Origin of the sequence: Micromonospora sp. NPDC050187, from assembly GCF_044459745.1 — a bacterium.
Taxonomy (GTDB): Bacteria; Actinomycetota; Actinomycetes; order Mycobacteriales; family Micromonosporaceae; genus Micromonospora.
The window spans coordinates 54,729-110,733 of sequence record NZ_JBITJH010000022.1; the positions used below are offsets into that span (position 1 = coordinate 54,729).

Sequence of the window (56,005 nt, forward strand, 5' to 3'; positions counted from 1 at the left end):
GTCGTGTACTTCCCACCGGCCACCAGGAGCAGCCCCAGCATCGGCTCGACCACCGCGTGTTCCCGGGAGAGCTTCGAGGTGGAGTCCGCCTCGCCGGAGAGCAGCGGGCGCAGCCCGGCGTAGACGCCCTCGATGTCGGCGGTGGTCAACGGCTTGTCGAGCACCGCGTTGACCTGTTGCAGCAGGTAGTCGATGTCGCGGGCGGAAGCGGCCGGGTGGGAACGGTCCAGCCGCCAGTCGGTGTCGGTGGTGCCGATGATCCAGTGCCCGCCCCACGGGATGACGAAGAGCACCGAGGTCGGCGTCCGCAGGATCAGCCCGGTCTCGCCGGTGATCGCCGATCGGGGCACCACCAGGTGCACCCCCTTGGAGGCACGGACCCGCAGGCCGGGGCGGAGTCCCACGTCGTTGAGCATCCGGGACAGGTCGTCGCTCCACACCCCGGTGGCGGCGATGACCGTGCGGGCGTGCACCTCGAACTCGGCGTCCGGCGAGCCCGGGGGCGCCTCCAGGTCCCGGACCCGTACCCCGGTCACCTCCCGGGCCTGCCGGATCAGGCCGACGGCGCGGGCGCTGGTCACCATCGTCGCGCCGAGGCTCGCCGCGGTGCGGGCCAGGGTGACCACCAGCCGGGCGTCGTCCACCTGCCCGTCGAAGTAGCGGATCGCGCCGGCCAACTGGTCGGCCCGCAGGCTGGGGAAGACCCGCCGGGTGCCCTCGCGGGTCAGGTGCCGGTGCAGCGGCATGCCCCGGCCGCCGCCGAAGAGGCCGGCGAAGACGTCGTACGCGGCCACGCCGGTGCCGTAGTAGGCCCGGCGCCAGGCGCGGGCCGGCAGGTCGCGCACCCCACCGCCGTCCGGCAGCGGCACCAGGATCGGCACCGGACGGACCAGGTGCGGCGCGAGCCGGGTGGCGAGCAGCCCCCGCTCGGTGAGCGCCTCGTGCACCAGGCCGAACTCCAGCTGCTCCAGATAGCGCAGGCCGCCGTGGATCAGCTTGCTGGATCGGCTGGAGGTGCCGGCGGCGAAGTCCCTCGCCTCGACCAGGGCCACCTTGAGGCCCCGGGACGCGGCGTCCAGGGCGGCGCCCGCACCCGTCACCCCACCCCCGATGACCAGGACGTCGAACCGCTCGGCCCGGAGCCGGCGCAGGTCGGCGGCCCGCCGGACGGGCGAGAGCTGACCGGCGACCGTACGGGAGATGTTGGGGTCACGCACCCGTTCACGGTAACCGGGACCGGCGGTCGGCGGCACACCCCGAGCCCGCCTGCGTACCGTACGGGCATGCAGCCCGTGTATCCGCCCGGTCCTCCCGTACCCCCGTCGACGGTGGCCCCGCCCGGGCCGCTGCCGGTGGTCGCGGCCGTCCTGGTCGGTTTCTGGACGGTCGCGGCGGTCCTGTTCCCCCAGCTCGTCGGCTGGCTCGCCGAGCAGGTGCTGCTCGCCAGCGGACTCCACCAGCCGGTCTGGCTCTGGCCGGTGGTCTCCCTGGTCACCGTCGTCGCGGTCGGGGTTCCCGCGCTGCTGCTGGCCCTGCTGCCTCGCTCCGGGGCGGTCCGCGCCACCGGCCGGGCCTGGCTGGCCGGGGCGGTCGCGCTCGGGGTGCTCGGGCTGCTCCGGATGATCCCGGCGGTGCACCACGAGGCGTACCTCGCCGCGCTCGCCCTGGTCGCCGCGCTGACCGCGATGGTCGCCGCCCGCCTGCCGCGCGCCGACACCGCCCCGGCCACGGACGGGCGGGACGGCACCGCCGGGGTCACCCCGCTCGCGGTCGCCGCCGGGCTGGTCCTGCTGCTGCCCTGGCTCTGGCTGGGCGCGCTCGGCGGGCTGCTGGAGACGGTGCTCGCCGCGCTCGCCGCCACGGCGGTCGGCGTCCTCGCCGGGGTCCTGCTCGACGTCGGTTTCTGGGTCCGCTTCGGGGCCGGCCGACCCACTCGTCCGGCGCTGCTGGTGCTGGGCGGCGGCTCGGTGGCCGGGGTGACGTTGCTGCTGCTCGCCGCCGGCACCGGTCACTCCGGTGCGCAGCTCGCCATGCTGCTGACCCTGCCACCGGTCGGATTCGTGCTCGGCGCGCTACAGGCGCCCACCGATGCGGGCGGACGGCCGGCCGGGCGCGCCCCGGTGCGCTGGCTGGTCGCGCTGGGCGTGTTCGGTCCGCTGGCCTTCACCGATCCGGAGGAGGTCACCCTGCTGCTGAGCACCACCCGGGACGTGCCGTTCTGGGTGATGGTCACCGCCGGGGCCGGTCTGGCCGTCGCGCTCCTGCTCGCCGTCGGGTACGGCGTGCTGCTGCCGCGCCGCGTTCCGGGGCGACGGTTCGCCACGGCGACCATGGCCGTCCTGCTGGTGGCGGGCACCCTGGTGTACGCCGGCCCCGGCCAGCCGGGGCTGCACGGCGAGCGCCTGCTGGTGGTGCTGCGGCAGCAGGCCGACCTGCGGGACGTCCCGGCCACCCCCGGGGCGGCCGGACGGGACGCCCGGGTCCGCGAGGTCTACCGCCGACTGGTCGACACCGCCGACCGTACCCAGGCCGACCTGCGTCGGGAGCTGGACCGGCTGCGGCTGGCGCACACCCCGTACTACCTGGTCAACGCGATCGAGGTGGACGGTGGCCCGGCGGTGCGGGCCTGGCTGTCGCGCCGCCCCGAGGTGGACCGGGTGCTGGTGAGCCAGCGGTTGCGTCCGCTGCCCGCGCCGGCCGGCACCAGCCGGGGCGACGCCGCCCCGCCCACCGGCCCCGAATGGAACATCCGCATGATCGGGGCGGACCGGGTCTGGTCGGAGCTGGACGTGGACGGCTCCGGGATCACCGTGGGCAGCTCGGACTCCGGCGTGGACGCTGGTCACCCGACCCTGGCGGCCGGGTTCCGGGGCGGCGACGACTCCTGGTACGACCCGTGGGAGGGCAGCCGGTCCCCGCGCGACAAGGGCGGGCACGGCACCCACACGATGGGCAGCGCGGTGGGACGGGACGGCATCGGAGTCGCACCCGGCGCGAACTGGACTGGCTGCGTGAACCTCGACCGCAACCTCGGCAACCCGGCGCGCTACCTGGACTGCCTCCAGTTCATGCTGGCCCCCTTCCCGCCCGGTGGCGACCCGTTCACCGCTGGCCGGCCCGAGCGGGCCCCGCACGTGCTCACCAACTCGTGGGGCTGTCCGACGATCGAGGGCTGCGACCCGCAGGTGCTGCGGCCGGCCACCGCCGCCTTCGACGCGGCCGGGGTGTTCGTGGTGGCAGCGGCGGGCAACACCGGCCCGTACTGCGCCTCGATCGACGACCCACCGGCCCCGTACGCGGACGTGTTCACCGTCGGCGCGGTGGACCGGTCCCGCCGGGTCACCGAATTCTCCAGCCGGGGGCCGGTGCCCGGAGTGGCCAAGCCCGACCTGGTCGCGCCCGGTGCGGCGGTACGCTCGGCGATGCCCGGGGGCGGCTACTCCGTGCTGGACGGCACCTCGATGGCGACCCCGCAGGTGGCCGGAGTGGTCGCGCTGATGTGGTCGGCCAATCCGGCGCTCGTCGGCGACCTGGACGGCACCCGCCGCATCCTGCGGGAGACCGCCACCCCGGTCGAGGCGTCGCCCCAACCGGGCGGTGAGAACCCGACGTGCGGCGGTGCCCCCAACGTCGCCGGGGCCGGCCTGGTCGACGCCTACGCCGCCGTCCGCGCCGCTGGGGTGTGAGCAGGGGTCCCTTGTTACCGCTTTTTGCGTAGGAGGGGCCCCCTGCAACCACCGCTGCCGCCGCAACATCCGCACCGCCGCAACCACCGGCAGCTGCCGCCGTGCGGGTGGTGTAGCAACTGTCGTTCGCGCCTGGGTGTGGCCTAGGGTCGGCGACCATGGACGACGAGCGGATCAGCGTGACCGAGCTGACCATCGAGCGGCTGCCCGAGGTGGTCGCGCTCTGCCGCCGGGGCCTGGACCTGGCCGAGGACGCCGCCGAGGCCGAGACCATCGTGGACACCGTGTACCGGCGGGCCCGGGTCGACCGGCCGGTGGTCGGGCTGCTGGCCGTACGGGGCACGAAACCGGTCGGCGTGCTGGTCTGCTCCGTTGCCGGGCAGCCGGATCCGCCGGGGGCGGCGTACGGGTGCGTGGACCTGGTGGTGGTCGCACCGGAGGAGCGGCGACGCGGCGTGGGGCGGACGCTGCTGGCGTACGCCGAACGGTGGCTCGCCGAGCGGGGCGCGCGGGAGGTGCTGCTCGCCGGGAACCCGCCGTACTACGCCTGGCCGGGCATCGACGTGCGCTACACCCCGGCGGTCTGCGCCGTGCTGGCGCTGGGCTACCGCCAGGACCGGACCGCCTGGAACATGACCGCAGACCTGTCGTACGACGACTCGCCCGCGCTGCGCTCCACGACGGAGGCGGAGCGGCGGCTGGCCACTGTGGGCGTGACGGTACGCCGGGCGGAACCGGCCGACCTGCCGGCGCTGACCGCGTTCGCCCGCGACACCTTCGGCGGTGCCTGGGACCGTGAACTGGTCGGCTCGGTGGGACGTGCCGGGGCGGGGTGCCATGTGGCGTGGCGCGACGGGGCGGTGGTCGGTTTCGCCGCCTGGGGGTCCTCCCGCCCGAGCTGGTTCGGGCCGATGGGCACCGATCCGGCGGCGGTCGGTTCGGGGATCGGGAGCGTGCTGCTGCGGCGTTGCCTGCGGGACCAGCGGGCCGCCGGGATCGCGCGCGCCCAGATCGGCTGGGTGGGCCCGGTGCCGTTCTACTCGGGCAGCGCGGGTGCCCGGATCGAGCGGGTCTTCCTGCTCTACCGGAAGGACATCAGCCCCGATCGTACGCAAACCGGGCAGGAACCTGAATAGTCCCGTTCCACCCCGGGCCCCGCCGTGGATCTCCTACCGTTTCGGCAGGAGGAGGCAGTCATGAGGATGGACGACGAACCCGCCGACGACACCGCCTGGGCACCCGTCGGTGACCTGTCCGGCCACCTGCCGATCGACTGGCTGGACTACGGCGACGCCGAACAACTGGTGGAGATGTCCGCCGGCACCGAGCCGACAGCCGGTGAACCGTTGGAGATGGTGGACGCGCCCGTCGGGACCGACCCGCCGGACCACCGTCCGGGCCGACGACGCCCCCTGCCGACATGACCGGACCGGACCGGGCGGGCCGGCCGCAGACAGCGGAAGGGGCGGACCGCTGACGCGGCCCGCCCCTTCGGCGTGTGTCGGAACCGGACTCAGAAGTCCATGTCCCCGCCACCCGGGCCAGCCGGGGCAGCCGGGGTCTTCTCCGGCTTGTCCGCGACGACAGCCTCGGTGGTGAGGAAGAGCGCCGCGATCGACGCGGCGTTCTGCAGCGCCGACCGGGTCACCTTGGCCGGGTCGATGATGCCCGCGGCCAGCAGGTCGACGTACTCACCGGTCGCGGCGTTGAGGCCGTGACCCGCGTCGAGGTTGCGGACCCGCTCGACGACGACGCCACCCTCCAGGCCGGCGTTGACGGCGATCTGCCGCAGCGGGGCGTCCAGCGCGATCTTGACGATCTGCGCACCGGTCGCCTCGTCGCCGACGAGGTCCAGCTTGTCGAAGGCGGTCTTGCCGGCCTGCACCAGCGCGACACCACCACCCGGGACGATGCCCTCCTCGACGGCGGCCTTCGCGTTGCGAACGGCGTCCTCGATGCGGTGCTTGCGCTCCTTCAGCTCGACCTCGGTGGCCGCGCCGACCTTGATCACCGCAACGCCACCGGCCAGCTTGGCCAGCCGCTCCTGCAGCTTCTCACGGTCGTAGTCGGAGTCGCTCTTGTCGATCTCGGCCCGGATCTGGTTGACCCGGCCCTGGATCTGCTCGGCGTCACCGGCACCATCGACGATGGTGGTCTCGTCCTTGGTCACGACGACCTTGCGGGCGCGGCCCAGCATCTCGACGTCGGCGGCGTCCAGCTTGAGGCCGATCTCCTCGCTGATGACCTGGCCACCGGTGAGGATGGCGATGTCGCCCAGCATGGCCTTGCGGCGGTCACCGAAGCCCGGCGCCTTGACGGCGACCGACTTGAAGGTGCCCCGGACCTTGTTGACGACGAGGGTGGCCAGGGCCTCGCCCTCGATGTCCTCGGCGATGATCAGCAGCGGCTTGCCGCCCTGCATGACCTTCTCCAGGATCGGGAGCAGGTCCTTCACCGACGAGATCTTGCTGTTGACGATCAGGATGTACGGGTCGTCGAAGACGGCCTCCATACGCTCCGGGTCGGTCATGAAGTAGGCGGAGATGTAGCCCTTGTCGAAGCGCATGCCCTCGGTGAGCTCAAGCTCCAAGCCGAAGGTGTTGCTCTCCTCGACGGTGATGACGCCTTCCTTGCCGACCTTGTCCATCGCCTCGGCGATGATCTCGCCGACGCTGGTGTCACCGGCCGAGATGGAGGCGGTGGAGGCGATCTGCTCCTTGGTCTCCACGTCCTTGGCGAGCTTGGACAGCTCCTCCGAGACGTTCGCGACCGCGGCCTCGATACCCCGCTTCAGGGCAATCGGGTTGGCGCCGGCAGCCACGTTGCGCAGACCCTCGCGGACGAGGGCCTGGGCCAGGACGGTCGCCGTCGTCGTGCCGTCACCGGCAACGTCGTCGGTCTTCTTGGCGACCTCCTTGACCAGCTCAGCGCCGATCTTCTCGTACGGGTCCTCGAGCTCGATCTCCTTGGCGATGCTCACACCATCGTTGGTGATGGTGGGGGCACCCCACTTCTTCTCGAGCACGACGTTGCGGCCCTTGGGGCCGAGCGTCACCTTCACAGCGTCGGCGAGCTGGTTCATGCCCCGCTCGAGGCCGCGACGGGCCTCTTCGTCGAACGCGATCATCTTGGCCATACGGCGTTGTCCTCCTGGACACTCACGGGCCACCCGAGTGTGTGTCCCGGATGGGCCGCCTGGTGTACGCACCTTGGGACGTCGCCACCTGGCGACGACGACGTCTCCTCGGCCGGGCCGGATAGCCCGCGACGACCGGCCATGTGCCACACGACTCGATGCCGCGCGACCGTGGCCCTACCGCCCCGACCATTGGCACTCACGCCATGCGAGTGCCAATGACTTGTTTAGCACTCTCCCCTGCCGAGTGCAAGCACGATGCCTCCGTCCGGCGCTCCCACCGGCCGGCCCACGCGGCACCGGGCCACGCCGCACCGGGCCACGCGAAGATCATGGCCTTGACGGGAAACTCGACCTCTCTGGACACGTCCACTTCATGCTCGACGTGGAGAGGGAGGAAGTGCCGGATCAGCGGGACGCCCCACGAGGCGGACGGCACGGGAGCGAGCGACCCCCACGACGGGGGATGCGACGCCGTATGCGGCATATCGGGGCGCCCGTACGGAGGGACACCCCGACATGCCGTAACTCGCGTCGGGCCGGCGGCTCGGGTGAGCCGCCGGAACGGACCGGCGGACGGGGGCGCGCCCGGCTCCGACAGGGATCGGATCCGGGGCAGGCCCTGAGGGAAAGGAGGGAACGGGGGAACGGAGGGGACGGATCGGCCGTGGACCTCGCCGCGGTTGTCCACCGGAGCGCCCGTGGCGTTGCCCCGCCGTGGGTGGCGACACCTCAGCGTCGCCCCACGTGGTCAACTCAGGCGATGACGCGCACCCGCTCGGCCTGCGGCCCCTTCTGCCCCTGAGCGATCTCGAACTCGACCCGCTGCCCGTCGTCCAGCGCCTTGTAGCCGTCCATCTCGATCGCGGAGAAGTGGACGAAGACGTCCTGCCCTCCGTCGACGGCGATGAAGCCGTAGCCCTTTTCGGCGTTGAACCACTTGACGGTGCCTTGCGCCACGGTGCACTTCCTCACTTCGCTGGGCGACACGCAACCCCCGACGCCGGTCCGATCGGCATCGGGACCACCGCTTTCCTCACCGGCCCGGAGCGGCCGATGTTCGGTGACCGAAATCGCACGCTACACGAAGCGTGACCGCAGCGCACGATCACAAACCTGGGCATATCGGGCGGCTCTCGACCCGGGATCGCATCGGCGGCCATCATTGCGGTAGGCATTCGGACATGACGCGGAATCCGGCCGGGCCGACGGCAGGCGTACCCACCGTCCGCCGGGTCCGCCCGACCGACGCCGCCCGCATGCGAGCCCTGCGGTTGGAGATGCTCGCGGACGCTCCGCTGGCCTTCCTGGAGACCCTCGCGGACGCCGCCGCCCGCCCGCACGCCGAGTACGCCGCCCGGATCGCGTACACCTCGACCGGCTCGCACACGGCGCAATTCGTCGCCGACCCCGGTGGCCGCCTGGTCGGGCACGCCGGGGGTGTCGCCTCGCCGCACGAGGCGGGCCTGACCGTGGTCTTCGGGGTCTACGTCACCCCCGCCTGGCGCGGCACGGGGCTGCTCGCCGACCTGATCGACGAAGTCGGTCGCTGGTCGCGGGCGTGCGGGCGACCGGAGCTGATGCTGGAGGTGGTGGTCGGCAACGACCGCGCCTACCGGTCGTACCTGCGGCTGGGCTTCACCGACACCGGCGTACGCGTGCCGCACCCCACGATCCCGTCGATGCGGGAACTCCAGATGCGCCGCCCCGCCTGAGCGGGCAGCAGAACCTCGCTCCTCCACGCGCCGCCCGAGTGGTTGCAGGGGACCCTTCCTACGCAAAAAACGGTAAGAAGGGCCCCCTGCTACCAACCAATCCAGCGGGCTACCAACCAATCCAGCGGGCTACCGACCGAACCGGCGGGCTACCGACCAAGCCGGCCGACCAAGCCCGGTCAGGCGGTGTGGCGGCGGCTCTGCACCACGCGGAACCGGTTCGCCACGTACGCGCCGTCGGTCAGGGCGGCGTTGGCGGCCGGGTTGGCACCGCTGGCGTGGAAGTCGGAGTACGCCGCCGACTGGTTGACGAAGACCCCACCGGTCAGGTTGCACGACAGGTGCACCCCGACCTCGATCGCCGCCGCCTCGGCCGCGTCGAGCACCGCCTCGTCGGTGGAGTAGACGGCGGCGGTCAGCGCGCCCTTCTTCCCCACCATGGTGCGGAGGATCTCCAGGCTCTGTGCGGTCGAGCCGGTGGCGATGACGAACGAGATCGGGCCGAACCACTCCCGGCCGTACGTCGCCGTGGCGTCCGCGTCGAGCTTGACGATGGTCGGCGTACGCACGACCGCGTCCGGGTGCGCCGGGTGCTCCAGCGGACGCGACTCCAGCACGACGTCACCGAGCTTGGCCGCCTCGTCCAGCCGCTCCAGCACCCCGTCGTTGACGATCGCACCGGTCAGCTCGACGGCACGGGCCGGGTCCGCGGTGAGCTTGCCCACCGCCGCGGCGATCCCGGCGGCCACCTCGTCGAAGCTCTTGTGCCCCTGGTCGGTGGTGATGCCGTCGGCCGGGACGAGGATGTTCTGCGAGGTGGTGCACATCTGGCCGCTGTAGAGCACCAGCGTGAACCCGAGGTTGCGGCACATGCCGGCGAAGTCGTCGGTGGAGTCGATCACCACCGTGTTCAGTCCGGCCTTCTCGGTGTAGACCGAGGCCTGGCGGGCGTGCTGCTCCAGCCAGTCGCCGTACTCGGTGGAGCCGGTGAAGTCGACGATCTTCACAGCCGGGTGCAGGGCCAGGTCGGAGGCGAGCTTCTCGCCCGGGGCCTCGGCCGCGAGCAGCACCAGGTTCGGGTCGAAGCCGGCCTCGGCGAGCACCTCCCGGGCCACCTGCACGGTGATCGCCAGGGGCAGCACCGCGCGCGGGTGCGGCTTCACCAGCACCGGGTTGCCGGTGACCAGCGAGGCGAAGAGACCGGGGTACGAGTTCCAGGTCGGGAAGGTGTTGCAGCCGATCACCAGCGCCAGTCCCCGGGGCACCACGTGGAAGGTCTTGGTCATCCGCAGCGGGTCGCCCTTGCCGGCCGGCTTCTCCCACCGGGCCGTCGCCGGGTGCCGGGTCATCTCCGCGTACGCGTACGCGATCGCCTCCAACGCCCGGTCGAATGCGTGCGCCCCGCCGGCCTGGAACGCCATCACGAAGGCCTGCCCGCTGGTGTACTGCACCGCGTTGGCCAGCTCGAAGATGCGCTTGTGCAGGCGGGACAGGATCTCCAGGCAGACCCCCGCACGGGCCTGCGGGCCGGCGTCCCGCCAGGCGGGCAGGGCGGCGGAGGCGGCGGCGACCAGCTCGTCGACCCGGGCGTGCGGGTAGCGCACGCCCAGCGTCACCCCGAACGGACTCGCCTCGGTGGCGATCCGGTCGCCGGTGCCCGGCTGGTCGAGGGGGAAGTCGCCGTCCAGGTACGCCTCGAAGGCAGCCCGCCCCTGCGCCGCGGCGGTCTCGCCGTACACGCGGGGGCTGGGGGACTCGGGGTAGGCGGACCAGTACCCGCGCTCGGAGATCGCGGTCAGCGCCCGGGTGAGGGTCTCGGCGTGCGTGGCGTACAGGGGATGCGGGGTCTCCGTCATGTCCGCCATCATGCCGCAGCCCGGGAGCAGTCGGTAAGGGCCGTGAGCCGGCCGGCCGTGCTCGGCCCGGAGGCCCGCCCTGAAGCCGTGCGCCGGCTGGCCGCGCCCGACCCGGGGGCCCGCCCTGAAGCGGTGAGCCGGCTGGCCGCGCTCGCCCCGGGGGCCCATCCTGGAGCCGTGCGGCAGCGGACGCGGACCACGCTCACCTGGCTCAACGGCACCACACCGGCCGGGCTGGCGCTGGCGGTCCTGGCCCGCACCACCCGGCGGCGCACCCCGGACGGGCTCGTCGTCGCCGGGGGCTACCGGCTGCCGGTGCCGAGGCAGCGGTGCTTCACGGTCGGTTCGGTGGTGCTGACCCGCCGCCCGCCCGAGTGGTTGCTGCACCCGGACCGCGCCGACCTACTCGACCACGAGCGGCGGCACACCGGCCAGTACGCGCTGCTCGGGCCGCTCTTCTGGCCGGCCTACTGGCTCGCCTGCGCCTGGTCGTACGCGCTGACCGGCACCTACGGCTGCGGCAACGTCTTCGAGCGGCGGGCCGGCCTGACCGCCGGCGGATACCCCGAGCCGACCCTCCGACCGTGGGCGGCGACCCTGCTCCGTCGGCCACCGGGCACCGCCGGTCGCGGGTCCGCCGGGGAGCGTACGGTCAGAGATCGAGCTGCCAGTTGGTCCAGGCGTCGACGGCGCGGAACCCGAGCTGCTCGTTGATCGCGATCATGTGCCTGTTGTCGGCGGCGTTCCAGGTGTCGATCTCGCGCAGCTCCGGCTCGTGCGCCAGCACGTACCGCAGATTCTCGATCTTGGTGAGCAGACCGAGCCGGTGCCCGCGGTGCGCCGGATCCACGATGGTGATCTGCTGGTCGGCGTGCCGGGGGATGGACGGCACCGCGACGATCATCGTCCAGGCGACCAGTCGGCCACTCGCCTCGTGCACCACTCCGCAGTGGTAGGTGGACCGTCCCCGGGCCGTCAGCACGCGCTCGATGCCCCGGACCCGGTCCGCGTCGACCCGGTCCGGCTCGATCACGAGATCCCCGATGGGCGAGTCGGTCACGAGGCGGCTGTCCAGGTAGGCGACGTCGGCGACGTACTCCTCGGGGGTGACCGCCTGCCAGGTGACCGTGCGGTACCCGGCGGCCCGCTCGCGCGCGTCGGCCAGCAGCGTGTCGTGGGCGGCGTGGTCCACCTGGTCGACCACGAGCCGGCGGCGTACCTCGCCCAGCGCCGGCTGCGCACCCAGCGCGGCGGCGAACCGCGCGCCGACGGCCGGCCGCTCCGGCCCCTCCGGCAGCGGCCCGACCGACGCCCCGATGATCCGCTTCCGACCCTGTTCGCGCAGCATCCGTACGGCGTGTTCGTACAACGCCCGCCCGATGCCGCGCCGCCGGTACGCCGGATGGACGGCCAGTTCGAGACCGGCGTTGTCGACGTTCTCCACCTGCGGCAGGTTGAGCGCCAGATGGCCCACCGGGACGCCGTCGAGGGTGGCCACCGCCATCAGGAGCGACCTGTCGGGCATCGGGTGCCGGATCGCGCCCTCGAACTGCTGACGGGACAGCCGTGGGAAATCCGGCAGGTCGACGGCCTGCGCGGCGGCGGCCACCTGGAACGCCGCGTCGATCGCGGCCTGGTCGGACTCGTCGAACGACACGATGACGATGCTCATGCCGACGAGAGTGCGCGCCGAAACGGCAACGGGCCAGCGATTAAATCGCTGGCCCGAGGAAGCTTTGGTCGGGAGGGACGATCGCACAACGCCGCCGGCGTTGGGTCGTAAGGCTTGAGAAGTCTTCGGCGAACGCCCTCCCGCAGGAAGCATCCTGCAACTGACCGGTTACTGGCGTCAAGTCCCTGGCGGGTGGTTTTTCGTACCCTGGGCGAACGGTCGGTTACCCGACGGATCGACCCGATCACCCGTTCGGGCGGGTCGGGTTGGTCCGTCGGGACGACCAGCAGGGTCAGCCGAGCAGCCCGGCGTCGCGGGCGGCGCGCAGCGACGGCTTGATCCGGTGGGTCGGGCCGACCTGGCCGGCGACCGCGTCGATGGTCTTCAGACCCTCGCCGGTGTTGAAGACCACCGTTTCGGCGGTCGGGTCCAGCCGCCCCGAGGCGACCAGCTTGCGCAGCACCGCGACGGTCACCCCGCCGGCCGTCTCGGCGAAGACCCCGGTGGTACGAGCCAACAGCCGGATCGCCGCGCGGATCTCCTCGTCGTCGGCGTAGTCCATCCACCCACCGGTGCGCCGCACCGCCTCCAGGGCGTAGAGGCCGGCCGCCGGGTCGCCGATGTTCAACGACTTGGCGATCCCGGTCGGCTTGACCGGGGTGATGGTGTCGGTGTCGGCGTGCAGCGCGGTGGCGATCGGGTTGCAGCCGGCCGACTGTGCGCCGAAGACCTTCCAACCGCCGGCCGGGGCCTCCACCAGCCCGATCTCGACCAGCTCGCTGAACGCCTTGTCGACCTTGGTGAGCAGCTCACCGCTGGCCATCGGGATGACCACCTGCGCCGGGATCCGCCAGCCGAGCTGCTCGGCCACCTCGTACCCGAGGGTCTTCGACCCCTCGGCGTAGTACGGACGGACGTTCACGTTGACGAACGCGGTGTCCTCGAACTCGTCGGTCTCGACCAGTTCACCGCAGAGGCGGTTCACGTCGTCGTACGAGCCGTCGATGGCGACCAGTTCGCCGCCGTAGACGGCGGTGGTGACCACCTTGCCCTGCTCCAGGTCGCCCGGGATGAACACCACCGACGGCACCCCGGCACGGGCGGAGTGCGCGGCGACGGAGTTCGCCAGGTTGCCGGTCGAGGCACAGGCGAAGCGGGTGAAACCGAGGGCTCTGGCGGCGGTCAGCGCCACCGAGACCACCCGGTCCTTGAACGAGTGGGTCGGGTTGGCGCTGTCGTCCTTGATCCAGAGCGGGGCGGTGATGCCCAGCTCGGCGGCGAGGTTGCCGGCGGCGACCAGCGGGGTCAGCCCGGGGTCGAGGGTGACTCGGGTGGCCGGGTCCTGGCCGGCGGGGAGGAGGGCGGCGTACCGCCAGAGGTTCTGCGGCCCGGCCTCGATCTGCTCCCGGGTGACCCGGGCCAGCGCGGCGGTGTCGTAGTCGACCTCCAGCGGCCCGAAGCACTCGTAGCAGGCGTGCTGGGCGGCGAGCGGGTAACGCGCCGAACAGGCGCGACAGACCAGGGCGCGGGCCGGGCTGGCAGTGGTGTCGATACCGGGGGCGACGATCGTCGACGTCATGTCGAGGGGGTCCTCTCATCTTTCCCCGCGTCGCACCCTGCGGCGGGGACGGATTTGGCACCTGCCCCGTCGGACGCTCAACTTTGAGCGCACGGGGTGGTTGCCGGGGCGTCGTCGGGCCGTATCCCTCAGCCCCTCTGGATGAGGTATTCAGTTGTGCTTGCGAGCATACGCACAGCCCAGCCCGCCTCCGCTCCCCCTTCCCATCCTGTGAACCATCCCACCCGTCCGGGCGCGGGTAGGGTGCGGGCGTGCCGCTGTGGATGGGGACGGTGGTGGGGGCCGCGATCGGATGCGGGGTGGCGGGAGCCCTCCTGCCCACGGCGGGCTACCGCCTCGCGGTGCCGTACGGCGAGCCGCCCCGAGAGTCCTGCTCCGGATGCGGCGTACCGCTGCGCCCCGGCGCCGCGGGATGGCTCGCCCGCCGTTGCGTCCACGGACACCGGCTGGGCGTCCCCTGGTGGATCACCGCCGCGCTCGCCGGGCTGGCCGGAGCGCTGCTTGCCGCGGCGCTCGGCACGGTGGCCGTCCTGCCGCTCCTGCTCGCCCTCGCGGTGCTGGGCGTGCTGCTCGGTGTCGTCGACGTCGCCTGCCACCGGCTCCCCGACGCGCTGGTGCTGCCGGCGCTGGCCGCCACGCCGCTGCTGCTCGGCCTCGTCGCGCTCGCCACCGGCCAGGGGGGCGACTGGCTACGCGGACTGCTCGCCTGCCTGACGGTCGGACTGGTGTTCACCGGGCTGGTCCTGCTGCCGGGTGGCGGCTTCGGGTTCGGCGACGCAAAGGTGGGCGCGCTGCTCGGCTGGTACCTGGGTTGGCTGGGCTGGGACGCGGTGCTCCTCGGCGTGGTGCTGCCCTGGGTGGTGAACGCGCCCGTGCTGCTGGTGCTCCTCGCCGTCCGACGTGTTCGCCGGCGGACGAAGCTGCCGTTCGGGCCGGCCCTCCTGGGTGGCGCGCTGCTGGCGGTGCTCGCCACCGCCCGGTGAGGGGCCGACCGCCGTTCGTCCGTGGTGGACGGTCAGCTGGTCCGGCCACTGGCGACGGTCTACTACTGTCCCGGTCACCTGTGTGGAGGAAGGTGACGGTCGATGCGTCGGAGCGTGGTTCCGGTGGTGGCGCTGGTGCTGGTCTGCGTGCTGACCGCGTGTGGCGGCAGTGGCAAGAAGAAGCGGTCCCGGGACGCCCGACCGGCTGCCGCCACCACGGCCGGGAAGGTCGCGCCGGCCGACCGGGACGAGGACGCCGGGCCGGCACGGGTCGACGCCAGTCCGAGCCCCACCAGGGCACCGCGCCGCAAGGTACGTGCCCTCACCTGCGCCGACCTGCGCAACGCGGAGCTGGGCAGCAACGGCGTACGGTACCGGGGCTACCCGAACCCGTTGCCGCTGCGCGACGGACGGTGGACGGGCGACGGTGCGACCGTGCTGCTCCAGAAGCCCTGCGCGACCGGCGACCTGGACGGTGACGGCGCGGTCGACGCGGTCGGCACCGTCATGCTCGATCCGGGCGGCTCGGGACGCTTCTGGAGCCTGGTGGTCTGGCGCAACGTCGACGGCAGGCCGCGCTACGTCACCGCCACCGACGTGGGCGACCGAACGCCGGTCCAGTCGATCCGCATCGCCGACCAGCGGGCCACCGTCGTCGGGCTCACCCGCTCACCGGGGGCGGCCATGGCCGAGCTGGACCTCCGTCGTACCGCCGTGCACCGGCTGACCGGCACCCGGTTCCCGGAGATCAGCCACACCGACGTGCCGTACGCTCCCTGAGCCACCGGCGGCCGGCCGCTACGTTCCGGGCCGTCGAGAGTGCCGGCTGGGTTGGTCGGTAGCAGGGGTCCCCTGTTACCGCTTTTTGCCGAGCAGGGGACCCCTGCAGAGCAATCGGCCGGGCCCGGAGCAGAGCGAGCCGCCGGGCCCGAGGAGAGCGAGCCGCCGGGCCGGGGCAGAGCTGGCCGGGTCAGGCGGCGAGGCGGCGGGCGAGTTCGTCGGCGACCTTCTTGGCCAGGTCGTCCGGGATCGCGGCGGCGATGGCCTGCGGGGTGAGCGTGGCCAGCACCCCTCGGACCACCTCCTGGCTGAGGTTGCCACCCTGGAGGTTCTGGACGCCCTCGTAGATCGTGTTGAACACCTTGAGGGCAGAGTAGCCGGCCGGGATGCCTCCGCCGTTGTACTGCCAGGGCAGGGCCCGCATCAGACTCGCCACGGTCGGGTCCTTCAGGATGGCAACGAACTCGGCTGGGGTCATGTCGTCCTCGCTCGGGTTGAGGGCCTGCTCGACCGTGGCCAGCAGGTGGGACCAGGGGAAATTGGGGCCGGGATCGGTGTGGGTGGTGCCGCCCCAGGCCAACCGCATGTCGTCGTGTCCGTAGAAGGCCCGCACCTTCGGGTCGGCCTTCATCTGGGCGACGGTGGCCCGGCGGGGCGCGACGTCGTAGTGCCGACACACGATCGCCAGCACCTCGGCCAGCCGACCCCAGGCCACGTTGTCGAGCCACCACTGGCGGCTGCTGGACGAACGACCGGAGATCTCCACCGCGATGGCGTTCTCGTTGCCGGTGCTGGAGCCGGCATGGCCGGCGCGGGCGGCGGTGTCCAGCGACTGGACGATCGAGTCGGCGTCGACGTAGAAGTGTGCGCTGACCCCGTCGGTGCGTCTGGTGGCGTAGCTGGCTTCCGCCTCGGCTGAGGCGGTGTTGTCGGTGGCGTGGATCGCGATGCCGAACTTCTGACCGTCACGGTCGTCGTAGGCGTTGCGGCCCTGGACAAAGGGAACTCCGGGGACTTTCACGATGACTCCGTCTCCGGTTGGGGACCGTCGGCCCGGCGACCGTGCCGGGCCGAATCCGGATGTCAACAGGGAACCAGCACCACCGTGACGGAGACATCAGTCTTCGTTGATCGGTCTTGACAGCCGGGTGACACTCGTCGGGCTCCCTTGGAAGGCATGAGAGCTCTCCGCGCCTGCGCACTCGTCCTCACGGTCCTGGCGGCGACCCTCGCCGTGCCGACTCCCGCCCTGGCGGTGACCACCACGGTCTTCCACGCCACCCGCGACACGTACGTCAACGCAAGCTCGCCGGCCACCAACTACAACGACCAACGGCAGCTCGTGGTCGCTGGCGACCCGGACCGCATCGCCTACCTCGCCTTCGCGGTCAGCGGCCTGACCGCGCCCGTCCTGCGTGCCTGGCTCCGGGTGCGGACCAGCAACGTCTCCCACGCCGGCAGCCCCAACGGCGGGCAGGTGTACCGGGTCGGGTCCGCCTGGTCCGAGAGCACCATGACCTACGCCGACCGCCCCGGAGCGACGGGGACGGAACTCGGCCGCTTCGGCCGGGTCCGCCCCGACAGCGTCTACGAGGTCGACGTCACCGCCGCGGTGACCGGAAACGGCGTACTCAGCCTGGGGATCTACTCCATCAGCCCGGACGGCGCCTACTACGACAGCCGGGAGGCCGGTGCCACGGGACCGCAGCTCATCGTCTACACCGGTGTTCCCGGCACCGACGAGACGGTGCTGCTCGCCGCCGGGGACATCGCCAGTTGCAGCACCGAACGGGACGAGCAGACCGCCCGCATCCTCGACGTCGAGGCGGGCGTCGTCACGCCCCTGGGCGACGTGGTCTACGAGAAGGGCACCCCCGAGGAGTTCGCCAACTGCTACCACCCGACCTGGGGCCGGCACAAGGCACGGACCCGACCGGCGGTGGGCAACCACGAGTACCTGACGCCGGGTGCGACCGGCTACTACGGGTACTTCGGGGCGGCGGCCGGCCCTGCGGGCAAGGGCTGGTACTCCTACGACCTGGCCGGCGGCCAGTGGCACGTGATCGTGCTCAACTCGAACTGCTCCCACATCGGCGGCTGCCACGCCGGCTCCGGGCAGGAGCAGTGGCTCCGCGCCGACCTCGCCGCCAGCCAGGCCCGCTGCACCGTGGCGTACTGGCACCACCCGCTGTTCGCCTCGGGCGGACGGGCCCGGCACGAGATGCGGCCGTTGTACCAGGCGCTCTACGACGCCGGCGCGGAGGTCGTGCTGACCGGACACAACCACCAGTACGAGCGGTTCGCCCCGCAGAGTCCGACCGGGGCGGCCGACCCGGCGCGGGGGATCCGGCAGTTCGTCGTCGGCACCGGCGGCCGGTCGCTCCAGGCGGACTTCCCGGACGTCGCGCCGAACAGCGAGGTCCGCAACGGCAGCGTCCACGGGGTGCTCAAGCTGACCCTGCTCACCGACCAGTACCGCTGGCGGTTCATGCCCATCGCCGGGCAGTCCTTCACCGAGGTCGGCTCCGGCACCTGCCACTGACCGCCCCAGATTCCGTCGATCACGGAGTTGTGGCGGGTGATCAGTGACGATTGTGAGGCTTGAGTGGTGCCCCAACTCCATGATCGACGGGGTCTTTCGACGGGGGCCGGAGCAGGGCGACGAGGGCGTGGCCGAGTAGCAGCAGGCCGGTGCCGACGCCGACCACCAGGGCCACCGGTCCGGACGAGACGAGGCCGACGACCAGGCCGACGAGCGCGACGAGGCAGACCGACAGCCCGAGCGGTCGCAGCAGCGGATCGCCCAGCACCGGGGCCAGTGGCAGGAAGTGCAGGCCCACGACAGCGCTGACCAGGACGGGGATGAACGCCGACCAGCCGACGAGCCCGAGCAGCGCCGCGCCCAACCCGGCGGCGGCGAACTCGACGACGACGACGAGCAGGTAGCGCCGGTCGGCGGCCCGGTCGCGGGGCGGTCCGTCGGCGCCCCGCGAGCGGGCGACGACGACGCCGCCGGTGAGCGCCGTCAGCAGGGCCGCCACGCTCGCCACCACCAGCACCGTGTCCAGCGGCGGATCCGCCTTCGGCACGCTGAACCAGAGGGTCGCGAAGACCCCGAGATAGAGCGCGGTCAGCCCCGCCTGCCGCCGGGTGCGTGTTCGTCCTGTCATCGTCGTCGTCACTGTCCGTCCGTGTGCTCGCGGTGGTGCCCCGAGGGGCGGTCCCGGCGATCCTACGGACGGGCGACGACGGAGTCGGCGGTCAGCTCGTGACGTCCTTGCGGGTGAAGCGCCAGAAGGCGAGGCCCCAGAAGAGCGTGGCGTAGCTGATCGCCGAGATGCAGCCGCGCACCACGTCGTCGGTCTGCACCGGCGTGGAGAGCAGGCCCAGCCAGGCGTTGCTGTAGTGGGTGGGCAGGAAGGTGCGCAGCACACCGAGAGCGGTGATCTGGTCGAGGATGCTGGACAGGATCCAGAGCAGCACCGCGCCGCCGACGGCGCCGAGCGCCGCGTCCGTGACCACCGACAGCAGGAACGCCAGGCCGGCCACGACCAGCATGACCACCGCCAGATAGCCGAGGACGGCGAGCAGCCGCAGCAGCCCCTCGCCCGGGGCCAGTTCGGCGGCGACCAGGCTGCGCAGCGGCGACCAGCCGTAGCGGAGGGTGCCGGCCAGCATGGCGGTGCCGGCGAGCAGGACCAGGGCGATCGCCGAGTAGGTGAGCGCGACCAGCAGCTTCACCGCCAACAGCCGGGCCCGGGGCACCGGGATGGCCAGCAGGTAGCGCAGGCTCCCCCAGCTCGCCTCGCTGGCCACGGTGTCCCCGCAGAACAGCGCCACCACCACGACCAGCAGGAACGATGCCGACACGAAGATGGTGAAGAGGGTGAAGTTCAGCCCGCCGGTGGTGGCGAACTCGACCAGGCTGGCGAACTCGCCGCCGCCGTTGTCGTCGTCACCGGAGTCGAACTGGAACGCAATCAGGATGATCAGCGGCAGCAGCACCATGAAGCCGAGCGCGAGCTGGGTACGCCGTCGCGACGCCTGCCGGCGGAACTCGGCCCGGAACGGCAGGGTCGCCGACGGGCGGTAGCCGGGGGCCGCGCCCACCGTGGCGGACGTCTTCGTCATCACCGGTCCCCCACTCTCCCGAGGCTGCACCGCAGGTTCCCCGCTTCCCTCGGCCCCCCACGCCGGTCTCCCGCTTCCCGGAGACCCCACCGCCGGTCTCCCGCTTCCCGGAGACTCCATCACCGGTCCCCGCTTCCCCGGGAGTTCTCGCCGACCAGGGCGAGGAAGGCGTCCTCCAGGCGACGTCGGGGCACCACCCGGTCCACCCCGATCCCGGCGCGGACCAGCTCGGCCACCACCTCGCTGCGGGCGGTGCCGTTGGTGTCCACGACGAGCTGGCCCTCGGTGTCGGGCAGCACCCGCACGCCGTCGAGCCGGTCGAGCACCTCCCGCGCGGTGTCGGGGTCGCTGACCTCGAACAGCACGCTCGGCGACTCGCCGACGATCTCCTCGACCGGACCGGAGGCGACGATCCGTCCCTTGTTGACCACCACCGCGTGGGTGCAGGTCTGCTCCACCTCGGCGAGGAGGTGGCTGGAGACCAGCACCGCGCGACCGTCGGTGGCGTACCGCTGGAGCACCCGGCGCATCTCGGCGATCTGCGGCGGGTCCAGCCCGTCGGTCGGCTCGTCGAGCACCAGCAGCTCGGGCAGGCCGAGCATGGCCTGGGCGATGGCGAGCCGCTGCCGCATGCCGTGGCTGTAGTTGTTGGTCCGGCGGTGCACCGACGCGCCGAGGCCGGCGATCTCCAGCGCCTCGGAGAAGTGCGCCTCCGCCTCCGGCCGCCCGGTGGCCCGCCAGTACGCCTTCAGGTTCTCCAGGCCGCTGAGGTGCGGCAGGAAGCCCGGCCCCTCGACCAGCGCGCCGATCCGGGAGAGCACCGGCGAGCCGGGCACCAGCCGATGCCCGAAGACGTAGATCTCCCCGGCGGTCGGTTGGGTCAGCCCCATCAGCACCCGCAGGGTGGTGGTCTTGCCCGCGCCGTTCGGCCCGAGCAGTCCGACCACCTGGCCGGGGTGCACCTCGAAGTCGACGTTCGACACGGCGACGAAGCCGTCGGCGTACTCCTTGCGGAGTTGCCGGACGGCCAGCGGCGTGCCCGCGTACGCCGGGTGGATGGAGCTGTCCTGGCGGCGGTGCCGGCGGCGCAGCACGGCGACGAGCACGACGAGCGCGACCACGATGGTGGCGAGCAGCCCGGCGAGCACCCAGCGCCAGACGACGGCCGCGGTGGGGATCGGGTCGCCGCCCACCGTGGGCAGCACGACCGGCCCGTCCCCGACGGCGACGGTGTAAACGGTCGGTTCGGCCGGCGTGGCGTACGCCTGGTCGCTGGTCGCGACGACGACCCGCAGGCGGTGGCCGGCCTCGATCCGGCGGACGATCGCCGGCAGGGTGACGGTGACCGGCCGGGCCTGCTCGACCGTCGCCGGCAGACCGTTCAGCCGGACCGGGGCGACCAGGCCGCTGGGCAGGGTGGCGGTGCCGTCCGGGGCGACGTCGTAGAGCTTGACGAAGAGGACGGCCTCGCCGGTGGGGGAGGCGGCCCGGATGCTCACGGTGGGTGCGCCGACCACGTCGACCGCCCCGTCCAGCGGCGCGGACTCGAAGCGGGCGTGCTGGCCGGGCAGGTCACCGGCGACGCCGTCGAGCAGCGACGAGAACGAACCGGCGAGCGGCAACGAGGAGATCGCCGCAGGGTTGCCGCCGGGCGGGTTGGCGATCGGCTGCGCCGGGCCGGTCACAGCGACCTCCCGGCGATCGTCGCCGCCGACGCCCGGGTAGTCGCCTGTCCGGTAGCCGGTGGCCACCAGCCCTCGGTCGAGCGCGTCGAAGCCGGCGATCCGCGACCAGGTGAAGTCGTCGCCCGGCGCGTCCCCGGTGCCCGCCACGTAGTGGTCGAGCCACTGCACGGTCAGGAACTTCACCCGGTCCGAGTCGGTCTCCGGGCCGTCGCCGCCGTCGTGCCCGCCGGTGAACCAGGCGACCCGGACCGGCGTGCCGTTGGCGGCGATGCCGCGCGCGTTGGCGTCGGCCTCGGCGATCGGGAAGAGGCTGTCCGCGGTGCCCTGCACCAGCAGGGTCGGCGACTCGATCCGGTCCAGCACGGTCGCCGGGCTGGACCGGCGGAGCAGGTCGACGGCGGCCTGGTCGCCCCGGCCGGTCGCGGCGATGCGCAGGTACGCGGCGCAGACGTCGGCGGCGAACCGGCCGCAGGCGGGGTCCCCACCGACCGACGGGGAGCCGGACACCGCCGGCCCGCCCGGGGTGTTCCGGGTCGACCCGTTGGGCTGGCCACCCTCGTCCCCGCTCTCCTCCTCGTCGTTCCCCCCGCCGCCGGGAGGGCCGGTCAGGCCGGCGGGAGCGGCGCCCGCGCTGCCGAAGAAGATCCCCGCCCAGCCCTTCTTGAAGACCCCCTCGGTCGCCGGGCGACCGGTGCTCTCCGGCAGGAACGCCCGGGGCAGGTCGTTCCAGGTGATCATGGGCACGATCGCGTCGACCCGCTGGTCCTGAGCGGCGAGGAGCAGCGCCAGCCCGCCGCCGTACGAACCGCCGACCACGCCGACCCTCGGGTCACCGGCGGCGTCGGTGCGCACCTGCGGCCGGGCGGCCAGCCAGTCCAGCAGCCGCTGCGCGTCGCGCACCTCGTGGTCGGGGCTGTTCAGGTGGATCTGGCCGCCGCTGCGGCCGAAGCCGCGCGCGGTCCAGGTCAGCACCGCGTAACCCCGGCCGGCGATCTCCTCGGCGTCGGCGCGGACCGTCTCCTTCGTACCGCCGAAGCCGTGCGCCAGCAGCACCGCCGGCACCCGGCTCTCGGCCGAGGCCCCTTCCGGCAGGTAGAAGGTGGTGTCCAGGTCGACCGGCTCGTCGCCGGACGGCCCGGAGCGGACGGTCAGCAGCGCGGACTCGGTCGTGTAGGTGGGACGCTCCGGCCACACCGCCCAACCGACGGCGGCGGCGACCAGTGCGGTCGCCACGGAGGCGGCGACGAGCCGGCGACCGGTGGGGAGGGCACGCCGGAGCCGCGCGACCGTCAGGGTTGGCATGGGGATCACGGTACGGCGTTGATCCTGAGCGTTGGCTGAGATAGTCCGTACGGCCGTCCGGGTCGGCCGATCGGCGGTGCGGGATGGTCGACCGCGCATCCCTCGGCGAAATCCGGCGTTCTGAATTCGTATCACGTGAATTCGGAACCTTCCCCCGGAACCTCGTGAGAGCCGCCATGTCTCCGCACGTTTCTCACGCACCGTCACAGGATCATGACGGTCCGACAGGACTGGCCGGATCCGGTGGACGCGGCCCGGTCAGGGGCGGGAGCGCGTCCAGCCTTGCGGGTAGATTTCCGGTCCGGTGCACCGGACCGGATCGGGCGTGTGCCCGACCCCACCCGCCGCGCCTCCTCGGACCGGTCGCCGGGTCGGTGGTCCGCACCACCACCGACCCGACGACCCCGAGCACCCCACGTTCCGACGGCCGCCCCGGACGTCCGCACGCACGTCACGTCGGCCACCCCGGACGTCCGCACCCACGTCACGTCGGCCACGCGAATGCCGCCCGACCCGCGCCGACCTGGGCGGCGGCGGCTACCCTCGGGCGGGTGGCCGAACCCGAACTCACCCTGATCGCCAGCCTGCGACCGGCGGCGCTCGACGCCCGGCGGGGCGTCGTCCGGCTGCACCCGGAGGTGCTCACCGCGCTGGCCCTGCGTCCCGGCGACCCGGTCCGGTTGACCGGTCGGCGGCAGACCGCCGGAATCGCGGCGAGGGCCGAACCGGGTGCCGGCACCGGCCTGCTCCACGCCGACGACCTCATCCTCGGCAACCTGGGCATCCGGGACGGCGGGCAGGTCACGCTCAGCCCGATGCCGCTCACCGCGGCCGGCCGGGTGACGTTGCGCGGCCCGGTGGAGATCGTCGCCGTCGTCTCACCGGAGATGCTCCGGCTCGCCCTGCTGGGCAAGGTGGTCACCGCCGGGGACGACGTCTCGCTGCTGCCCCAGGACGTCAGCCCGGACGCCCCGGTCCGCCCGCTGGTCGAGGCCGCGCGGCGCAGCCTCGCCAACACCGTCGGGTACGCCTGGACGAGCGCCCTGCTCACCGTGGTCGCCGTCGAGCCGGGGCCCGGCTCGCTGGTCACCATGGACACCGTCGTCGGCTGGGAGCACGGCCAGGTCACCCACGGCAACGCCGCCCCGGCCGGTTCCCGCACCACCGTCTCCGGCTCCCCCACGACAGGTCTCCCCGGCTCCCGTTCGCCGGACGGGTGGCCGCAGGGCCGCCACGACGACGGCACGGTCGCAGCCACCGGGGAGGCGGACCCGGCGCAGGCGCCGGACGTCGACGAGCTGCCCGGCCTACGGACCCAGGCCGAGGAGCTGACCGAGCTGCTCGACCTCGGGTTCCACCACCGGGAGGTGCTCGGCAAGCTGAACACCACGGTGTCGCTCGGCGTGCTGCTGAGCGGGCCGGCCGGATCCGGGAAGTCGGCGCTGGTCCGCGCGGTCGCCGCCGCCGTACGGGCCCGGGTCCACCCGGTCTGGGCACCGGAGCTGGCAGCGTTGACCAACCAGGCCGCCGCCGAGCAGCTGCGCGCCGCAGCCGCCGCCGCCCGCGCCGACGGGCCGGCGGTGCTCCTGGTCACCGACGTGGAGGCGCTCGCCCCGGCGGACCAGCCCGGACCGCTGGCCACCGTCTTCCGGCAGGTCGTCGCGGAGACCGTACGGGCCGGGGCGGCGGTGGTCGGCACGACCAGCCGGCCCGAGTCGGTCGACCCGGCGCTGCGCTCCCCCGACCTGCTCTCCCTGCCGATCACCGTGCCGCTGCCGGACGCGGCGCTGCGCCGGGAGCAGCTGACCGTACTGACCCGGCGGATGCCGCTCACCGGGGACGTGCGGCTGGACGACGTCGCCGGCCGTACGCCGGGCTTCGTCGCCGCCGACCTGGCCGCGCTGGTCCGCGAGGCGGGGGTACGGGCGGCGCTGCGGCAGAAGTCGACCGACACGCCGACCGTGGCGATGGCCGACTTCACCGCCGCGTTGGAGGTGGTCCGCCCGACCTCGATGGCCTCCGCCACGCTGGAGCTGGCCAACGTCACCCTGGAGGACGTCGGCGACCTGGTCGAGGTGAAGGAGACCCTGACCGAGTCGGTGCTCTGGCCGCTGACCTACCCGGACACCTTCGCCCGGCTCGGCGTGCAGCCGCCACGCGGGGTGCTGCTCTACGGGCCGCCGGGTTGCGGCAAGACGTACCTGGTCACCGCGTTGGCCGGCTCGGGCCGGGCGAACGTGCTCTCGGTCAAGGGCGCGGAGCTGCTCTCCAAGTGGGTCGGGGAGAGCGAGCGCGCCGTCCGCGAGCTGTTCCGCCGGGCCCGTGAGGCCGCCCCCACGTTGATCTTCCTGGACGAGGTGGACGCGCTCGCGCCCGTCCGGGGGCAGGCCACCGACGGAGGCACCACCGACCGTGTGGTCGCCGCGCTGCTGACCGAGCTGGACGGGGTGGAGGCGCTGCGCAACGTGGTCGTGGTCGGCGCGACGAACCGCCCCGACCTGGTCGACCCGGCCCTGCTCCGCCCCGGACGGCTGGAGCGGCTGGTCTACGTGCCGCCGCCGGACGCCGACGCCCGGGTGGAGATCCTGAAGGCCTCCTCCCGGAACGTGCCCCTGGCCGACGATGTGGACCTCGCCGGGCTGGCCGAGTCGCTGGACGGCTTCTCCGCGGCGGACTGCGCCGCCCTGGTCCGGGCGGCGGCACTCGCCGCGATGCGGGAGTCGCTGACCGCCTCCACGGTCACCGCCGCGCACGTCGAGCGGGCGCGGGCCCGGGTCCGGCCGTCCCTGGACCCGGCGCAGGTCGCCTGGCTCGCCGCGTACGCCGCCGAGCGCCAGGGCTGACCGGCCCCGGTCGCCGGTCCGGGGTCGGGCCGGCTCCCGACTGGTTCCGGACCGGCTCGGCCAGCTCCGGGCCGGGTGTGGTCAACTGTGCGACCCGTCGGTGGGCAGCAGCGGGCCGAGCGGACCGAGGTCCAGGTTCAGGTCCTCGGGAGCCAGGCCGAAGTGGTCGCGCAGCCCGGCCATCTGTTCCTCCAGCGCCATCAGGGTCATCCCGATCCGCTCGACCTGCTCGTCGGTCAGGTCGCCCAGCTCGACCCGGCGCAGCGCCTGCCGTTCCATCAACTGACGCAACAGTTCGATGACGGTCAGCACCAGGCTGGCGAGACCCTTCTCCACCGAGTCCCGGTCCACCGCCAGCCGCCGGTCCAGCGGCGTCACCCGGGGTGCCCGCCACTGCGGCTCCCCGAGCGCGGCAGCCAGCGCGGCGGCCTCGTCCCGTGGGGTCGACGCGGCGACCTCGTTCCGCGCGGCCGGCGCGGCCTCGGCGCGGGCGGGCCCAGCGGCCTCGTCGCGGGCGGCTCCGGCGGGCTCGTCGCGGGCGGTCATCCGAGGCCGCCGGGCGGCTCGGGCGGGGTGAGAGCGCCGACCGAGGAGATCAGCGCGCGCAGCGAGACGTACACCAGGTCGACGTCGGCGATGGAGATGGTGATGTCGCCACTGACCACCACCCCGGTCGCCAGGACCCGGTCGAGCAGGTCCACCAGGGCGATCGTCTGGTAGGTGAGCGGGTCGTCGGCACTGCTCGGCACGAGCGAGGTGGTGGCCACGTCAGCTCCCCGGCTGCCCGACGATGAAGGAGTACGGCGGCCAGGGGCCGGTCAGTTCCAGCCGGAGCGCCGGGTGGCGCGCGGCGAGCGCCGCGACGGCCGCGCGGAACCCGGCGAGCCCATCGACCGGCACCAGGTACGCGCCGTTGAGCGCCATCGGGTGGGACTCGCCGGAGAGCCGGCGGTCCTGCGGCGTGTGCCGGCGGGCCTCGGCCGCGTGGCCGGCCAGTTCCGTGTGCACCGCCGCCGCGCTGTGCGCCGCAGCCTGCTGGCCGGTCTCCCGCGCCCGCAACTGGGCCCGGCGCCGCCGCAGGTAGGCGGCACCCGCTCCGGTGCCGCCGGCCGCCGGCGTCCCCGCACCACCGGCGTCCACCGCCGGGCCGCCCCCACCGACGACCGCCGCCTGGTTCTCCGCGCCACCGGCGACCGCCGTCGGGTCCTCCGCGCCGCCGACGTCCGCTGGCGGTGTGGTCGAACCGCCGCCGTCGGGGGCCGGGCCACCGGGCAGCACGTACCCCTTGACACCCCACTCCTGGTGGCCGGCGAGCCGGGCCAGGGTGGCGGTCAGGTCGGCCCGACGGTCGTGCAGCAGCCCGGCCAGCCGGCGCTCGTCGGTGTGCACGGTGGCCAGCCGGGCCGGCACCACCGGGCCGGTGCGGGCCAGCACGTCCACCACCCGGTGGTGGGCCCGGGCGGTGCGCTCCAGCCACACCAGGTCCTCCAGGTTGCGGCGCAGCGGCTGCTCGCCGTACTCGTCGAGCGGAACGGCGCTGAACACGGCGGCCAGGCCGGACCCACGGACCACCCGCACCGGAGTGTCCGCGAGTCCGGTGACCGGAGCCAGCGCCCCGGTGACCGACGCCGGGATGATGCCGTGCAGCCAGGTGCCGGTGCCGGCGGGTGCCGTCGTGACGACCGGATCAGGCCCCATCCCGCTCCCCCAGACGCTCGCTCCGCGCGGCGATCCGTGGTCGTCGCTCGGCCTCGACCTCCTCCGGATCACGCGGCCCCGGCTCGACCGGCGGACGGGCCCGGGAGCTGAGCCACGGATCGTGCTCCCACCAGTCGATGCCGATCTGCCGGGCGGTGTCGACCGAGGCGATCACCAGACGCAGCTTCAACGTCAGCAGCTCGATGTCGAGCAGGCTGACCCGGATGTCACCGGCGATGACGATGCCCCGGTCGAGCACCCGTTCGAGGATGTCGCCCAGGTTCGCCGGGTCGTGCCCGGCCGGGAGCACCTGCCCGGAGTTCTGCACCACCGAGGGGACCTGTCCCATGGTCATCTCAGCCCACCTCGCCCTTGCCACGTTGGTAGCGGCGGACCCGCCGGAAGGAGAGCACCTCACCGTCGGCGTCCAGGTCGACCTCGTAGAGGCCGAGCAGGTCGGTCGACGCCGGGATGCGGTGGTCCTCCACCAGTTCCACCCCGACCCGCCAGCCGTTCCCGTTGGGCTGCACCGAGGTCACCCCGGACGGGTCCCGGCCGGTGAGCCGGCTGACCTGCCGCAGCCCCTCCCGGGCCGCCTCGCCGGCCGGGATCGGCTCGACCGCCTCCTCCTCGTCGTACGACTCGTCGTCGGAGTAATCGTCGTCGTCGGCGTACCGGTCGTCGTCCTCCGCGTACCGGTCGTCGGCCTGCTCGCGCCGGCCCTGATCCGCAGACCGGGCCCCCGCTCGGCTCCGCTGCGTCCGCACCCTCGCTCACCTCCCTCGCGTCGGCCGGCCCGGTCCGCCGCTCGGCCCGGCCGGGACGAGCCGGCTTAGCACCTCCTGCTGCAACCGGTTCCGCTCCTCGTCGGTCAGCTCACCCGCTGCCGCAGCAGCGTCGATCTCCTCCAGCTCACGGCGGACGTGGACCGGGTCGCGCCGCCGGGCCTCCGCCTCCCGGGCCACCACCTTGAGCACCGCGGTCAGCCCGCGCACCGGCGCGTACGGGAGGGTCAGCAACGACCACAGGATCTCCACCGCTCACCCCGCCAGGTGGTGGGCGTCGACGAAGTCGTACGGGGCGAGTGGGCCGAGCAGCCGCATCCGGACCAGTTCCCGGCGTTGGCCGGCGAACTCCTCCGCCACCGCCGCGAACTCGTCCGCCCGGTCGACGTCGACGAGGAACGCCACGTGCATCGCGTCCATCTCGTGCCCGGGTGGGCGGACCGTGCTGGTCACCGCCACCGGGCCGAGCACGTCGACCAGTTCGCGGGTCTCCGCCTCCCGACGCAGTTCCACCGCCTGGCTGATGATCTCCCCGAGCCGGATGCGCTGCTCCCGGCTGGCCGTCTCCGGCTGCCCCCGCACCTGCTCGGCGAGTTGCGCCGCGCCCGGGTTCTCGGCGAGCAGCACGCTGATCAGCTCCGACTCGTGGAAACGGCCGCGCACGGTGTACTGCGTCCGTCCCTCAAGCTCGTCGAGGGCGGCCCGGAACCGGTCCCGGTGGGCGTCCAGCAGGTCGTGCACGGCGTCGGTGCCGGTGACCACCGTGCCGAACCGCACCGGCACGACCGGGGCCACCGCCGCCGTCCCGTCCAGCAGCTCCTGGTACGCGGTCAGGTCCACGGGCCGGCCCACCGGCTGCTCCAGGTCCACCTCGCTGACCAGCGCGGCCAGCTCACCGTGGACCACAGCGGTCACCTCGCCCGGCGGGTCGCCCACGCCGACCGCGTCCTCGGTCGGCTCCACGTCCGCCGGGACGATGCCGTAGACGAACGTCCCGCTCTGCCCGGCCATGTCAACGTCCCCCGTTCCGTCGGGCCGCCCGGCGACGACCGGAGGAGCTTTCCCGGTCCCGGCCGGCACCGGCGTCGTCCCGGTCGTAGTCGTCCTCGTCCTCGTCTCCGCCGGCACCGCCGGCACCGCCGAGTGCCCCGGCCGTTCCGCCGAGGCCCTGGACGGTCTCACCGAGCCCGGAGGTGATCCCCTTGGCCGCGTCGGTGACGTTCTCCACCGCCCCGCCGAGGCCCGACTTGCCGCGTGGCGTGATGTCCAGCCGGTCGACCGCCTCGGCGAAGCGCAGATACGTCTCGACGCTCGCCACCACCACCCGCGCGTTGATCTCCAGCAGCGGGATGCCGATCACCCCGATGACCACCTGGGCGTCGATCACCACGCCCTTGTCGAGGACCATCTCGACCACGTCCGCCAGGCTCGACGTGGTGCCCCGGTCCAGCGCGGCACCCCCGCCCGGTCCGCTGCTCATTCGTCCCGCTCCTCACGCCGACGCCGGACCACGGGCCGGCGGGGTCCCTCCGAGGTACGCCGGGCAGCCGGGCGGGGCCGCCCCTCCTCACGGGAACGCCCCTCCTCACGGGAACGCCCCTCCTCACGGGAACGCCCCTCCTCGCGGGAACGCCCTTCCTCACGGGGCTGTGGACGACCGGCCCGTTCCGGCCGCCGCCGGCGCGGTGGTTCCTCCTCTTCCGGCTCCTCGTCCTCCGGCTCCTCGTCGTACTCGTCGTACTCGTCCTCGTACTCCTCCTCGGCGGGGCGACGACGCGGTGCGGGACGGCGGGCACGGCCGGCGGGACGGCCCCGCCGACGGGGAGCCTCCTCCGGCTCCTCGCCCTCCTCGGGCTCCTCACCCTCCTCCGGCTCCTCGGGCTCCCGCCCCTGAGCTTCGGCTTCGGCGCGCTCCTGCTCCTCGCGCAGCGCCGTCTCGTGGTCCCGGACCACCCGCGAGTCGCGGATCTCGCCACGCCAGCCCTCGACCTGGTCCGGGTCCAGGACGGTCTGGGTCATCACGTGCCGGACGAAGTGCTTCAGCTCGAGACGCACCCGGCGACCCTGGGCACGCCAGAGGTTGCCGGTGCGCTCGAAGAGGCCCTGCGGGTGGTACTCGAGCACGACCAGGATCCGGGTGAGGTCCGGTGCCACCGCGTGGAAGCTGACCGTCCCGTCGACTGAGCCCTTCTCGCCCTTGGAACGCCAGTGGATGTGCGAGTCCGGCACCTGCTGGACGACGGTCGACTCCCAGGTCCGGTGCGACCAGAGGACCTGTGCCTTCCAGGTCAGTTTCTCGTCGGACTCCTGGTCGACGTTCTCGACCTTCTTCATGAAGCTCGGAAAGTCGGCGAACTGTGTCCACTGGTTGTAGGCGACCCGCAGCGGGACGCCGACCTCGATCGTCTCGACGATGTTGGTGACCTTGAGCTTGTTCTTCCCGCCCCGGTTCCTGCCGCCCCGGGCGCCGATGGCCGCCATCACCTTCTCCTTACCGCCGGCCAGACCGGCACCGACCATCGCCCGTAGCGGCGACTTGCCCTCGGCGAGTCCCTGGGCACCCGTCGCCGCCGCGATCAGGCCCGGTCCGCCTCCCTGTTTCGCGTAGTCGCTGAGCCGGCCGGTCGCGCCGGTGACCCGCTCGGTCACCACGGACACGGCCCGCTCGCCGATCGCCCCGACCAGGTCCCGCGCGTCACGCAGCAACTGGTCGCGCAGCCTGCCGCGCAGGTTCAGGCCCGGGTTCGAGGGGACCGACATGGTCACCACCCCCGCTGCCCGGCAGCGTCGCCGGAGTCGCGCTGTCCGCGACTGTCGCGCTGCCCGCCCTTGTCACCACGGTCACGGGCACGGTCACGCGCGTCACCACGGTCACGGTCGTCGCCGCCGTCACTGCGGTCTTCCCCATCACCGCCGTTTCCGCCGTCACGGCCGTCGCCGCCGGCTTTCCGCCGCAGCGCGTCGGCCCGGCCCCGGAGCTTGCCGCTGACCGTGTCGATGCCGCTGCCGACCGCGGCGGTCGCCGCCGCCCGGCCGGCCCCGACCAGCGGCCCCCCGAGGCGGCTCAGGTTGTGCAGCTGGGGCGACGCCTGCACGAGATCACCGAGCTTGCGCAGTCCGGCCGGGTCCCGACTCATCCGTCCGGCCGCCACGGCGGCGGCCAGAGTCAGCGCGGTACGCAGCCGGCGACGCCGGCCGAGGACGTAGCCGAGACCGACGGCGAGCCCGATTCGTGTCCCGCTCTTCATGGTGCACTCCTTACCTCCCCGGTGCAGCGCGAAAGCCCGATACGCGAGGTCATGACAATTACCGGGGGCTGAACACGACAACGCGTCCAATCGGGCAGTCCCATTTCAACGGACTGGTCGGCAGTACCCTGACCCCCGCAGACAAAACCTCGGGACACGATTACCGGAGCACACCGAAAGCGACCCCGCCACCCTGCCGACCAGGGAAGAAGCGGACGAATGGGCAGCCGGGACCAGATAATTCCCAGCGCCTGGCGGAAAGACCGATAAAACGAATTACGGCATCGGCGGGGCGGAATCCAGACAGATTTCCGCATGTACCGTCTCGCCGTCCTCGCGCAACTTCGCGCCGCACCGGGCGAGCACGCCGAGGGCCCCGGTGTTGTCGACGGTCGTCTCGGCGGCCACGGTACGCATGCCGTGCGCGGCGGCGACGTTGAGCAGCTCCCGCAGGGCCGCCGCGCCGACCCCCTGGCCGCGGGCCGAACGCCCCAGCCACATCCCGGTCTCCACGGTGCCGGGCTCTGCCCGGCGGGCCATCCGGATCATGCCGACGACCTCGCCGCCGAGCAGGATCGCGAACATGACGGTGCCGGTCGGACCGTCGAAGCCACCGAAGTGGGCACGGTGGAACTCGCGGAACGCCTCCCGACGAGCCGCCGACCAGCCGGCCGGCGCCTCCACCGGCGGCATCACGTCACTCGGCTCCGCCTCGGCGGCGGCCACCGAAAGCAGCGGCTCCAGGTTCCGCTCGTCGACCGGCTCCAGCCGGACAGCACCTGCCACGCGCCGCAGTCTGCCGGCCCCACCCGACCGGCGTCCACCCTTCCGTCGGGCACCACCGGTCCGGCCGGCCGGTACCAGCCGGTCGGCGGGGGTGAGTGTTCCTGGTCACGCTCCGGGGTCAGCCGGCTCCGGAAACTCGCACAGGACGACCGACGCGTCGTCGGAACGCTTGTTCCGCCGCAACCGGTCCGGGTGTTCCCGCTCGGCGGTCCGGACCCGTTCGATCAGCGCTCCCGGTCCCTCGGTGGTGACCAGGTCCAACAGGCCGTCCCAGCCGAACAGGCCGAACTGCTCGACCGCGCAGGACGCGCCGTCGCTGAGCAGCACCGCCCGACGCAGCGCGTCCGGCCCGCGCAGCGGCACCGACCCGGTCACCGCGTGGTACGCCGCGTCCGGGTCGCTGGCGGCCACCCAGTAGCCGTGCGTACGGTTCATCCGTTCCCGCTGCACGGCGACCGCCCGACGGAACCGGGTGGCCGGGTCGTCGGCGCGGACCGGAACGGTGTGGGCCACCGCGCGCAGGTCGGCCAGGGCGGCATCCAGCCGGTCGTCGGAGACCACCGTCACCCGGCCGGTGTCCAGCACCAGCGGGCTGTCGCAGAGCACCAGGTAGTCGGCCCGGTCGCCGCCGTCACGCAGCAGGCAGACGGTGGCCGACGGTGTACCGGGGTGGTCCAGGTCGCAGACGCCACCGTGGTCGGCCCGGACCGCGAGGATCGCCGCCGCCAGATTGCTCATCAGGGTGGCGGCCGGCCGGGTCGCCTCAGCGAACCCGATCCGGGCGGCGAGGTGCCGGACGTACCAGGCCGGACCGTGGACGCAACCGGTGTCGAAGCCGTCCGGCACGGTCGCGCCGTCGAGCACTCCCACCACGGTTCCGAAGCGGAAGGCCAGGTCCTCGTTCTCCAACCGGCCGGGCGCCGCCGTGGAAGCGGAGCTGACCTGCATCATCGATCGTCCTCCCCGTGGGTGGCCGGACCGGGTCCATCATGGTGGCATGCCGCCGGGGACGTTGGTGTCCGTCAGGGTGGCATGCCGCCGGGAACGTCGCTTCGCCACGGGCGCGCCGCCGGTGCGTACCGGGGCCGCCCGGTGTAGGGCTCCTCGGCGGTGTACGGCGCGTCGACCGCCGCTCCTTCCGGAAACGGCACGGGTTCCGGCAGCGGGGACGGCCCCCGCGCCGGCCCGGTCGCGGCCGACCGCACCCCGGTCGACTCCGGCGCAGTCTGCTCCGGCGCGGCCCGCTGCGCCACGGTCTGCGTGGCCGTGCTCCGCTGCGCCACACGCGACCGGGCCAGCCAGCCCGCGAGTGCCCCGGCCAGCGCGGCGGCCAGCAGCGGCGCGGGACGGTGGGCGTACCAGCCTGCGGCCATGCGGCTCCCCTCGTCGCCCCGGATCCCGCTCGGACGGGACCAGGACCCGCCTACCCGCCCCGCCAGCCGGCATGCCCCGATTCCGCAGGCATACGACGGTCGGCGTCACCGGCTCCCCGACGAGGCGTCAGCCCGCCATCACCAGGTCAACGGCGGCGGTTCCGGGCCCGGGACGAGCGCAGCCGGCGGAGCCGGCCGACCAGCAGCGGATCGGCGGCGAGGGCGGCCGGATTGTCCAGCAGCCCGTTGAGAAGCTGGTAGTACCGGGTGGCGGAGAGGCCGAAGGTGTCCCGGATGGCCTGTTCCTTGGCACCGGCGTGCCGCCACCAGTGCCGCTCGAAGGCGAGGATCCCCCGCTCGCGCTCGGTCAGTCCGTCCGCAGGTCCCGTACCACCGGCATCCTGTGGCGACGGCACGGCTCCATCGTCGTCGGGAAGCGGGGTCTGTGCCGAGCCGGCCGCCGGGTGGGACTCCACCTCCGGGGCGGACCGGGGCGGGGGCACCCCGCGCGAGGGAGGCGACGACGCTGGCTCCGTGCGGTCGGCACGGCCGGGGAACGCGTCGGCGGACGGCTGCATGGCGCTCCTCGGGCAGGCGGCCGGCCGGGCGACGCCAACCGGGGAATCCCAGGGTAACCAGGTTGGGCCAACCCCGCATCGCGCGTCCGACGCGCCCACCGCCCAGGTGCCGGCAAGGGTCCCCTGCTACCACCAGGCGGGTGCAGGGGCCCCCTGCTCACCGGAAATGATGAACAGGGGACCCCTGCAGGCACCACGGCGGCGGTCAGGCGATGTCGCGACGACGCATCGACCAGATGGCTGCGCCGAGGGCGAGCACCAGTCCGGTGGCGAGCAGCACCGAGGAGTGCTGCCAGGTGATGGTCAGGACGTCGGGCTCGCAGCCCCCGGACACGGAGAAGTTGCAGGCGTCGTAGTTCTGCAGCTTGACCTCCTTCCCCATCCAGGCCAGGCCGTAGGTGGGGATCAGCCAGGCCTCGGGGAACTTCACGTCGGCCAGGGCGAGCACCACGCCGAGACCGAACTGCCCGACGACGCCCACCGCGAGCACGCCACCCAGAGCGAAGGCGGTGTGCCGGCCCAGCGAGGCCAGGGCGAACCCGACCACCGCCGCGACCACCACCAACGCGAATCCGCGCAGGCCGGTGAGGGCGAAGGACTGCCAGACGCCCGAGGTCATCTTGTCCGTGCTGCCCCGGAAGGAGCCGACCGCCCAGAAGGCCGCCGTCCACGCGAGCAGCCCGAGCACGGTCACCGCCACCACACCGGTGAGCAGGGCGGCCAGCTTGGTCAGCAGGACGTTGAGCCGCTTCGGCCGCCACAGCAGCAGGTTCATCATGCCGCCGGTGCTCCACTCGGCGCCGACGAAGGAGGCGCCGACCACGAAGGCGATCAGCCCCAGGATGGCCGCGTACGTGACCAGGGTCGAACCGAAGCTGGTGCGGAAGTCGAAGGTCGACGGCAGGAACCACTGCGCCTCGAACGACTCGCGGGTCGGTGGGGTGATGACCGAGCAGTCGTCGGGGTACCGACCGTTGGTCGGCTCTCCGGCCGCCTTGGCCCGGTCACAGGCGGCCCGTTCCTGTTCGGAGTACCGGACCTGCTCCTCGTACTGCGACTGGGCCGTACGCTCGGCGGCGGCGCGCTGCTCCGGGCCGATCTTCTGGTTGGTGAGGAACGTACCGACCGCCACGGCGAGGAGCACCAGCAGGCCGATCAGGGTCATGTACCGGGTGAAGCGGCGCTTGCCGAGGCGACGCAGTTCGGTGACGTACAGGCTCATGCGCTCCGCCCTCCCTGGGTGTTGCCGCCGACCTTGCGGGACTGGTCGACCTGGCGGTGCTGGCCGGGAACCGGCGCGGTGGCGGTCAGTTCCAGGAAGACGCTCTCCAGGTCGGCGGTGACCGGGGCGAGTTCGCTGACGTAGAGACCGTTCTCGGCGAGCAGCCGGGTCACCGTGGCCGGCTTGTCCACGCCGGCCAGCATCAGGTGGTCGTCGTACCCGGTGACCTGCACGCCGGAGCGGCGCAGCGTCTCGGCGGCGAGCGGCAGGTCGGTGACCGCCTCCAGCCGGATCCGGACCGCACCGCCGGAGTAGCGGGCGAGCACCTCGTCGACCGGCCCGAACGCGACCCGGCGGCCCAGCGAGATGATGGTGACCGAGTCGCAGATGAGCTGGATCTCGCCGAGGATGTGACTGGAGAGCACCACGGTCATCCCGGAGGCGGCCAGGTCGCGCATGAGCGTGCGCATCTCCCGGATCCCGCCCGGGTCGAGGCCGTTGGCCGGCTCGTCGAGGATCAGCAGCTTCGGATCCTTGAGCAGCGCCGAGGCGACCGCGAGGCGCTGCTTCATGCCCAGCGAGTACGTCTTGACCCGCTCGCCGGCCCGGTCGCGGAGCCCGACCAGCTCCAGCACCTCGTCGACCCGGCGGGGCGCGACCTCCCCGGCCCCGGCGAGCAGCGCGAGGGTGTCCCGCGCGGAGAAGTGCGGGAAGAACTGCGGGCTCTCCACGATCGCGCCGACCTGTCCGGCCACCTCTGGCAGCGCGGCCGGGACCTCCCGGCCCAGCAGCGCCATCCGGCCGGCGTTCGCCCGGATCAGGCCGAGCAGGGTGCGCAGGGTGGTGGTCTTGCCGGAGCCGTTCGGGCCGAGGAAGCCGTGCACCTGCCCGGCGTCGACCCGCATGTCGAAGCCGTCCAGCGCGTGCCGCTCGCCGCGCCTCCGGCTCTTGTACGTCTTGCGTAGACCTTCAATTTCCAGGACGGCGGGCACGTCGACCTCCCCCGCTCGGGTTTATGACGGGAGAGACAATACTGTGTTATCCGAAATAGTGGGGGCGGAAACGCCGACCGAACGGGCGAACTCGCCCCACCGATCAGGCGCAGACGACGGTGACCCCGGCGGCCCGGAACTCCTCGACCACCGAGGGCGCGGCCCCCGAGTCGGTGACCAGGGTCTCCACCCGGTCCACCGGGCAGATCCGGGCGAAGGCGTGACCGCCGAGCTTGGACGAGTCCGCGATGATCACCACCCGCCGGGCCCGGGCCACCATCAGGTTGTTCATCGCCGCCTCGCCCTCGTGGTGGGCGGCGGCCCCGAGCTGCGGGTCGATCGCGTCCACCCCGAGCAGGGCGACGTCCAGCGTCACCTCGCGCAGCAGCGCCCCGCCCAGCGGGCCGACCAGCTCGAACGACTTCGGCCGCACCACCCCACCGGCCACCACGATCTTCATCCGGGACCGCACCAGCAGTTCGTTGGCGATGTTCAGGGCGTTGGTGACCACGGTGAGCTGGGCGCCCTCGGCGCTGGTGTTCAGGTCGGGCCGGACGGCGAGGGCCCGGGCGACCTCGGTGCTGGTGGTGCCGCCGTTGAGGCCGACCACGGTGCCGGGCGAGACCAGCGCGGCGGCGGCGGCCCCGATCCGCTGCTTCTCGGCCGAGTGCTTGGCGGTCTTGTAGCGCAGCGGCAGGTCGTACGAGACCCCGTTGGCGACCGCACCGCCCCGGGTACGCGTGATCATCTGCTGCTGGGCGAGCTGGTCGAAGTCCCGGCGGATGGTGGCCTGGGAGACGTCCAGCCGCCCGGCGGCCTCCTCGACGCTGACTCGACCGTCGTCGGTCAACATCTCCAGCAGGGCGTTCCATCGGGCGTACCGGTCCACCGCGGGAGCCTCCCCTGACTGCACGGAACGTGATTGGTTGCGTGCACAGTAGTGCGCGAAACGCGGGCACGCAAAGCAATGCGTTGCTCAATCGCGCAAGCGGTTGCCATGACCCCCCGGGTTCGCGCAGAATGGCGCTCGAAACATGCCCGTAACGAGCGGTATTGCGCACAGTCTCCCCTGCGAGGAGTTCTCATGGCGTACGTGGACGCGGAGATCGCCAGCCAGCCGGACTGCTGGCGGGAGGCGGCGCACCTCGCCCCGACCGTCACCGACCGGTTGCCCCGCCCCGGCGAGCGGGTGGCGGTCGTCGGCTGCGGCACCTCCTGGTTCATGAGCAGTGCTTACGCTGCCCGCCGGGAGGCCGCCGGGCTGGGCGAGACCGACGCCTTCCAGGCCTCCGAGTTCCCGGTGGGCCGCCGCTACGACCGGCTCATCGCGATCACCCGGTCCGGCACCACCACCGAGGTCACCGACCTGCTCGCCGCGCTGCGCGGTCAACTGCCGACCACGGCGATCGTCGGCGACCCGGACTCCCCCGCGACCCGCCTGGCCGACGCCGCGGTCACCCTGCCCTTCGCCGACGAACGGTCGGTGGTGCAGACCCGGTTCGCCACCACCGCCCTGGCCCTGCTCCGCGCCCACCTCGGCGACAACGTCTCCGCGCTGGCCGCCGACGCCGAGGTGGCCGTCCGCGCGCCGCTGCCGCTCGACCCGGCCCGGGTGGAGCAGGCCACCTTCCTCGGCCGGGGCTGGACCGTCGGTCTGGCCCAGGAGGCGGCGCTCAAGTGCCGGGAAGCGGCCACCTTCTGGGCCGAGGCGTACCCGGCGATGGACTACCGGCATGGGCCGATCTCGATCGCCGCTCCCGGCCGGCTGGTCTGGGCCTTCGGCGAGATCCCGGAGGGGCTCGCCGAGGACGTCGCCGCCACCGGTGCGGCCTTCGTGCACAGCCGTACCAACGGCTGCCGCACGGTGCTCGGCCGGTGGGCCGCCGGACGGAACCCGGTGGACCCGATGGCCGACCTGATCCTGGCGCAGCGCTTCGCGGTCGCGCTCGCCACCTGCCGGGGCCTCGACCCCGACGCGCCCCGGCACCTGTCCCGCTCCGTGGTGCTCGCGTGACCGCAGGCCCGCCCGTCGCCGGCCGGGCCGGCGATCCGGTGGTCGTCGCACTGGACGTCGGCGGAACGGGGATGAAGTGTGCCCTGGTCCGCCCGGACGGCACGGTCGTCCACACGGAACGGCACCCGACCCGTGCCGACCGTGGCCCCGACGCGGTGGTGGGCACCATCCTGGACGTCGCCGGGGGACTCGCCGACCGGGCCCGCGCCGACGGGCTCGCCCCCCGGGCGCTCGGCGTCGCCGTACCCGGTGTCATCGACGATGTCGCCGGGGTGGCGGTCTGGTCGGCGAACCTGGGCTTCCGGGACGTACCCCTGCGGAAGCTGGCGACCGAACGACTCGGCCTGCCCACGACGCTCGGCCACGACGTGCGCGCCGGGGGCCTGGCCGAGGCCCGGCTCGGGGCCGGTCACGACACCCGGCACGTGCTGTTCGTCGCGGTCGGCACCGGCATCGCCGCCGCCCACGTGGTCGACGGGTCGGCCGCCGTCGGCGCGCACGGCGCCGCCGGGGAGATCGGTCACATCCTGGTACGCCCGCACGGCCCACGCTGCGGCTGCGGACGCGTCGGCTGCCTGGAGGCGGTGGCCTCGGCCGCCGCGATCGGCCGTCGTTACGCCGAGTTGTCCGGCGTGCCGGGAAGCACCGCCGCCGAGGTGGTCGAGCGGGCCGTGGCCGGCGAGGAACTGGCCCGGGAGGTCTGGAGCAGCGCCGTCGAGGCGCTCGCCGACGGGCTCGCCACCGGTCAGGCGCTCTTCGACGTACAGACCATGGTGCTCGGCGGCGGCCTGGTACGGGCCGGACGTCACCTGTTCGACCCGCTCCGTACCGCACTGCGGGAACGGATGACCTTCCACCGGGAGCCGCGTCTGGTCGCCGCCACACTCGGCGACGAGGCCGGCTGTCTCGGTGCGGCCCTGCTCGCCCTCGACTCTCTGGAGCCCTGATGACCCAACGGGTGACCGGCAAGGTGGTGACCCCGACCGGCGTGATCCGCCAGGGGTGTGTGGAGATTGATGACGGCAAGATCCGGGCGGTCGCCGAGTACCCGTCGGCGCGCGACGGCCACTGGATCGTCCCCGGCTTCGTCGACATGCACACCCACGGCGGCGGGGGGCACACCTTCACCACCGGCGACCCGGAGGCCGCCCGGGGGGCCGCCGCGTTCCACCTGCGGCACGGCACCACCACCCTGCTGGCCAGCCTGGTCAGTTCCCCGTTCGCGCTGATGCGGGAGGCCACCACGGCGTTCGCCCCGCTGGTGCGGGAGGGGGTGCTCGCCGGCATCCACTTCGAGGGGCCGTACCTGTCGACGGTCCGGTGCGGGGCACAGAACCCGGAGTTCCTCCGCGACCCGTCCGCCGAGGAACTGACCGAGCTGATCCGCCTCGGCGAGGGCGCGGTCCGGATGGTCACCCTGGCCCCGGAACGCGACGGGGCGCTGAACGCCGTCAAGCTGCTCACCGGCGAGCGGGTGGTCGCGGCGATCGGGCACACCGACGCCAGCTACGACCAGACCCGGGCGGCGATCGCCGCCGGAGCCAGCGTCGCCACCCACCTGTTCAACGGCATGCGCCCGGTGCACCACCGCGAGCCCGGACCGGCGGTGGCCCTGCTCTCCGCGCCGAACGTGGTCTGTGAGCTGGTCGCCGACGGCGTGCACCTGCACGACGGGATGCTCACCTTCGCCACCTCCGTCGCCGGCCCCGAACGGACCGCCCTGATCACCGACGCGATGGCCGCCGCCGGCATGGCCGACGGCGAGTACGAGCTGGGCGGACAGTCGGTCACCGTGGCCGACGGGGTGGCCCGGCTCACCCGGGACGGCGCGATCGCCGGCAGCACCCTCACCATGGACGCCGCGCTGCGGCAGGCGGTGGCCGCCGGGATCGCCATGTCCGACGTCTGCCGGATGGTCGCCACCACCCCGGCCCGTGCGCTCGGCCTGGGCGACCGCCTCGGTGCGTTGCAGGTCGGTCTCCGCGCCGACCTCGTCGTCCTCGACGACGACCTCACCGTGCTCCGCGTCATGCGCGGCGGTGAGTGGCTGGACTGAACGGAGCGCAGCCACCCAGACCGACCGGGCGAGGTGTGCTCGGGCCGGCCTGGTCAGGTGCGCCCCGCCGACCGGGCCGGGCGGCGGCCCGTCAGGTGAAGTACACCCGTTGGGACGCTTTGGAGCTGCCCCGTCGGTGCGCCCGCCCCTCGACGGCGGTCCACGGCCGTCCACCCGAGCCCGCAGCCCCGCCAACCGACGATCCGCCGCCCCGCCAATCAACGATCCGCGACCCACAACCGACGGCCCGCGGCCTTACCAACCGACGGCCCGCGGCCTTACCAACCGACGATCCGCGGCCCCGCCAACCGACGATCCGCGGCCCCGCCAACCGGCGGCCGGCGCGCCCCGTATGTGCGGGCAGCTCCAAAGGACACCGGACGTAAGTACCTCTACCCGGAAGGTCAGCCCCGGGGTCGGCCCCGAGTCGGCCCGAGCAGGGCAACTCCGGCCCGGAGCAGAGCTCGACGCGGATCCCCGCCACGGCTCGGACGCGGCCTGGTCCGGGGTCGGGGTCGGGTCGGGTCGGGTCGGGGTCAGACGTCAGCGACGTCGACGCCGAGCACGGCCTGCTCGTCGGGGCGGTGCACCAGCACGTCGTTGAGGAACGACTGGACCGCCGGCCCCATCCCGACGTCGCGGCCGGCCCGCTCGGAGAGCAGCCACTTGTGCTCGATGATCTGGGTGAACAACTCCTGCGGCTCCAGCTTGCGCCGCAGGTGGGCGGGGACCGCTCGGACCACCGGCTCGAACACCTCGGTCAGCCAGCGGTGCGCGGCCTGCTGCTCGTCGGTCAGGTCGCTCTCCGCCCGGTACGCATCCAGGTTGTTGAGGAGCTTGCGGGCCTGGTTCTCCTCGGCGTCGAGGCCGGTCAGCCGGAGCAGGCGCCGGGTGTGGTAGCCGACGTCGACGACCTTCGGGCGGATCAGGTAACGCCCACCGTCGATCGTGGCGAGCGACACCTCGGCGACGTCGAAGCCCATGTCGTTGAGGCGCCGGATCCGCCCCTCGATGTCGTGGCGGGCGTCCCGCTCGACCTGCTGCTCGTAGGTGACCTCGTGCCAGAGCCGCTCGTACCGCTGCACGACCTCCTCGCAGACCACTTCCGGGTCGATCGACTCGTGCAGCAGGCCGGCGGCCTGGAGGTCCAGCGCCTCACCGAAGATGTTCACCCGGGCGATCTCCAGGTCCTCGCCCCGCTGGCCGTTGGAGAGGGAGCTGCGCAGGGCTCCGGTCTCGGCGTCCACCAGGTACGCGGCGAACGCGCCCGCGTCCCGACGGAACAGGGTGTTCGACAGCGAGCAGTCGCCCCAGAAGAAGCCGGTCAGGTGCATCCGGACGATCAGCGCGGCCAGCGCGTCGAGGAGCCGTTCCAGGGTCTCCGGGCGCAGGGTGTGCGAGAAGAGCGCCCGGTACGGCAGGGAGAACTGGAGGTGCCGGGTGATCAGCACCGGGTCCAGCGGTTGCCCGTCCGGGGCGTGTCGGTCGGCGACGATCGCCACCGCCTCCACGGCCGGGAAGTCGATCCGTTCCAGTGCCCGGAGCAGGTCGTACTCGCGCTCGGCGACCCGCTCGCCGGTCTCCTTGACCGCGTAGACGTAGCCACCCATCCGCACGAACCGGACGATGTGCCGGGAGATGCCCTGAGGGAGGGCCACCAGGTGCTCGGCAGGCCACTCCTCCAGCGGGGTCGACCAGGGCAGGTCGAGCAGCGCCGGGTCGACGAGAGCCGAAGTGATCCGCACGGGACAAGCATGCCGTCTCCGCCCGCACCGCGCCTCCCTTCGTGGCTGGGCACACAGCCATTGACGTACCACCGCGCCGCCGCTCCCGGTACGCGCCGTGGTCGGGGCCGCACCGGACCGGCGTCGGCGGCGGCCGGTAGCGTGATCGGCGTGCGGGAGCCCACGACGCGACGGGACAGATGGCTGCGGCCGGTCCGGCCCGCCGGCTGGTGGTTCGACGCGCTGCTGCTGGCCGGGCTGGTGGCGGTCACCGTGGCGCTCGCCGACCGTCACTTCTTCGGCATCGACCGGGCGGTGGCCGACTGGGCCGACGCACACCGACCCCCGGTGGCGTACGGCATCGCGGTGGTCTTCAACTACCTCGGGCAGGGCATGCCGCTGACCCTGCTCACGGCAGGGCTCGGGCTGCTGCTGGCGGTCCGGCTCCACTCGCTGCGTCCGCTCCTGCCCAGCGTGGTGGCCTTCGCGCTGACGTACGTCACCATCGGCCCCCTGAAGGTGTGGACCGCCCGACCCGCGCCGAGCGCCAGCGTCAAGGAGCCGTACCTGCCGCCCGAGCAGACGCTCCCCCTCTTCCAGGACGAGCTGCCGCTCAAGTTCGCCCAGTCGTACCCGTCGGGCCACGTGGCCAACGCGATCCTCTGGTACGGCGTGCTGGCGCTGCTGCTCGCCCCGCTGCTGCGCAGCTACGGCCGGCGCATGTCGCCCCGGCTGGTCACCGTGATCCGGGTGGTCCCACCGGTCGTGGTCATGTTCACCACGACCTACCTGGGCTGGCACTGGCTGACCGACTCGGTGGCCGGGTTGCTGCTCGGGCTGCTGCTGGACCGGATCCTGCACCGGATGCCCTGGGACGACCTTCCGCTGCCGGGGCGTCTGCGGAACTGGAACCGCCCGTTCATCTCGTACCCCTAAGGTCACGCTCGTGGAGCGGCTGGCGCGACGGTTGGGTCTGGCCGACGCCGTGGTGATCGGCCTGGGGTCGATGCTCGGCGCGGGCGTCTTCGTGGTCTTCGCCCCGGCCGCTGCGGCGGCCGGCGGCGCGGGCCTGCTGCTCGCGGTGGCCCTGGCCGGGTTCGTCGCGTTCTGCAACGCGACCAGTTCGGCCCGACTGGCCGCCCGGTACCCCGAGTCCGGCGGCACCTACGTGTACGGGCGGGAACGGCTCGGCCGGTACCCCGGTTTCCTCGCCGGCTGGGGGTTCGTGGTCGGCAAGACGGCGAGCTGCGCGGCGATGGCGCTGACCATCGGGGCGTACCTCTGGCCGGGGCAGGCGCGGCTCGTCGCGGTCGGCGCGGTCGTGGCGGTGACCGGGGTGAACCTGCGCGGCGTCGGCAGGACCGCCACCGCGACGAAGATCCTGGTCGGCGTGGTGCTGACGGTGCTGGCCCTGGTCACGGTGACCGGTCTCGGCGCGGTCACACCAGATCGGGTGGACGGTCTGGACGGCTCCGCCCGGGGCGTGCTCACCGCCGCCGGGCTGCTCTTCTTCGCATTCGCCGGTTACGCCCGGATCGCCACGCTCGGCGAGGAGGTCCGCGACCCGGAGCGCACCATCCCCCGCGCGGTGCCACTGGCGCTGGGCATCGTGCTGGCGATCTATCTGACCCTGGCGACGGTGACGGTCGGCGTGCTCGGGGCCGACGCGCTGGCCTCCTCCACCGCGCCCCTGGTCGACGTGGTGACCGCCGCCGGCCTGCCCGACCTGGCCTGGGTGGTCCGCGCCGGGGCGACCGTCGCGGTGACCGGGGTGCTGCTCTCCCTGGTCGCCGGGGTGGGGCGGACGACGCTGGCGATGGCCCGTCGCGGCGACCTGCCGACCGCACTCGCCGCCGTGCACCCCCGGCACCGGGTGCCGCACCGCGCCGAACTGGCCGTCGCCGCCGTGGTGATCGCCGTGGTGCTGCTCGGCGACGTACGGGGCGCGATCGGGTTCTCGTCCTGCACGGTGCTGGTCTACTACGCGATCACCAACGCCGCCGCGCTGACGCTGGGCCGGGAACCGGGCCGGCGACTGCCGGTGCGGGCGCTGGCGGTGGCCGGGCTGGTCGGCTGCCTGCTGCTCGTGGTCAACCTGCCGCTGGGCAGCGTCGTCGGCGGTCTCGGCGTCCTCGTCCTCGGGACGATCTGGTACGCCCTCCGCCACCACCTCGCCCCTCAGCGATCTGGTTGATCGACTTTCTTGATCGACTCCGTCTCGGCGAAGCGGGCCGGTCCACGCGAGCCCGACACCGCCACCTCGGCGATCTGGAGTTGATCTGGCCGGACCCCGCTGGCCTCCTTCGCGACGCCCAGTTTTGGCGATCTCGGGGTGTGGCACGCGTCGGATGCACCCGTATCGAAACGGAGTCGATCGAGCGAGCGGAGCCGATCGAGCGCGGGGTCGGTCAGGCGGGTGGGCGGTCCGGGGGTGGCGCCTCCCCGGCCTCGTCCCTCTCCTGGTCGGCGACGGACCGCTCTCGTGGTGACGGAACGACACCGGGAGCCGGCGGAGTGCCCCGGGCGGCTGAGGGTGGGGCCGACGGCGGCGCGGGGGCGGCGGACGGTCCGGCGAGCGCATCCGGGGCCGGGGAGGTCGACGCGGCGGCCTCGCGGAGCAGGGCGTTCAGGCCGGCCCGGCGGGCCAGCACGGTCATCCGGTCCCCCGCAGTGATCACCAGACGCGGGTCGGGTGCCCACTCGATGCGGGACTGACCGGCACGGGCGTGCGCGAGCAGCCGTACGCTGCCGGGGCGGTCGACCGCCGCGAGCGCGCGACCGTCCAGCGGCGACCCGGCGGCCACGGACACCTCGGTGACCAGCAGCGCGTGCCGGCCGACCGGAATGGTGGCGATCATCGCGCGGTCCAGCAGCGCGGCGGTGAACGACGGCGCGGCCAGGTAAGACACGCTGCGCGAGATGCCGATTCCGAAGGCGCGCTGGACCCGCTCGGCGAAGTCGCCGTCGAAGAGTCGCAGCACCACGCGCAACTCGTCGTTGAGCGCGCGGCCGTTCAACGCGGCCCGGAGGTTCGCCCCGTCGTCGGTGGAGACCACCACCAGCGCAAGGCAGGTGCCCACCGAGGCCGCCCGCAGCGTCTCCTCCAGCGCCGCGTCGCCCACGATCAGTGGTACACCCAGCCGCCGCGCCAACGACGCCCCGCGCGGTTCGGGGATCTTGTCGATCGCCACCACCTCGACGCCGAAGTCGTTCAGTTGGGCCATCACCCGGGTGCCGAGGTTGCCGAGGCCGACGACCACCACGTGCCCGGAGCGTTCCGGCTGGATACGTCCGGAGTGCAGGGCCAGCCGGGCCTTCACGACGCCGTCGACCACCACCGCGGTGATCAGCGGAATCAGGGCCAGCCCGGCGATGCTCAGCACCACCTGCATGACCTGCTCGGCGAGAGACTTGTTCGGGTCCGGGTCCTGGCCGCTGAGCGTGGTGACCAGGGTCAGGTAGAGCGCATCCGCCCAGTTGAGGTGGGCGGCGCGGGCGTTGAGCCAACCGAGCACCCCGATCACCGCGAGCAGCACCAGCACCGCGACGCCGATCTTGCGGGTGGCGAAGCTGCGCACCGCCCGGAGCAGCACCACGGCCGGCCGACGGCGACGCCGGGCCCTGGCCAGTCGTCGCGCGGCCAGCTCGGCGCCCGGCATCCGGCCGGTCGCCTCGGCGAGCACCACGTCCGCGGTGGAACCGTCGGCGGGGAGCACCCGTACCTCGCCCGCGTCCCGGGTGTCGGCCACCGCGCAGACGACCTCCTCCGGGCGGACGTCGTCGCGACGGGCCACGTAGAGGGTGCGGCCCGCGTGCCGGAAATGGGTCGGGGCGACCTCGCCCAACGCGGCGGCCACGAACGCCGGGGCGGCCATGGTGGCGTCGGAGAGGACCGCCGAGTCGGGGAAGATCTGCCGTACGCCGTTGGCCAGGCCGGTGTTGAACATCCGGACCACCAGGCGCAGCCTCGGCTCCACCTCCTGGGCGCAGAGCGCGGCATGCATGTTGCCCACGTCGTCCTGGTGCAACAGCGCGAGCCCGTCCGCGCCGGCCAGCCCGGCCCGGCGGAAGGCGGCCTCGTCGAGCCGGTCGGCCAGGACCACGTCGATGCCGTGGACGTCCCGGCCGTCCGGCCCGTCGGAACGGCGCCGCTCGGGCACGATCAGGGTGACCCGGATCCGGCCGGTGGACACCTCGCCGGCGAGCAGTGCCCGCACCACCCAGTAGGCGAGCGGGTCGTGCCCGCAGACCACGTAGTGGGGGCGGGAACCCGCGTTGGCCCGTAACCGCCGGCTGGCCCGCCACGCACGGTCGAGCAGAGGCTCCGCCATGTGCGGCATGGTAGCCAGTGCCACCCAGTCGGCGCGGCCCGCATGATCGCGGCCAGGCATGCGCCGGCCCGGGGCGGGTAGAGCGGAACCGTGCAGACCTTCCTGCCGTACCCGGACTTCGACGCCAGCGCACGGGCGCTGGACCAGCGGCGCCTCGGCAAGCAGCGGGTCGAGGCGATCCAGGTGCTGCGCGGGCTGACCCGGCCCGGATACGGCTGGCGCAACCACCCGGCGGTGCGCATGTGGGCCGGGTACGAGGAGGCGCTGGTCCGGTACGGACTGGACGTCTGCACGGTGTGGTGTGCTCCGGGGCGGGCGGACACCTGCGCGACGACGCTCACCGCCGACCTCGCCAACGCCTGCGGCATCAGCCGGGTCCGCGCCCAGGACGAGCTGGCCCGGGCCGGCGAACTTCCGCCCTGGCTGGGCCGGGCGGACCTGCACCGCAGCCACCGGTCCTCGCTCCTGCGCAAGGATCCCGACCACTACCGCCCGATCTTCGGTGACGTCCCGCCCGACCTGGAGTACGTCTGGCCCGACTCCGACCGCCCGCGCCGGTGCCTGCCACCCGCCTGAGGTGGTAGGAGGGGTCCCCTGTTACCGCTTTTTGCCGTGCAGGGGTCCCCTGCAAACACCCGACCGGCGTGGCGCGCCCACGCGAGGCGGTAGGCAACGAACTGGTGCAAACTGGGGCGTATGGCGCTGTCGCAGCGGGTCGGCCGGTTGATCGGCGTACGGGAACACGTGGTCGACCCGGGTGGCGGTGGTCCGGCCCGCGTGCCGCACCCGGTCGACGTGGTGGTGGTCGGCGGCGGCATCGCCGGCATGTCGGCGGCGGTGGTGCTCGCCGAGCGGGGCGTACGGGTGACCGCGCTGGAAGCCGCGCCCACCCTGGGCGGGCGGCTCGGCGCGTGGCCGGAAACCCTCGCCGACGGCAGCCGGCAGGTCGTCGAGCACGGCTTCCACGCGTTCTTCCGGCAGTACTACAACTGGCGGTCGATCCTGCGCCGGATCGACCCGACACTCGGTTTCCTCAAGGCGGTCCCCGGTTACCCGATCCTCAGTGCCCGGTGGCCGACCGAGGAGTTCGGCCGGCTCCCACCCGCCCCGCCGGCGAACCTGCTCGCGCTGCTGCTGCGCAGCCCGAGCCTGCGCCTGCGCGACCTGCGCGGGATGGACCGGGACGCGGCCCTGCCGCTGCTGGCGTACGACCCGGAGCGCACCTACGCCGAACTGGACGGTCGGACCGCCGAGGAACTGCTCGACTCGCTACGGCTGCCGGACCGGGCGCGGGCGATGCTCTTCGAGGTCTTCTCGCACTCGTTCTTCAACCACGAGGCGGAGATGTCCGCCGCCGAGATGGTCGCGCAGTTCCACTTCTACCTGCTCGGCAACGCGGAGGGGTTGGCGTTCGACGCCCCGGACGAGGACTACGCGACGGCGGTGTGGGAGCCCTTGGCCGAGCACGTGCGGCGGCACGGCGGTCGGGTGCTGACCGGGGTGGCGGCCACCGCACTGGGTCGCGACGCGGCCGGCTGGCGGGTCACGGCCGGCGACGGGACGGCGTACCGGGGCGGGCACCTGGTGCTGGCCGTCGACCCGCCGGGGCTGGCCGCGCTGGTCGGGAACTCGCCCGGCCTGGCGAGGGTCGCACCGGAGCTGGTGGCGCGGGCGCCGGCGTTCGGCACGCCCGGTCCGCCGTACGCGGTCGCGCGGTACTGGCTGGACGGGGAGGTGGCCGCCGGACGGGCGGTGTTCAGCGGGGTGTCCCGGCAGCCCACCCTGGACTCGGTGACCCTGTACCACCGGCTGGAGCACGCATCCCGCCGTTGGGCGGAGAGCACCGGGGGCTCGGTGGTGGAGCTGCACGCGTACGCCTGCGAGCGCGGGGTGGCCGCCGACGTGCTGGCCGAGCGGATGCGCGGCGAGTTGGTGACGCTCTGGCCGGAGGTCGCCGGGCTGCGGGTGCGCGACCTACGGGCCCGGGTGGAGGCCCGGGCTCCGGCGTTCGCGCCGGGCGGCCACGCGACCCGCCCCGGGGTACGCACCGACGCGGCAGGGCTCTACCTCGCCGGCGACGGGATCCGCACGGACTTTCCGACCGCGTTGATGGAGCGGGCGGCGGCGACCGGGATCATCGCCGCGAACCATGTCCTGCGCGCCGAGGGTGGAGCCGCCGAACCGGTCCGGTCGGTTCGTCCCCGGGGTCTGCTGGCGCGGAGGTGAGGCACGTCGGCGAACAGGGGCAAAATGGCAATTTCGTGAAACTAGAACCTATGTACGAATAAGCTGGGTTGCAGATGACCACGCCAGCGGGGGACACCGTGCAGCCACGCCACCACCAGCTCCAGACGGAGCCGGGCACCCGCCCCGACGAGCCCGGACGCGAGGAAGGCCCACGTGCCGACGAACGGGCGGGCGTGGTGACCGCGCTGCGACTCGGCTGGTGGATGGCGGACGCGTACCACCACGCGCGGACCGTCGGGCCGGACGACGGCCCCGCCGGCCGACCGGTCGCACCCCGGTCGAAGCTGTCCAACCTGACGGAGATGTCGGGGCGGCAGCGGATGCGGATGTACCTCGACGGCGTGGAGGTGGCGCTCCGCCAGATCGCCATGTTGGCCCGGCACGACGGGGCCGGCCCGTCGACCGCCGCCGCCCGGTCCCGGATCCGGGAGCCCGGCCACGACCACCCCGGCGACGTCGACGCGATGCTGGTCGCCCTGGACGAGTTGAACGTGGACGTGCTGCGCTGGGCGATGGCCCGCGACCACCGGATCGGGATCGCGTACCGGCTCGGGCGTTCCCTCGCCGACACCGTCCGGCGGTGTGACGCCGAGCAGTTGCCCCAGCGGTTCGGCGGCCGGCAGGACCAGCTACGCCGCTGGCTGGACGAGCTGGCCGGGGTGCTGCCGCCGTACGCGGCCCCGGTGGTGCGCCACTCGTTGGCGAGCTGGACGACCGCGGTCCGCGCGGCGGCGGCCGGCGACCCGGACGAGGCGGAGCTGCGCGACCTCGCCGACGAGCTGCGCAACCAGGGTGACCTGTGGCGGAGCGTGCTCACCGGCGGGCTGCACCCCCGGGACCTGCTCGACGAGGAGCACTACGCGATCGTCGCCCGCAACCTGATCATCCGGGACCGGCGGCTGCTGGTGCGGGCGGCGCGGGGAATCTGTTACCCGGTACTCGTACCGCTGCTGGTGGTCCTGCTGGCGGTGGTCGGGGTGAGCGCCACCGCCGCCGCCGGCTCCCCGCTCGCCCGGACGGGGGTCGCGCTGCTCGGCCTCGGCGCGGGGCTCGCCGCCGTCTGGCGTGCGCTCTCCGGGCCGGCGCTCCAGGTCGCCGGTGAGGTCAACCGACCGCTGCTGCACGGTGAACTGGTCGTGCAGATGGCCGGGTGCGTCGATCGGCCGCTCGACGCGGCCCGCGCGGCCAGCCGCGCCCGCCGCACCGGAACCGGCTGACCGCCAGGCGCCCGCGACCGGACCGCCGGACCCGCCCCACCGGGCCGGTCGGACCGGGCGGCGGGCGGGGGATGCGTCGGCGGACGACCGATGCGAAACAGACAATTCGGGCGGGGAAGCTGCCAGACTGACCCGATGACGGAGGACCGACCGACGGCCGGAGGTGACAGGGGGAAGACCACCGGGCACAAGCCGGTACGCCGGTACCTGCGCGACGCCGTCGACAGCCTGCTCGGCAAGCGACCGGTACGCGAGGGCACCCGCACCGCCACCGAGGAGCTCTTCTTCGACCTGGTCTTCGTGTTCGCCTTCGTCCAGCTCGGCGAATTGATCATCCGCGACTACACCCCGCAGGGCGTGCTTCGCGGGTTACTCGTGCTGGCCCTGCTCTGGTGGTCCTGGGGCGCCTTCGCGTGGCTGACCAACAACCTGCAGGCCAGCTTCGGGGTGATGCGGTTCGGGTTGTTCGTGGTCACCGGGATCACCTTCGTGATGGCGATGTCGACCCTCGTCACGTTCGTCGACCGGCCCGGCGGGTTGTACGGTCCGCTCGTCTTCCCCACGTGCTACTTCCTCGTGCGGTCGCTGCACCTGGCGCTCTACGCGTACGCCGTCTCGGCCCAGAACCTGGCCCGGCACATCCTGGTGCCCGCGGTGCCGATGGTCGCCAGCACCGCCCTGCTCGTCTGCGCCGCGCTCGTGCCGCACCGGGTCTTCGCCGACCAGCGACAGGTCGCCATCACCGTGACCCTCCTCTGGGTACTGGCCGTTCTCGTGGACTACCTGGGTAGTTTCACGCTGCCCGTCTGGGAGATAGGCATCTTCTCCGCCCGGCACTGGTGCGACCGGTACGGACTGATCCTGATCGTGGCCATCGGTGAGACGATCATTTCGATCGGAACGGCCAGCTCCGACGTGTCGATCAGCTGGCCGATCCTGTTCGCCGTCCTGCTGGCCATGACCGTCACCGGAGCGCTGCTGTGGACCTACTTCGACGTGGTGGCGCTCGTCGGTGAGCAGGCCCTGGAACGTGCCGACCCGAAGACCAGGTTCGCCCTGGCTCGGGACGCCTACAGCTACCTGCACCTACCCATGGTCGCCGGCATCCTCCTGCCGGCCCTCGGGATACGCGAGCTGGTCAGGAACGTCGGCCACCTCGAAGAACACCACCCCGACGAGCCGCTGTCCGCCATCGGCCTCTTCGGCCTCTACGGGGGGATAATCCTCTTCCTCCTGGCCAACGTCGCCTACCAGCTGCGGATCGCCCGCGCGATCAGGACGATCATCTGGACCCGGGTGGCCGCCGTGCTGGTGCTGCTCGCACTCGTCCCCGTCGCACGGCGGATAACGGCGACCGGCGCGCTGGGCCTGCTGGCGGCCGTCTCCTTCGTCCTGATCGTCGTGGAGGTCATCGTGGCCAACGGGCAGCGCCGTCAGCTACGCGAGTCGGGCCTGGCCGCACGGATGGAGATCTGAGGCCGGCTCATCCGGTCGGCGGGATCGTCCAGGTGAAGTGCGCCGGGCGGCGTTCGTGGAACGCCGCCACCCCCTCCCCGGCCTCACCGCTGGCCAGGGCCTGCCGGTGCCACCAGGCCACCTGCGCGGCGTCCGCCCGACCGTCCACGATCCCCTTGGCGGCGACGACGCTGAGCTGGGAACGGAGGGCGATCGTGCCGGTCAGCCCGGTGATCCGCTCGGTGAGCCGATCGGCGGGCACCACCTCGTCGACCAGACCGACCCGCTCTGCCCGCTCGGCGTCCACCAGCTCGCCGGTGAAGATCAGATACTTGGCGGTGGCCGGCCCGACCAGGGCGGCCAGTCGGCGGGTCGTCGGGGTCGGGTAGACCACCCCGAGCCGGGCCGGCGGGACGCCGAACCGGGCGTCGGCGGCGGCGATCCGCAGGTCGCAGGCGACGGCGAGCTGGCAGCCGCCGCCCACACAGGCACCGCGTACCGCGGCGACAGTCGGCTTGGCGAAGGCGGCCAGCCGTTCCTCGGCGGCCACCGCCACGCTGTGGTCGCCGGCCGCCAGCAGCTCGTCCAGGTCACCCAGGTCGGCACCGGCGCAGAAGGTCTCCCCCGCCCCGGTGAGCACCAGGACCCGGATGGCCGGGTCCGCCTCCAGCTGGTCGAGCAGCGGCGGCAGCCCCCGCCACATGTCCGGGGTCATCGCGTTCCGGCGGGTCGGATTGCTGATCACCACGGTCGCCACCGGACCGGTCCCCTCGACGGTCAGCCGCGCGTCCGACACCGTTCCTCCTCGTCCCGCCGGCCGCTCCGGGGCCGCCCGCCGACCCTAACGGACCCTCAGGTGGGATCAGAACATCTGGCCGATGCGGATGCGGTTGCCGAACGGGTCGCGGATACCGAAGTCGATGCCGTACGGACGCTCCATCGGCTCGTCGGTGATGTCCACGCCCTTGGCCACGAGGTCCTCGTACGTCTTGTACGCATCGTCGGTGGTCATGAAGAGGTAACCGCCCAGCGCGCCCTTGGTGAGCAACTCCCGCACCTGCTCGGCGGTGGCCGGGTCCAGGGCCGGCGGGCCGGGCTTCTCCAGCAGGATCTCCCGCTGACGGTCCCCGGGAATGTTGACCGTGAGCCAGCGCATGAAGCCCAGATCGGCGTCGGTGTGGACCTCCAGGCCGAGCTTGCCGACGTAGAAGTCGAGGGCCTCGTCCTGGTCGAGGACGTAGATCTGCGAGCGGCTGATCGTGTTCATCGTCATGCCGACCACGCTACGACCCGGCCCTGACCTGCTGCTTATCCAAAACTGCTGGGTCGGGTCCAGGCCTTGGTGAAACAGCTCGGCACGGCGCCGGCCGAGCTCCGTCGCTTCCGGAAGGCGGTCGGCGACTCACCGACGATCTCCCGGAAGGTACGGCTGAAGGTGCCGAGGCTGCTGAAGCCGACCGCGTAGCAGATCTCCGTGACGTCCCGTTCCGACTCGAGCAGCAGGGACATCGCCCGTTCGACCCGACGGCGCTGGAGGTAGCGGTGCGGGGTCTCGCCGAAGGTCGCCCGGAAGGTGCGGATGAAGTGCGCCTCGGAGACGTGCGCGATCCTCGCCAGGGTGGGGATGTCCAGCGGCTCGGCGTACGAGCGGTCCATCGCGTCCCGGGCCCGCAGCATCGCCCGGTTGGACTGCTCGACCGCACGGCTCACACCCTCCACCCTACGGAGTCGGACGCCGACGACGATGGTTCCCCTGGCGGGAAGCCGGCGATCCGGACCTGCGGAAGAATGCCGCCATGGAATTCCAGGTCGATGTCACGCCCTCGTACCGGCTCTGGGCACGGGCCGTCGGGGCGCCCGACGCGCCGCCCCTGCTCCTGGTCATGGGTGCCAACGCCAGCGGCCCCACCTGGCCGGCCGCTCTGGTCGACCGGCTCGCCGACCGGCACCGGGTGATCGTCTACGACCACCGGGACACCGGCCGCTCCACCTGGGCGTTCGACGAGCACCCGTACCGGGTGGCCGACCTTGCCGGAGACGCCGTCGCCGTGCTCGACGCGGCCGGGGTGGACCGCGCCCACGTCGTGGGCATGTCGATGGGTGGCGTGCTGGTGCAACTCCTCGCTCTCGACCATGCCGACCGCCTGCTGTCGGCCACCGCCTTCTGCACCTCGGCGCTGGGTGCCGGGCTGGCCGGTGGCGAGGAGGCACCACCGCTGCCGGCCCCGGATCCGCGCCTGCTGCGTCTCTGGGAACACTTCACCGACGAACGGGACCGCGAGGCCGAACTCGACTGGCGGGTGGAGCACTGGCGGATCCTGAACGGCGACGTGATCCCCTTCGACGCGGCGGAGTTCCGGGCGATGGAGGAGAACTGCGTGGACCACGCCGGCACCCACCGCAACCCGGCGGCGCACGCCCGCGCCGGGCAGGACGGACTGGACCGGGGCGCGGAACTGGCCGGGGTACGGGTGCCGTTCCTGGTCGTGGAGGCACCGGAGGACCCGATCAATCCGCCGCCCCACGCCGCACACCTGGCCGGGCTGATCCCGACGGCCACGCTGGTCACCGTGCCGGGCATGGGACACGCGCTACCGTCCGCCGTCCTGGCCCCGCTCGCCACCGCCCTCCTGGCCCACACCAGCCGCTGACTGTCGGTAGGGCCGAGGGGCGCGCCCGGGTCGGGCGGGGTGGGGATCGGGGTCGGGAGGGGCGAGGACACGCGCCGACTTCTCGGTCGACGGCGGGAGCCGGACGGACGGGAGCCGGGGTGTCCACCGACGCGGATCCGGACGCCCGTCGTCCGGGTCCGTTTCGTGCGGAACGGACCCGGAACCGACGGGAATTGGAGCCCCCGGCCGGGATCGAACCGGCGACATCTCGCTTACAAGGCGAGTGCTCTGGCCAGCTGAGCTACAGGGGCGCGGGCGTCCGTGGTCAGCATAGCGACTGGCGTCCGGATTTCCTCCCTCACCAGGCCCCCCAGCACCGGAAACGTGATCCGGTGCCGTCCTTCTGGTCGGGTTGTGATCCTACGGTGCACGCAACGCAGTCAATGTCCCGGCGATTGATGGTTGTGCGTGCCTGAGTGACCGGTATGCGAATGTCGTCGGTCCCATCCAGTGCCCACCGTCTTGGCAGCCGAGGAAATCCCGTTTACCGTGCAGTGACGCGGACGACATTCCAGTGACTCCGGTGACCGGAATTCGCCCGACGGGCCGGCACGGCTACGTGCCGGTCGCTCCTTCACTCGGATCGTCCGGCACGTTCCTGCCGGTGAAAGGAAGCGCTTCACCATGGCTACGGTCACCTACGCCAAGGCGTCCCGCATCTACGCGGGCACCGAGCGTCCCGCCGTCAACCAGCTGGACCTGGAGATCGGCGACGGCGAGTTCCTCGTCCTGGTCGGCCCCTCCGGTTGCGGCAAGTCCACCAGCCTGCGGATGCTCGCCGGCCTGGAGGACGTCGACGAGGGCTCGATCTACATCGACCAGCGCGACGTCACCCACCTGCCGCCGAAGGCCCGCGACATCGCGATGGTCTTCCAGAACTACGCCCTCTACCCGCACATGTCGGTGTACGAGAACATGGCGTTCGCGCTGAAGCTCCGCAAGACCCCCAAGTCGGAGATCGACCGGCGGGTCAAGGAGGCGGCGGCCCTGCTCCAGCTCGAGGAGTACCTCGGCCGCAAGCCGAAGGCCCTCTCCGGCGGTCAGCGCCAGCGGGTCGCCATGGGCCGGGCCATCGTCCGCGAGCCGCAGGTCTTCCTCATGGACGAGCCGCTGTCGAACCTCGACGCCAAGCTCCGGGTGCAGACCCGTACCCAGATCGCGTCGCTGCAGGCCAAGCTCGGCGTCACCACCGTCTACGTCACCCACGACCAGGTCGAGGCCATGACCATGGGTCACCGGGTGGCCGTCATGCTCGACGGTGTCCTCCAGCAGGTGGACACCCCGCGGGCGCTCTACGACACCCCGGCGAACGTCTTCGTCGCCGGCTTCATGGGTTCCCCGGCCATGAACATCAAGACCGTGCCGCTGGGCGAGAACGGCGCGGCCTTCGCCGAGATGAACATCCCGCTCACCCGGGAGCAGGTCGAGGCAGCCCGCGCCGAGGGTGGCAACGGCAAGGTCACCGTGGGCTTCCGCCCCGAGGACTGCGACATGGTCAGCCCCACCGAGGGCGGCATGCCGGTCGTCGTCGAGCTGGTCGAGGACCTCGGTTCGGACGCCAACGTCTACGGCCACGCCGCACTGGAGGGCGCGAACGAGCGGTTCGTCGTGCGTACCGACCGTCGGGCCATGCCGAACATGGGTGACACCGTGTTCGTCAAGCCGCGCACCGGCCGGATCCACGTCTTCAACGCCGGCAGCGGCAACCGGATCTGACGTACCGCGAAAGGGGCGGCCCGCTTCGGCGGACCGCCCCTTTCGGCGTCTGAGGGTCGCTGGGACTCAGGCGGCGCCGCGCCGCCGGGCGACCTCGGCGAGGGTGACCGCGGCGGCCACGCTCGCGTTCAGCGACTCGACGTCGGAGACCATCGGGATGCGCACGGTCAGGTCGCACGTCTCGCCGACCAGCCGGGAGAGCCCACGCCCCTCCGAGCCGACCACGACGACCAGCGGGCCGACCGCGGCCTCCAGGTCGTAGAGGTCGGTCTCGCCGTCGGCGTCCAGCCCGACCACCATGAACCCGGCGTCCTGGCAGGCCTTCAGGGACCGGGTCAGGTTCGTCACCTGCGCCACCGGCACCCGCGCCGCCGCGCCCGCGCTGGTCCGCCAGGCGGTCGCGGTGATCCCGGCGGCCCGCCGCTCCGGTACGAAGACACCCTGCGCGCCGAACGCGGCAGCCGACCGGATAACCGCGCCGAGGTTGCGCGGGTCGGTGACCCCGTCCAGCGCCACCAGCAGC

51 protein-coding genes, 1 tRNA gene, 2 pseudogenes and 1 riboswitch (2 of these 55 only partly in view) are annotated in these 56,005 nt (G+C 73.0%); of the genes and pseudogenes, 20 read left to right on the forward strand and 34 right to left on the reverse strand.

Annotated features, from left to right (window positions below; genetic code table 11):
* Positions 1-1,202: the 5' portion of a glycerol-3-phosphate dehydrogenase/oxidase gene (locus tag ACIBJE_RS26410; protein ID WP_396752918.1), read on the reverse strand. Its footprint begins 613 nt before the window's first position; only the first 1,202 of its 1,815 coding nucleotides appear in the window; its start codon is at positions 1,200-1,202; the stop codon falls past the left edge of the window.
* Positions 1,203-1,283: 81 nt separating this feature from the next.
* Here ACIBJE_RS26410 and ACIBJE_RS26415 point away from each other — a divergent pair, with 81 nt between their 5' ends.
* From ACIBJE_RS26415 to ACIBJE_RS26425, 3 genes are all read left to right on the forward strand, one after another.
* Positions 1,284-3,686 (forward strand): S8 family serine peptidase, encoded by a 2,403-nt coding sequence (locus ACIBJE_RS26415; RefSeq protein WP_396752808.1) that lies wholly within the window; start codon positions 1,284-1,286, stop codon positions 3,684-3,686.
* A 158-nt stretch (positions 3,687-3,844) separates the two neighbouring features.
* The gene (locus ACIBJE_RS26420; protein WP_396752810.1) at positions 3,845-4,822 is read left to right on the forward strand and encodes a GNAT family N-acetyltransferase; all 978 of its coding nucleotides are present in this window, start codon (positions 3,845-3,847) and stop codon (positions 4,820-4,822) included.
* A gap of 66 nt (positions 4,823-4,888) precedes the next feature.
* Positions 4,889-5,110, forward strand: a complete 222-nt coding sequence (locus tag ACIBJE_RS26425) for a hypothetical protein (protein WP_396752920.1) — start codon at positions 4,889-4,891, stop codon at positions 5,108-5,110.
* 89 nt (positions 5,111-5,199) lie between these two features.
* Here ACIBJE_RS26425 and groL read toward each other — a convergent pair whose 3' ends face one another.
* Together groL and ACIBJE_RS26435 are read right to left on the reverse strand one after the other, a co-directional pair.
* Positions 5,200-6,822 (reverse strand): chaperonin GroEL, encoded by a 1,623-nt coding sequence (gene groL / locus ACIBJE_RS26430; protein WP_396752812.1) that lies wholly within the window; start codon positions 6,820-6,822, stop codon positions 5,200-5,202.
* A 756-nt stretch (positions 6,823-7,578) separates the two neighbouring features.
* Positions 7,579-7,782 (reverse strand): cold-shock protein, encoded by a 204-nt coding sequence (locus tag ACIBJE_RS26435; RefSeq protein ID WP_013288855.1) that lies wholly within the window; start codon positions 7,780-7,782, stop codon positions 7,579-7,581.
* Positions 7,783-8,006: 224 nt separating this feature from the next.
* Between ACIBJE_RS26435 and ACIBJE_RS26440 the strand changes: the two genes are divergently transcribed.
* Positions 8,007-8,537: a GNAT family N-acetyltransferase gene (locus tag ACIBJE_RS26440; protein WP_396752815.1), complete on the forward strand. Its 531-nt coding sequence runs from the start codon at positions 8,007-8,009 to the stop codon at positions 8,535-8,537.
* Between the two features lie 179 nt (positions 8,538-8,716).
* On the opposite strand, the gene paaN is transcribed toward ACIBJE_RS26440, so the two are convergent.
* Complete coding sequence (paaN, locus tag ACIBJE_RS26445; protein WP_396752817.1) at positions 8,717-10,393, reverse strand: phenylacetic acid degradation protein PaaN; 1,677 nt, start codon at positions 10,391-10,393, stop codon at positions 8,717-8,719.
* Between the two features lie 42 nt (positions 10,394-10,435).
* On the opposite strand from paaN, the gene ACIBJE_RS26450 reads away from it, so the two are divergent.
* Positions 10,436-11,107: a hypothetical protein gene (locus tag ACIBJE_RS26450; RefSeq protein ID WP_396752819.1), complete on the forward strand. Its 672-nt coding sequence runs from the start codon at positions 10,436-10,438 to the stop codon at positions 11,105-11,107.
* On the opposite strand, the gene ACIBJE_RS26455 is transcribed toward ACIBJE_RS26450, so the two are convergent.
* Together ACIBJE_RS26455 and thrC are read right to left on the reverse strand one after the other, a co-directional pair.
* Positions 11,046-12,065 (reverse strand): GNAT family N-acetyltransferase, encoded by a 1,020-nt coding sequence (locus ACIBJE_RS26455; protein ID WP_396752821.1) that lies wholly within the window; start codon positions 12,063-12,065, stop codon positions 11,046-11,048. The two genes, ACIBJE_RS26450 and ACIBJE_RS26455, sit on opposite strands and share 62 nt — an antisense overlap.
* 292 nt (positions 12,066-12,357) lie before the next feature.
* Positions 12,358-13,644: a threonine synthase gene (thrC, locus tag ACIBJE_RS26460; RefSeq protein WP_396752823.1), complete on the reverse strand. Its 1,287-nt coding sequence runs from the start codon at positions 13,642-13,644 to the stop codon at positions 12,358-12,360.
* A 12-nt stretch (positions 13,645-13,656) separates the two neighbouring features.
* A riboswitch (SAM riboswitch) is annotated at positions 13,657-13,792 on the reverse strand.
* A 103-nt stretch (positions 13,793-13,895) separates the two neighbouring features.
* On the opposite strand from thrC, the gene ACIBJE_RS26465 reads away from it, so the two are divergent.
* Entirely contained in the window at positions 13,896-14,627 is a 732-nt protein-coding gene (locus ACIBJE_RS26465) for a prepilin peptidase (protein WP_396752825.1), read from the forward strand.
* 102 nt (positions 14,628-14,729) lie between these two features.
* Positions 14,730-15,407 (forward strand): hypothetical protein, encoded by a 678-nt coding sequence (locus tag ACIBJE_RS26470; protein ID WP_396752827.1) that lies wholly within the window; start codon positions 14,730-14,732, stop codon positions 15,405-15,407.
* Between the two features lie 190 nt (positions 15,408-15,597).
* Here ACIBJE_RS26470 and ACIBJE_RS26475 read toward each other — a convergent pair whose 3' ends face one another.
* Complete coding sequence (locus ACIBJE_RS26475) at positions 15,598-16,428, reverse strand: N-acetylmuramoyl-L-alanine amidase (protein ID WP_396752829.1); 831 nt, start codon at positions 16,426-16,428, stop codon at positions 15,598-15,600.
* A gap of 156 nt (positions 16,429-16,584) precedes the next feature.
* Between ACIBJE_RS26475 and ACIBJE_RS26480 the strand changes: the two genes are divergently transcribed.
* Positions 16,585-17,949 (forward strand): DNRLRE domain-containing protein, encoded by a 1,365-nt coding sequence (locus ACIBJE_RS26480; protein WP_396752831.1) that lies wholly within the window; start codon positions 16,585-16,587, stop codon positions 17,947-17,949.
* A 40-nt stretch (positions 17,950-17,989) separates the two neighbouring features.
* Here ACIBJE_RS26480 and ACIBJE_RS26485 read toward each other — a convergent pair whose 3' ends face one another.
* The 3 genes from ACIBJE_RS26485 to ACIBJE_RS26495 form a co-directional block, all read right to left on the reverse strand.
* Positions 17,990-18,577: a hypothetical protein gene (locus ACIBJE_RS26485; protein WP_396752833.1), complete on the reverse strand. Its 588-nt coding sequence runs from the start codon at positions 18,575-18,577 to the stop codon at positions 17,990-17,992.
* 91 nt (positions 18,578-18,668) lie between these two features.
* Positions 18,669-19,538, reverse strand: coding sequence for an ABC transporter permease (locus ACIBJE_RS26490; RefSeq protein ID WP_396752835.1), 870 nt, complete (start codon positions 19,536-19,538; stop codon positions 18,669-18,671).
* A gap of 119 nt (positions 19,539-19,657) precedes the next feature.
* A complete protein-coding gene (locus tag ACIBJE_RS26495) occupies positions 19,658-22,525 on the reverse strand; it encodes an alpha/beta fold hydrolase (RefSeq protein ID WP_396752838.1) in 2,868 nt (955 codons plus the stop codon).
* 551 nt (positions 22,526-23,076) lie between these two features.
* On the opposite strand from ACIBJE_RS26495, the gene ACIBJE_RS26500 reads away from it, so the two are divergent.
* Positions 23,077-25,368: an AAA family ATPase gene (locus ACIBJE_RS26500; protein WP_396752840.1), complete on the forward strand. Its 2,292-nt coding sequence runs from the start codon at positions 23,077-23,079 to the stop codon at positions 25,366-25,368.
* A gap of 81 nt (positions 25,369-25,449) precedes the next feature.
* On the opposite strand, the gene ACIBJE_RS26505 is transcribed toward ACIBJE_RS26500, so the two are convergent.
* From ACIBJE_RS26505 to ACIBJE_RS26585, 17 genes and pseudogenes are all read right to left on the reverse strand, one after another.
* The gene (locus ACIBJE_RS26505; protein WP_396752842.1) at positions 25,450-25,914 is read right to left on the reverse strand and encodes a gas vesicle protein K; all 465 of its coding nucleotides are present in this window, start codon (positions 25,912-25,914) and stop codon (positions 25,450-25,452) included.
* Positions 25,911-26,135 (reverse strand): gas vesicle protein, encoded by a 225-nt coding sequence (locus ACIBJE_RS26510; protein WP_285789379.1) that lies wholly within the window; start codon positions 26,133-26,135, stop codon positions 25,911-25,913. The genes ACIBJE_RS26505 and ACIBJE_RS26510 overlap by 4 nt, the downstream gene beginning before the upstream one ends.
* Before the next feature lies 1 nt (position 26,136).
* Positions 26,137-27,066, reverse strand: coding sequence for a GvpL/GvpF family gas vesicle protein (locus tag ACIBJE_RS26515; RefSeq protein WP_396752844.1), 930 nt, complete (start codon positions 27,064-27,066; stop codon positions 26,137-26,139).
* Between the two features lie 154 nt (positions 27,067-27,220).
* Positions 27,221-27,376: pseudogene (gene gvpJ, locus ACIBJE_RS26520) on the reverse strand (gas vesicle protein GvpJ); the annotation flags it as partial.
* A gap of 46 nt (positions 27,377-27,422) precedes the next feature.
* The gene (locus ACIBJE_RS26525) at positions 27,423-27,833 is read right to left on the reverse strand and encodes a gas vesicle protein (RefSeq protein WP_396752846.1); all 411 of its coding nucleotides are present in this window, start codon (positions 27,831-27,833) and stop codon (positions 27,423-27,425) included.
* A 6-nt stretch (positions 27,834-27,839) separates the two neighbouring features.
* Positions 27,840-28,103: a gas vesicle protein GvpG gene (locus tag ACIBJE_RS26530; RefSeq protein ID WP_396752848.1), complete on the reverse strand. Its 264-nt coding sequence runs from the start codon at positions 28,101-28,103 to the stop codon at positions 27,840-27,842.
* 3 nt (positions 28,104-28,106) lie between these two features.
* A complete protein-coding gene (locus tag ACIBJE_RS26535; protein WP_396752850.1) occupies positions 28,107-28,862 on the reverse strand; it encodes a GvpL/GvpF family gas vesicle protein in 756 nt (251 codons plus the stop codon).
* 265 nt (positions 28,863-29,127) lie between these two features.
* A pseudogene (gene gvpJ / locus ACIBJE_RS26540) lies at positions 29,128-29,331 on the reverse strand (gas vesicle protein GvpJ); the annotation flags it as partial.
* Entirely contained in the window at positions 29,328-30,611 is a 1,284-nt protein-coding gene (locus ACIBJE_RS26545) for an SRPBCC family protein (protein ID WP_396752852.1), read from the reverse strand. The gene ACIBJE_RS26545 and the pseudogene gvpJ (ACIBJE_RS26540), both read right to left, overlap by 4 nt.
* 2 nt (positions 30,612-30,613) lie before the next feature.
* Positions 30,614-31,099 carry a hypothetical protein gene (locus tag ACIBJE_RS26550; protein ID WP_396752854.1) on the reverse strand — a complete coding sequence of 162 codons (486 nt, stop codon included), beginning with the start codon at positions 31,097-31,099 and terminating at the stop codon, positions 30,614-30,616.
* Between the two features lie 276 nt (positions 31,100-31,375).
* Entirely contained in the window at positions 31,376-31,885 is a 510-nt protein-coding gene (locus ACIBJE_RS26555) for a GNAT family N-acetyltransferase (RefSeq protein ID WP_396752856.1), read from the reverse strand.
* Between the two features lie 105 nt (positions 31,886-31,990).
* The gene (locus ACIBJE_RS26560; protein WP_396752858.1) at positions 31,991-32,836 is read right to left on the reverse strand and encodes a hypothetical protein; all 846 of its coding nucleotides are present in this window, start codon (positions 32,834-32,836) and stop codon (positions 31,991-31,993) included.
* Between the two features lie 71 nt (positions 32,837-32,907).
* Positions 32,908-33,258, reverse strand: coding sequence for a hypothetical protein (locus tag ACIBJE_RS26565; RefSeq protein ID WP_396752860.1), 351 nt, complete (start codon positions 33,256-33,258; stop codon positions 32,908-32,910).
* A gap of 146 nt (positions 33,259-33,404) precedes the next feature.
* Positions 33,405-33,836, reverse strand: coding sequence for a DUF3263 domain-containing protein (locus ACIBJE_RS26570; protein WP_396752862.1), 432 nt, complete (start codon positions 33,834-33,836; stop codon positions 33,405-33,407).
* Between the two features lie 205 nt (positions 33,837-34,041).
* Positions 34,042-35,058: an ABC transporter permease subunit gene (locus ACIBJE_RS26575; RefSeq protein ID WP_396752864.1), complete on the reverse strand. Its 1,017-nt coding sequence runs from the start codon at positions 35,056-35,058 to the stop codon at positions 34,042-34,044.
* Positions 35,055-35,963, reverse strand: coding sequence for an ABC transporter ATP-binding protein (locus ACIBJE_RS26580; protein ID WP_396752922.1), 909 nt, complete (start codon positions 35,961-35,963; stop codon positions 35,055-35,057). The genes ACIBJE_RS26575 and ACIBJE_RS26580 overlap by 4 nt, the downstream gene beginning before the upstream one ends.
* A gap of 190 nt (positions 35,964-36,153) precedes the next feature.
* On the reverse strand, positions 36,154-36,939 hold the full coding sequence (locus ACIBJE_RS26585) for a DeoR/GlpR family DNA-binding transcription regulator (RefSeq protein WP_396752866.1): 786 nt from the start codon (positions 36,937-36,939) through the stop codon (positions 36,154-36,156).
* Positions 36,940-37,134: 195 nt separating this feature from the next.
* On the opposite strand from ACIBJE_RS26585, the gene ACIBJE_RS26590 reads away from it, so the two are divergent.
* Genes ACIBJE_RS26590 through nagA form a run of 3 tightly spaced genes read left to right on the forward strand, consistent with a single transcriptional unit; the run spans position 37,135 to position 40,120 of the window.
* Entirely contained in the window at positions 37,135-38,064 is a 930-nt protein-coding gene (locus ACIBJE_RS26590; RefSeq protein WP_396752868.1) for an SIS domain-containing protein, read from the forward strand.
* Positions 38,061-39,011, forward strand: coding sequence for an ROK family protein (locus ACIBJE_RS26595; protein WP_396752870.1), 951 nt, complete (start codon positions 38,061-38,063; stop codon positions 39,009-39,011). Before ACIBJE_RS26590 ends, ACIBJE_RS26595 begins: the two co-directional genes overlap by 4 nt.
* On the forward strand, positions 39,011-40,120 hold the full coding sequence (gene nagA, locus ACIBJE_RS26600; protein ID WP_396752872.1) for an N-acetylglucosamine-6-phosphate deacetylase: 1,110 nt from the start codon (positions 39,011-39,013) through the stop codon (positions 40,118-40,120). Before ACIBJE_RS26595 ends, nagA begins: the two co-directional genes overlap by 1 nt.
* A 536-nt stretch (positions 40,121-40,656) precedes the next feature.
* Here the strand turns inward: nagA and ACIBJE_RS26605 are convergent.
* Positions 40,657-41,865, reverse strand: coding sequence for a DUF4032 domain-containing protein (locus ACIBJE_RS26605; protein WP_396752874.1), 1,209 nt, complete (start codon positions 41,863-41,865; stop codon positions 40,657-40,659).
* 141 nt (positions 41,866-42,006) lie between these two features.
* On the opposite strand from ACIBJE_RS26605, the gene ACIBJE_RS26610 reads away from it, so the two are divergent.
* Positions 42,007-42,780, forward strand: coding sequence for a phosphatase PAP2 family protein (locus ACIBJE_RS26610; RefSeq protein WP_396752924.1), 774 nt, complete (start codon positions 42,007-42,009; stop codon positions 42,778-42,780).
* Positions 42,781-42,790: 10 nt separating this feature from the next.
* Entirely contained in the window at positions 42,791-44,038 is a 1,248-nt protein-coding gene (locus ACIBJE_RS26615) for an APC family permease (protein WP_396752876.1), read from the forward strand.
* A gap of 214 nt (positions 44,039-44,252) precedes the next feature.
* Here ACIBJE_RS26615 and ACIBJE_RS26620 read toward each other — a convergent pair whose 3' ends face one another.
* Positions 44,253-46,184, reverse strand: a complete 1,932-nt coding sequence (locus ACIBJE_RS26620) for an NAD-binding protein (protein ID WP_396752878.1) — start codon at positions 46,182-46,184, stop codon at positions 44,253-44,255.
* Positions 46,185-46,265: 81 nt separating this feature from the next.
* Here ACIBJE_RS26620 and ACIBJE_RS26625 point away from each other — a divergent pair, with 81 nt between their 5' ends.
* The 4 genes from ACIBJE_RS26625 to ACIBJE_RS26640 all read left to right on the forward strand — a co-directional run bounded on the left by ACIBJE_RS26625 (position 46,266) and on the right by ACIBJE_RS26640 (position 51,115).
* The gene (locus tag ACIBJE_RS26625; RefSeq protein ID WP_396752880.1) at positions 46,266-46,751 is read left to right on the forward strand and encodes an MSMEG_6728 family protein; all 486 of its coding nucleotides are present in this window, start codon (positions 46,266-46,268) and stop codon (positions 46,749-46,751) included.
* 120 nt (positions 46,752-46,871) lie between these two features.
* Positions 46,872-48,401 carry an FAD-dependent oxidoreductase gene (locus ACIBJE_RS26630; protein ID WP_396752882.1) on the forward strand — a complete coding sequence of 510 codons (1,530 nt, stop codon included), beginning with the start codon at positions 46,872-46,874 and terminating at the stop codon, positions 48,399-48,401.
* Positions 48,402-48,475: 74 nt separating this feature from the next.
* Complete coding sequence (locus ACIBJE_RS26635) at positions 48,476-49,639, forward strand: hypothetical protein (RefSeq protein ID WP_396752884.1); 1,164 nt, start codon at positions 48,476-48,478, stop codon at positions 49,637-49,639.
* A 135-nt stretch (positions 49,640-49,774) separates the two neighbouring features.
* The gene (locus tag ACIBJE_RS26640) at positions 49,775-51,115 is read left to right on the forward strand and encodes a low temperature requirement protein A (RefSeq protein WP_396752886.1); all 1,341 of its coding nucleotides are present in this window, start codon (positions 49,775-49,777) and stop codon (positions 51,113-51,115) included.
* A 7-nt stretch (positions 51,116-51,122) separates the two neighbouring features.
* Here the strand turns inward: ACIBJE_RS26640 and ACIBJE_RS26645 are convergent, their stop codons facing one another.
* The 3 genes from ACIBJE_RS26645 to ACIBJE_RS26655 all read right to left on the reverse strand — a co-directional run bounded on the left by ACIBJE_RS26645 (position 51,123) and on the right by ACIBJE_RS26655 (position 52,804).
* Entirely contained in the window at positions 51,123-51,890 is a 768-nt protein-coding gene (locus ACIBJE_RS26645) for an enoyl-CoA hydratase/isomerase family protein (protein ID WP_396752888.1), read from the reverse strand.
* Positions 51,891-51,956: 66 nt separating this feature from the next.
* Complete coding sequence (locus ACIBJE_RS26650) at positions 51,957-52,367, reverse strand: VOC family protein (protein WP_396752890.1); 411 nt, start codon at positions 52,365-52,367, stop codon at positions 51,957-51,959.
* A gap of 35 nt (positions 52,368-52,402) precedes the next feature.
* Positions 52,403-52,804 carry a helix-turn-helix domain-containing protein gene (locus ACIBJE_RS26655; RefSeq protein ID WP_396752892.1) on the reverse strand — a complete coding sequence of 134 codons (402 nt, stop codon included), beginning with the start codon at positions 52,802-52,804 and terminating at the stop codon, positions 52,403-52,405.
* Between the two features lie 86 nt (positions 52,805-52,890).
* Between ACIBJE_RS26655 and ACIBJE_RS26660 the strand changes: the two genes are divergently transcribed.
* A complete protein-coding gene (locus ACIBJE_RS26660; protein WP_396752894.1) occupies positions 52,891-53,745 on the forward strand; it encodes an alpha/beta fold hydrolase in 855 nt (284 codons plus the stop codon).
* 195 nt (positions 53,746-53,940) lie between these two features.
* On the opposite strand, the gene ACIBJE_RS26665 is transcribed toward ACIBJE_RS26660, so the two are convergent.
* Positions 53,941-54,017, reverse strand: a tRNA-Thr gene (locus tag ACIBJE_RS26665).
* 373 nt (positions 54,018-54,390) lie between these two features.
* Here ACIBJE_RS26665 and ACIBJE_RS26670 point away from each other — a divergent pair.
* Positions 54,391-55,482 carry an ABC transporter ATP-binding protein gene (locus tag ACIBJE_RS26670; RefSeq protein ID WP_396752896.1) on the forward strand — a complete coding sequence of 364 codons (1,092 nt, stop codon included), beginning with the start codon at positions 54,391-54,393 and terminating at the stop codon, positions 55,480-55,482.
* A gap of 66 nt (positions 55,483-55,548) precedes the next feature.
* Here ACIBJE_RS26670 and rlmB read toward each other — a convergent pair whose 3' ends face one another.
* Positions 55,549-56,005, reverse strand: partial view of a 23S rRNA (guanosine(2251)-2'-O)-methyltransferase RlmB gene (rlmB, locus tag ACIBJE_RS26675; RefSeq protein WP_396752898.1) — the final stretch only. It continues 659 nt past the right edge of the window; 457 of the gene's 1,116 nt are visible here — the last part of the coding sequence; the start codon falls outside the window, past its right edge; its stop codon occupies positions 55,549-55,551.

What these genes read in the sequence shown, in the direction of transcription:
- ACIBJE_RS26570 (WP_396752862.1), bottom strand. Translation starts at nt 33,836, where the DNA reads ATGCAGCCGTCCGCCGACGCGTTCCCCGGCCGTGCCGACCGCACGGAG.
- ACIBJE_RS26650 (WP_396752890.1), bottom strand. Translation starts at nt 52,367, where the DNA reads ATGACGATGAACACGATCAGCCGCTCGCAGATCTACGTCCTCGACCAG.
- ACIBJE_RS26420 (WP_396752810.1), top strand. Translation starts at nt 3,845, where the DNA reads ATGGACGACGAGCGGATCAGCGTGACCGAGCTGACCATCGAGCGGCTG.
- ACIBJE_RS26515 (WP_396752844.1), bottom strand. Translation starts at nt 27,066, where the DNA reads ATGGGGCCTGATCCGGTCGTCACGACGGCACCCGCCGGCACCGGCACC.
- ACIBJE_RS26490 (WP_396752835.1), bottom strand. Translation starts at nt 19,538, where the DNA reads ATGACGAAGACGTCCGCCACGGTGGGCGCGGCCCCCGGCTACCGCCCG.
- ACIBJE_RS26480 (WP_396752831.1), top strand. Translation starts at nt 16,585, where the DNA reads ATGAGAGCTCTCCGCGCCTGCGCACTCGTCCTCACGGTCCTGGCGGCG.
- ACIBJE_RS26415 (WP_396752808.1), top strand. Translation starts at nt 1,284, where the DNA reads ATGCAGCCCGTGTATCCGCCCGGTCCTCCCGTACCCCCGTCGACGGTG.
- ACIBJE_RS26565 (WP_396752860.1), bottom strand. Translation starts at nt 33,258, where the DNA reads ATGGCCGCAGGCTGGTACGCCCACCGTCCCGCGCCGCTGCTGGCCGCC.
- ACIBJE_RS26575 (WP_396752864.1), bottom strand. Translation starts at nt 35,058, where the DNA reads ATGAGCCTGTACGTCACCGAACTGCGTCGCCTCGGCAAGCGCCGCTTC.
- nagA (WP_396752872.1), top strand. Translation starts at nt 39,011, where the DNA reads ATGACCCAACGGGTGACCGGCAAGGTGGTGACCCCGACCGGCGTGATC.
- ACIBJE_RS26640 (WP_396752886.1), top strand. Translation starts at nt 49,775, where the DNA reads ATGACGGAGGACCGACCGACGGCCGGAGGTGACAGGGGGAAGACCACC.
- groL (WP_396752812.1), bottom strand. Translation starts at nt 6,822, where the DNA reads ATGGCCAAGATGATCGCGTTCGACGAAGAGGCCCGTCGCGGCCTCGAG.
- ACIBJE_RS26590 (WP_396752868.1), top strand. Translation starts at nt 37,135, where the DNA reads ATGGCGTACGTGGACGCGGAGATCGCCAGCCAGCCGGACTGCTGGCGG.
- thrC (WP_396752823.1), bottom strand. Translation starts at nt 13,644, where the DNA reads ATGACGTCGACGATCGTCGCCCCCGGTATCGACACCACTGCCAGCCCG.
- ACIBJE_RS26425 (WP_396752920.1), top strand. Translation starts at nt 4,889, where the DNA reads ATGGACGACGAACCCGCCGACGACACCGCCTGGGCACCCGTCGGTGAC.
- ACIBJE_RS26440 (WP_396752815.1), top strand. Translation starts at nt 8,007, where the DNA reads ATGACGCGGAATCCGGCCGGGCCGACGGCAGGCGTACCCACCGTCCGC.
- ACIBJE_RS26560 (WP_396752858.1), bottom strand. Translation starts at nt 32,836, where the DNA reads ATGATGCAGGTCAGCTCCGCTTCCACGGCGGCGCCCGGCCGGTTGGAG.
- ACIBJE_RS26630 (WP_396752882.1), top strand. Translation starts at nt 46,872, where the DNA reads ATGGCGCTGTCGCAGCGGGTCGGCCGGTTGATCGGCGTACGGGAACAC.
- ACIBJE_RS26580 (WP_396752922.1), bottom strand. Translation starts at nt 35,963, where the DNA reads ATGCGGGTCGACGCCGGGCAGGTGCACGGCTTCCTCGGCCCGAACGGC.
- ACIBJE_RS26670 (WP_396752896.1), top strand. Translation starts at nt 54,391, where the DNA reads ATGGCTACGGTCACCTACGCCAAGGCGTCCCGCATCTACGCGGGCACC.
- ACIBJE_RS26550 (WP_396752854.1), bottom strand. Translation starts at nt 31,099, where the DNA reads ATGAAGAGCGGGACACGAATCGGGCTCGCCGTCGGTCTCGGCTACGTC.
- ACIBJE_RS26505 (WP_396752842.1), bottom strand. Translation starts at nt 25,914, where the DNA reads ATGACCGCCCGCGACGAGCCCGCCGGAGCCGCCCGCGACGAGGCCGCT.
- ACIBJE_RS26635 (WP_396752884.1), top strand. Translation starts at nt 48,476, where the DNA reads ATGACCACGCCAGCGGGGGACACCGTGCAGCCACGCCACCACCAGCTC.
- ACIBJE_RS26470 (WP_396752827.1), top strand. Translation starts at nt 14,730, where the DNA reads ATGCGTCGGAGCGTGGTTCCGGTGGTGGCGCTGGTGCTGGTCTGCGTG.
- ACIBJE_RS26620 (WP_396752878.1), bottom strand. Translation starts at nt 46,184, where the DNA reads ATGCCGCACATGGCGGAGCCTCTGCTCGACCGTGCGTGGCGGGCCAGC.
- paaN (WP_396752817.1), bottom strand. Translation starts at nt 10,393, where the DNA reads ATGACGGAGACCCCGCATCCCCTGTACGCCACGCACGCCGAGACCCTC.
- ACIBJE_RS26545 (WP_396752852.1), bottom strand. Translation starts at nt 30,611, where the DNA reads ATGTCGGTCCCCTCGAACCCGGGCCTGAACCTGCGCGGCAGGCTGCGC.
- ACIBJE_RS26455 (WP_396752821.1), bottom strand. Translation starts at nt 12,065, where the DNA reads ATGAGCATCGTCATCGTGTCGTTCGACGAGTCCGACCAGGCCGCGATC.
- ACIBJE_RS26485 (WP_396752833.1), bottom strand. Translation starts at nt 18,577, where the DNA reads ATGACAGGACGAACACGCACCCGGCGGCAGGCGGGGCTGACCGCGCTC.
- ACIBJE_RS26535 (WP_396752850.1), bottom strand. Translation starts at nt 28,862, where the DNA reads ATGGCCGGGCAGAGCGGGACGTTCGTCTACGGCATCGTCCCGGCGGAC.
- ACIBJE_RS26495 (WP_396752838.1), bottom strand. Translation starts at nt 22,525, where the DNA reads ATGCCAACCCTGACGGTCGCGCGGCTCCGGCGTGCCCTCCCCACCGGT.
- ACIBJE_RS26660 (WP_396752894.1), top strand. Translation starts at nt 52,891, where the DNA reads ATGGAATTCCAGGTCGATGTCACGCCCTCGTACCGGCTCTGGGCACGG.